Raw genomic sequence first — 57,671 nt, 5'->3', positions numbered from 1 at the left:
GCTCGGCGTAGTCGTCGACGCGATCCCACGGGATGTGCAGGGCGATGCTGGGCGCCACGCCGGTGAAGCGGTGCACGGTCGCGGCGTCGTCGACCTTCTCGTACGCGTTACGCGGCACCCCTTCCTGCGCGAATACCTTGAAGCGGGTACCGGAGTTGCCGTAGGCCCACGACGGTGTCTCGATCCGCTGCGCCCTCAGGGCGGCCTTTGCCGTTGCTGTGTCAGTCATCAGTCGTGCTCCTGGTCCATTACTCTCCGTCGTGGGCTCACTTGTCGCGATCGGTGTGTCAGTCAGTCATTGCCGTCTCCCGCCCATCGCCCGATCACGGGGCGGCCACCACCGTCGTATCGATGCGCAGGTCGCGGCCGGTCTCCTCGCGCCAGGTGGTGCCACCGTCATTGCTGTAGAGGCCCCCGCCGCCCGTCGGGTAGGGGTCGGCGTCGTTGTAGGCCATGCCGTAGCAACCGCGGCTGGCGGCCGAGCGGACGACGAGCGCGAACCGGTCCCCCGCCGCCACGTCGAGGCCGACCTCGACGGCGACCCTGGACGGCGACCAGCTCACCCCGGCGGCTGGCACCTCCCGCCGTGTGAGCGGCTCGCCCGGCCGTCGGTCCGTGCCGAGCCGGGAGACCTCGAGAACCAACGGCCCGTCGGGATGACCGGCCCGGAACGTCGTGTACGAGACGCGCTGAAGCCGTCCATCCCGTCCCGCGGTGAAGGTCTGTGCCCGCTGGATCCGCCCGGTCACGTCGCAGAACGCTCGGAAGCCGAGGTCACCGGTCGTCACGTCGGTGCCGGCGGGCAGCGCCGGGCCGGCGGTGTCGCGTAGCCCGGCGAGCGGCAGGTCGTACCTGCGGCCGCAGGTGATCGGTTCGATCGACCCGTCGGCCCGGAAGCGCAGCGGCTCCCAGTGGTGCCGGGCCAGCGCCTCGTTCGGCGCACCGTTCGCCCACAGGTCGCTCTGGTACAGGTAGACCTTGCCCTGTCGGGCGGGCAGCGCCGCGACGTCAGCGGGCTGGCCACCGCACGAGTCGTTGCTGATCTTGTTGCCAACGGGCGGCAGGGTGGGCCGGTCCCAGGCCGCGAGGTCGCCGGAGAAGTCGTCGGCGAACAGGACGGTGCCGTCCGGCGCGGTGACCTTGACGTCGTCGAAGCGGGCGCTCTCGTGGTCCGAGCCCCCGCTCTCGCGGAAGCCGATCCGTCCCGTGCGGTATGTGCTGTCGGTCGTCTCGTCGATCAGTACCCCGTCTACCCAGGTGCGGATCGTGTTGCCGCTCACCTGGGTGCGCACGGCGTAAGATCGCCCGCCCTCGATGGCCATCGGGGTCTTGACCGTCGCCACGCTCGCGATGCCGCCGCCCCGCCACACGATCTTGGTGAGGTTGCCGCCGGTGGCCCCCGCGTGCGGGTAGTTGCCGAGCAGCCAGGAATAGCCGCTGCCCGGATCGGACGCCCGGAAGACCCAGCCGGCCTGGGCGTACGAGTGGCCGCCCTGCGAGGCGGTCTGCAGCGGTGTCGTGGTGAACGTGAGGTCGTAGTCGGTCCATTGCGCGCCCGCCTTGGACAGACCGATACCGCCGCCATCGACCCGCAGGGCATCGCCGTCGACCTGCCAGCTGTCCTGGGCGGGGGCGCCGGTCCACGGGCCGAGCGGCGTCGGCGCGGTGAAGTAGGAGGTGCCGGTGGTGCAGTAGCCGCAGTTCGGGTCGGACAGGGTGAGGTAATAGCGCCCGTCACGTTCGAACATCGACGGCGCCTCGACCCGGGTCAGGCCCAGCCGGGTGTATTCGCCCGTGCCCGTGCGGTAGGTCGGATCGAGCTTCTCGACCACGATGTCGCCGCCCCGGCGCCAATCGGTGAAGACGAGGTAGGCGGTGCCGTCGCCGTCGACGAACAGATCGTGGTCGCCGTTGTTCAGACCGGGCGGGATGCCGTCGGTCACGACGAGGCGCGGGAACGGCTGCTCGATGAACGGGCCGGTCGGTAGATCACTGGTGAAGACGTGGTAACCGACGCCGATGTCGTAGGAGTTGACCCAGAGGACGTACTTCCCGGTCGCCTCGTTGAAGGCCACATGCGGGCGGTAGCAGCCGTAGGTGTTGCCGTTGCAGCGCTGCTGCCACTGGGTGGTCGAGGCGTCGAAGAGAAGACCCTCGTCGCGCCATTGCACCAGATCGGTCGAACTGTAGGAGGCGAAACCGCAGAACGGCGCGCCGGGGCGCTGCCACTCGTAACCGCACCCGTAGCGGGTGCCGTAGAGGTAGTAGCGGTCGCCGAAGCGGCGGATCTCACCGTCGTGCGCGTCGACCGCGTCCCCGTCCGTGGCGAACCGGATGGTCGACCCGGCCGCGTCGCCGTTCACCACGGTCGTCACCGGTTGCGGCGACTGGGCCGCAGCGGGTGGCGTGGCGACCACGATCGCCAAGGCGGCCGCCACGCTCAGCAGAAGTAGGCGCTGGCGGCTCACGGTCGCTCCCCACAACCCACGCGGGCGTCGGCCCAGTCGGCGTGGTCATTGCTGAAGCCGTCCAGCCACGGCGTCGTGACCAGCTCGAGCGTCTCCACCCCGGTGACGTCGAGATCGACCTCGAGCGAACCCGTCGTGGTGGACAGGACGGTCGGGCTCCACTGGACGCCGTACCGGACTCCGCTGTCGAAGACCTTCTTGCCGTCGGCGACGACCTGGAAAACCACGCTGCCGCCGTTGCCGCGCTGGTCCACCTCGTCATCGACGCCGACGACAGCCCGGAACCTGCTACACCGACCGTCGAGGTCGTACCCGATCTTGGAGCTCGGGACGAGCCCCAGGCCCTTCTGGTAGACCTTGCCGTCCAGCGTGATCGGGCTACCGTCGCCGGCGCCGTTCTCCCCGTTGGACATGTCGCGCTCGACCGGGCCCCACGAGCCAGTCGCGGAGACCCAGTCGAGGTCACTGAGCCAGTAGCTCGACGGGGCGGTCGACGCCTCGGCCTGGACGGCCGCCTGCTGGGCGCCGGCCGCCATCGCCTCGTGCACCTGCCGGGCCGCGGCCGGGAGAACAAGCAGCAGCCCGGTGGCGCCGGCGGCGAGCAGGACGGGTGCGCCTCGGAACAGCTTCATCTCAGGCCCCCTTCCGTACGGCGAAGACCCGCCGGATCGCGTTCAGATACCCGTTGCCGTGCTGCTCGTCGGGCTCGAGATAGCTGCCCTCGGTCCACTCGTTCCAGGCGTTGACGGTGACGATCGGTGGACTGGCGTTGGCGAGGGCGAAGTCCCGCGCGACCGGAGCGCCGTCTCGAACTCCTGGGGAGTGTTGCCGCCGAGGACCGGCGTCCACGGATAGCCGAGGTTCTCCCAGACGTCGCTCTGCACCGTCCGCGGCGAGGAGTCCCACCCCATCGTCACGTTGGGGAAGTACGGGCGGTCCAGGCCGCGGGTCAGGGTGTCCCACACCGTCGCCGCGTGGGCGCGCATCTCCGGGTACGCCGTCTCCGGGAACCGGGTGAACGGCGAGTGGTGGATCCAGACGTACGTGGTGTGACTGTCCATGCCCAGCTGGGCGACCAGCTTGTTGCGGTTGGCCATCGACCGCGGGTGGCTGTCGGGCACGAACGGCTCGCAGTCGACGGTCATGCAGTTGAGGTGCAGTTCGCCGACACCGGCCGCCCTGGCCTTCGCGCGGAACGCGTCGAGGGCGGCGCGGGCGGCGCCGACGTCGCGACCGAATCCGTCGAGGAACTTCTCGATCTGGTAGATGGAGAAGTAGGCGCCGCCACCGACCCGCCAGTACGACGGATGCGTCATGTATTTCTCGACGACGTACGTCGTGAGCGCGTCGAAGGACGCCGGGACCTGGGCCCCGAACAGGGTGGTGTTGCCGACCTTCAATGTGTTGACGGGGTTCGCCCGGTGCACCGGAAAGAGGTTGTTCCAGTCGTGGTTGGCCCACATCAGGGCAAACTTGATCCGGCTGACGTTCGGCGCGCGCAGCAAGCCTTCCTCGAGACACCGGTGCAGGTAGGGCCCCCAGCTGCCGGTGCCGGTGGTGTACCAGTACCAGTCGAACATGAACGCGTCCACGCCGTGATCGGCAGCCGCGTCGATCTTCCTGGCCATCACCGACGGCTGCGCCTCGTCCTGCATGCCCCAGGCCGGCACCTTCGGCTGCTGGTGCCCGGCGTAGCGCGGCTGCGCCCGCTTGACCAGCTCCCACTCGCTCCACCCGCGGCCGAACCAGTACTCGTTGAGTGGGTCGACGTGCCACTGCGGGAAATAGAAGGCAGCCACCTCCGGCCTCGCCTGCGGCCCGGCTGCGACCGCCGCGTCCGGCTGCAGAAGACCGCCGCCTCCCGCGAACGCCGCCGTCGTCGCAGCGCCGGTCAGCTGCAGGAAACGCTTGCGCGACATGGGCGCCCCACCGAGCTGCGCCGCCTGGCCACCTGTCAGGTCGTGCGTCATCCCACCGTTCCTTCCATCAGGTGGTTGCCTGCTTCGGGCGTTCGAGGAGCCCTGATACGCCCGCACCGGGGGGTCATGGCGCGGCCGCCGACACGGCTTCGGTGGCCGATCCGGCCCGCACCGAGGTCTCGAGCTTGAGGTCCCGACCCTGCTCGACCCGCCACGACGTGCCGCCGTCCGTACTGACCAGAGCGGCGCCGCCGGCGTACGGGTCGTCGGGCGCGTACGCCATCCCGTAGCAGCCCCTCGTAACCGTCGGGGCGCTGACCACCACGGCGTACGACGTTCCGGCCGTGACCGCGATGTCGGGCTCCACGGCCACCTCCGCGGGAGCCCAGCTCAGGTCGCCAACCTCGCGGGCACCGGTCCAGAGCACGCCGCCGCGGGTGCCGTCCGGGCGCATCGTCGTGATCGACACCGTCAGCGGGCCGTTCGGGTGGTTGTCCTGGAACGAGGTGTAGGCGACGCGGCTGAGCACACCGGAGCGGCCGGCGATGAAGGTCTGCGCCCGCCGGAGCGCGCCCTTGGTGTCGCAGAAGGCGCGGAAGCCGGCTGAGCCGGTGCTCTGGTCGAGGTCGGCCGGGCTGCGGTCATTGCCCTGCTTGAGTCCCGCGAGCGTCAGATTGTACGCCGCGCCGCAGGTCAGGGGCTCGATCGAGCCGTCGGCGCGGAACCGCAGCGGTTCCCAGTAGTGCGTGGCGAGCGCCTCGTTCTGGTCGCCATTGTTCCAACGGTCTGATTGGAAGAGGTACCTGCGACCACCCGGTGCGGGAAGGACAGCGACATCGGCCGGCTGTCCGCCGCAGGAGTCCTCGCTGATCGGGAAGCCGCGCTTGCGCGGCTCCAACCCGATCCATTGCGCGGTGTCGCCGGCGAAGGCCTCCTGGAACAGGAGGGTGCCGTCGGCAGCGGCAACGCTGACGTTGTCGAACAGGCCGCTCTCGCCGGTCGTCTCACGCAGCCCTACCCGGCCGGTGGCGTAGGTGGAGTCCGTGGTTGTGTCCACGAGAACTCCATCCACCCAGGTGCGGAAGGTCGAGCCGAGCACCTCGGTGCGCACCTGGTAGCGCTGGCCCCCGACGATCGGGAACGGCAGCTTGAGCACGGTGACCTTGGCCGGCTGTCCGTTGACGTAGACGACCTTGGTGAGGTTGCCGCCGGTCGCTCCCGAGTGCGGGTAGTTGCCGATGAGCCAGGCGTAGCCGTTGCGGGTGTCCTGGGCGCGGAAGAACCACCCGGCCTGGGCGTACGCTCCGCCGCCGCCGGTCTGCAGTGGCGTGACGGACAAGTCGAGGGTGTAGTCGGTCCAGTCGAGGCCGGGCTTGCTCACCGTGCCGAGATTGGCCAGCTTCAGCTGCCCGTCGATGATCGGTGCGTCACCGCGCATCGCTCCGGTCCACGGGCCGAGCGGCGACGGAGCGGTGAGGTACGAGGCGCCGGTGCCGGAGCAGTACGCGCAGTTCGGATCGGAGAGCGTCAGGTAGTAGGTCTCGGCGCGTCGGAACAGCGACGGTGCCTCGGTGTTGCGGACTTCGAGCCTCGTGTACGCGCCGCTCCCGGTCGTGTAGGTCTCGTCCAGCCGCTCGACGGCGATGTCGTAGCCGGCGCCGGTGAGCGTGTACGCCAGATAGGCCGACCCGTCGTCGTCGACGAACAGGTCCATGTCGCCGCCGCCGTTGAGCGCCAGCTTCGGCAGGTCCCGCTGTTCCTGAAAGGGCCCGTTCGGAGAGTCGCTGGTCAGCACGTGGAAGTGCACAGGCACCTCGTACGTGTTGACCCACAGGACGTACTTTCGGCTGGCAGCGTTGTATGCGACGTGCGGGCGGTAGCAGGACAGCGTCGAGCTGTTGCACCGCGTCTGCCAGGCGGCCGTGGTGGCGTCGAAGAGCGGGCCTTCGTCGGTCCAGTGGGCGAGGTCCGGCGAGGAGTAGACCCGGTAGCCGCACCACGGGGTGGCGGGGCGCTCGAGCCGCACGTAGCCGCAGCCGTAGCTGGTGCCGTAGAGGTAGTAGCGGCTGCCGAACCGCTGAATCTCCCCGTCGTGCGCGTCGATCGCATTCCCGTTCACGTCGAAGCGAATGGTTCCGCCATGCGCATCGCCGTTGATCACCGTCGTGCTCATCGTGGAGCCGTCGGCGGCCGTGCCGGGCGAGGCGGCTGCGGAGGTCGCGACCGCGGCCAGTGACAGCCCGAGCGCGGCCGCGACGCCAAGCTTCCTCGTACGGGCGAGGGCATGCCGGGCTCTGGTGCGGGCGCTCATCGGGCCCTCGGTGCGCGGGCGACCGCACGAAGTGCGTCGAGATACGCCATTCCGTGCTCGACGTCGGGCTCGAGGTAGCTGCCCTCCGTCCACTCGTTCCAGGCGTTGATCGCCACGATCTTCAGCTCATGCTCCGGCTTGGACACGAATTCGCGCCCAGCCCGCAACGCCTCCCGGAATTCATTCGGGGTGTTCTTGGTGAAGACCGGTGTGAAGGGGTAGCCGATGTGCTCGTACACGTCGGACTGGGCCGTCCGGGGGCTGGGGTCCCAGCCCATGCTCACCACCGGGAAGTACGGCGCCTCGAAGTCGCCGTCGAACCGCTCCCAACTGCGCGCGGCGGATTCGCGGACGGTGTCGTACGGCGTGGCGATCTGGGTGAGCAGATCGTACTCGTGGTGAATCCAGGTGTAATGGGTGACGCTGTCGAAGCCAAGCTCCGCCACCATCGCATTGATGTCTGGCAGCCACTGGTTGACGACGACGTTCAGGTGCAGTTCTCCGACGCCGGCGCGAGCCGCTCGGGCCCGCAGGTCATCGAGCGCTGCGCGGGTTGCGGGGCGTCCGCCGAGCCCGTTCTGCAGGGTTCCGATGTCGTAGATCGAGAAGTAGGCCTTACCGCCGACGCGCCAGTAGCGCGGGTGGCGCATGTAGTTGGCGATGACGTGATCCGTGGCGCGCTCGAACGCCGCGCGATCGGTCGCCCCGGGCATCAGGGTGTCGTACAGGGTGCGGCGCTTGGCCGGGTACAGGTCCCACCAGTCGTGGTTGGCCCACATGAGCGCGAACTTGAGGTCGTCCGCGTTGTCGGCCTTGAGGAAGCCACGGTCCAGGGCACCGTTGAGGAAGGGTCCGTCGTACCAGTACCAGTCGAAGATGAAGGCGTTGAGGCCGTGGCTGGAGGCGGCGTCGATGCGCCGAGCCATCTGCTCGGGGTCGCTTTCGTCGGTGTAGCCCCAGAGGGGCCGCTTCGGTTGGTCGTGGCCGTCGAAGCGGGGGCGGGCCGACTTGAGCACCTCCCACTCGCTCCACCCCGGCCCGAACCACTGCTCGTTGCGGGGATCGGCGTGCCACTGAGGGAAGTAGTAGGCGACGAACTCGACGCCGGGCTCCGGGGCCCGTTCGGTCGGGGTCTGTGCGGCGGCCGGGCTGCCGACCACGCCGTCGACGGCGAGGGCGCCGACGCTCGCGCCCGCCAGGCGGAGAAAGTTCTTGCGGGAGATGGGCGTGCTCATGGGGCACCTACCTCGGGGGCGAGAAGAGGAGGGAGGGGATCACCCGGCGACCGGGGCGGCGCGCCAGCAGCGCCATCAGGGTCTGGGGGCGGTTGAGCAGCAGGGCGAGATCGAATGCGCGCTCGTTTGGGTGCCGTCCCGGAGCGGGTGGGTCCGGCCCCGGGACGGCGCTGGCTCAGCCCGCGAACTGGGCGACGTTGTCCTTGGTCACGAGCGTGACCTTCTGGAACACCTCGCGGTTGCTCTCGTCGTCGTATGTCAGCTTTCCGCCGTTGATGGCCTGCGCCGCGAGTTCCACGGTCTTCGCGCCCATGCCCGCGGGGTCCTGCGCGATGGTGGCCGACAGCCCGCCCTTGCCGATCGCGGTGATCGCCTCGGGGTCGGCGTTGAAGCCGACGGTCACGATGCCCTTGACGGGATCCTTGCCCGCGTCCTTGATCGCGTTGGCGGCGGCGACGCCCATCGGGTCGTTGCAGGCGAAGACGCCCGCGACGTCCGGGTCCTTGGCGAGGGCGTCCTTCATGATCTTGTACGCCTCTTCCGCCTTGGAGTTGCCGGAGAGCTCGGTGACGACCTGGAAGCCCTTGTCCTTGATCTGCTGGTCGAACGCCTGGTTACGCCGGGCCGCGTACACCGCGGAGGGCTCGCAGGTGATCGAGACGACCTTCTTGCTCTTGGCGCCGTTGGCCGCGACCTGCTGGGCCATGTAGTCCGCGGCCTGCTTACCGCCGTCCGCGTTGTCGGAGATCACGATGGCGTCGTACGGGGTGCCACCCCCGCCGATGTCGTCGATGATGACCGGAATCTTCTTCTGCTTGGCCTTGGCGACGATCGGGCCGAGCGCGTCGGGCTTGAACGGGCTGATGATGAGGACGTCTACGCCCTGGTCGAGCAGCGCCTGGGCGCCGGTCACCATCTCGTTCTCGTCGCTCTTCTCGTCGTGGAGCTTGAACTTCCAGCCCTTTGCCTCGACGGCTTCGCGAGTGCCCTTCTCCATCTTCTGGAAGAACTCGTACTGCATGTCGTAGACGGAGAAGCCGACGGTGACATCGCCGCTGGCTTTGCCGGAGGGCTTGCCGCCCTCGGCGGTCGTTGAGTCCGAACACGCGCTCAGCCCAAGGGCGAGCACCCCGGCGAGGGCCAGAGTGGAGAGGGTGGTGCGCACGGTTCCTCCTTTGAAGGTTCCCGCTTGCGTCCCCGCAGCGGGCGGTGAAAGCTGAGACGTTTCAACTGCTGGTAGCGCGTTCTCTTCTGATGTGGACAGGGACGGGAGACGTGGTCAGGGAGCCGGTGCCTCCCGGCGCCGGCGGGGCAGCATTCGGGCGAACGATCCGGGCGCGGCGAACCGCGTCCGGAGCCCGTCGATGGCGAGTGCGGTGATGAGCACGCAGCCGAGCACGACCCGCTGATAGGAGGCGTCGACACCGCGACTGACCAGCAGATCGTTGAGGACGCCGACCAGCAGCACCGCGGAAAACGTGCCGATCAGTGTGCCCTTGCCGCCCTTGAGGCTGGTGCCGCCGAGGACGACCGCCGCGATGACGCGTAGCTCGAACCCGTCCTGCGCGGAGCCGTCGGCGGTCCATACCCGACTGATGTAGGTCAGTGCTGCGATGCCGACACTGACTCCGATGACGACGAAGATGAGCATGCGGATGCGATGCACGGAGATGCCGCAGAACCGTGCGGCCTCCGGCGAGGAGCCGAACGCCACGATCCGGCGCCCGGTGGCGGTGCGACGCAACAGCACCCAGACCGCGCCGTAGCAGGCCAACATGATGAGAAACGGCAACGGGATACCGGCGATGTTGAGCCCGCCGATCTTCACGAAGGGCGACCCGATCTCGCTGTAGGGCAACGTCTTTGGGCCGTCCTGGGTGAGGACGTACGCGACGCCGCGGAAGACGAAGAGCATGCCGAGTGTGGCAACGAACGGCGGCACCCGCATGGCCGTCACCAGCGCGCCGTTCACCGCTCCACAGACCATCCCGGTGAGCACCGCGACCAGGGCGGCGAGCCCGGTGCCGCCAGCCGCGTAGCCCATCAGGGTCGTCACCGAGACGAGCGCAAGCTGACCACCGACCGACAGGTCGAAGGTGCCGTTCATCACCGCGAGCGTCATCGCCGCGGCGACGATCCCCAGGTAGGCGCTTTCACGCAGCACCGATTGGAGGTTGGCGACGGTCAGGAAGTCCGACGACAGCAGCGGCGAGGCGGCCAGCAGAACGACGAGGACCGCGGTGATCCCCCAGGTCTCCCAGAGCGTGCCGATGCTGTGCTGCCGGGCCCAACGGCGCTGGGTCTCGGTGGTCGGGGCGGGGGCCTGGGCGCCGGGAGCCGGCGGCAGGGCGGTGTCAGACGTCATCGAGGGCCTCCGCGGGGGCGTTGCGGCGCAGGGCCTGGATCGTCAGGGCGACGACGAGCAGCAGGCCGATGCTGATGCGCTGGTAGGCGGGTGGGGTGTTGAGCAGGTTGAGACCGTTGCGAATCGTCTCGATGAGCACCGCCCCGAGCAGCGTGCCGACGACCGACGCGCGTCCGCCGAGCAGGCTGGTGCCGCCGATCACCACGATCGTGATCGCGTCGAGTTCGAATCCGAGGCCGAGCTGCCCCGAACCCTTCTGCAACTGGCTCGAGATGAGCAGGCCCCAGATGCCCCCGGCGACGCCGACGATCACGTAGACGGTGGTCCGTATCCGGTCGACGGGCAGGCCGGACATGCGCGCGGCCTCCCGGTTCGAGCCGATCGCGCACACCCACCGTCCGAAGCGGGTGCGGTTGACCACCCACCATGCGGCGAGCGCCGTCACCGCGGTGAGTACCACCGGCATCGGTACGCCGAAGACACGTCCGGCGGCGAGGAACTTCAGGGTGGACGAGCTGACGATGGCGTCCCGGCCGCCGGTGTAGGCGAGGGAGACACCACGGACGATGACCAGCGTCGCCAGGGTCGCGATGAACGGGGTCACGCCGAGCTTCGTCACGACGAGGCCGTTGAGCAGTCCCACCGCCGCGCCGACGAGCAGGCCGACCACCATGGCCAGGCCCGCGGGGTGGCCGCCCACGATCCAGGTGCACGTGACCGCGCCGGTCAGCGACACCGTCGAGCCGACGGACAGGTCGAACTCTCCCATCGCGATGCACAGCGTCATCGCCAACCCGGGAATCGCAACGATCCCGGCGGCGACCACCACGTTGGTGAGGTTGTCGACGCTGAGGAACCGGTCAGTCGCCACGGTGAGGACGACAGCGATGAGCACGAGCGGCACCGCCAGCGGTGCATTCTCGATCGCCCGGCTGAGGCGGGCCCGCGGATCGGCCGCGCGGACGGCCCGCTCGGGGGCGGCGGTGGTCATGCGGCCACTCCGATCCGGCGACCCGTGGTCGCGCAGGCGACGACATTTTCCTCGGTGCGGTCCTGGCCCTCGAGCACCCCCACGACGCGTCCTCTGGAGAGCACCACGACACGGTCGCTCGTACCGAGCAGCTCCGGCAGGTCGCTGCTGACCATGATGACCGCCGCACCCGCGGCGGTGAGCTCGTTGATGAGCGCGTGGATCTCGGCCTTGGCGCCGATGTCCACGCCGCGGGTGGGCTCGTTGAGGACGAGGACCCGCCCGCCCGGCGCGAGGGCCCGGGCCAGCAGTACCTTTTGCTGGTTGCCACCGGAGAGCTCGCTGATGAGCTGCTCGGGCCCGGTCGCGCGCACTCGCAGCCGGCTGCCGTACTCGGTGTAGGTGCGCTCCTCCGCCTGTCGGGAGAGTAGGCGGGCAAACCCGTGGCGGAGCCGGTCCAGCACCGTCACCGTGAGGTTCTGGCGCACCGACAGGTCGGGCAGGATGCCCGCATGCTTGCGGTCCTCATGGAGGAAGCCGACACCCGCCGCCAGCGCATCCGCCGGGGTCGACGGAGCGAAGCGCTGACCGTCGAGTTCCATGTGCCCCGCGCGGAGCGGCAGCGCGCCGAAGACCGCCTGCGTGAGCTCGGCCTGACCGGCACCCGCCACGCCCCCGATGCCGACGACCTCCCCCGCCCGTACGTCGAGGCTGACATCGCGCAGGTGCCGGCCGGCGCTCACGCTGTCGAGGCGCAGGACGACCCTTCCCTCCGCCACCGCCTCACGGTGGAAGACCGAATCGATGTCCCGCCCGACCATGAGTCGGACCAGCTTGTCCTCGTCGGTGGCCGCGATGGCGAGGGTGCGGACGAGGCGCCCGTCGCGAAGGATCGTCGCTCGGTCGGCAACGGCGAACACTTCCTCCAGCCGGTGGCTCACGTAGACCACCGAGCGGCCCTCGTCGCGGAGACGGCGGACCACATCGAGCAGCCGCTCGACTTCCTCCTTGGACAGTGCTGCGGTCGGTTCGTCCATGACGATGACCTGACCGTCGGCGCCGAGTGCCTTGGCGATTTCGACGAGCTGCTGCTCGGAGACGCTGAGATCGGCGACCCGGGCATCGGGGTCGATGTTGACCCCGAGGATGCCGAACAGTTCCCGGCAGCCGGCACGCATCTGGCCGTACCGGATCCCGCGGGACCAGCGGGAGTGCGGCTCGCGTCCCGCGTAAACGTTCTCCGCGACCGTGAGATCGGGGAAGAGGGTGAACTCCTGGTAGATCACGGCGATGCCGTGGGCGTGCGCATCACTGGGCCGTCGCGGCGCGTACACCTCGCCGCGTAGCCGCACGGTGCCGGCGCTGGGTGTGTAGACCCCGCCGAGGACCTTCAACAGGGTCGACTTGCCGGCGCCGTTCTCCCCGACCAGGGCATGCACTTCGCCGGCGCGGATGTCGAGGTCGACTCCGTCGAGCGCGCGCACCCCCGGAAACTCGACGGTGAGGCCGGAGACCTCCAGCACGGGAGCCTGGGCGGTATCCACTGAAGGGCTCATTCGGCGGGCTCCAACCAACGATGTGGAGTGGTGGTGAATCGTTTCAACGACCGCTACGCTGTGAAGCTAGAGCCGACCTCCGGCACGTGTCAAGAGTCACAACGTCATCGCTCTGACATCGACTCGAAACGGGGGCGTCACTTGATCAGCACATTTGAATCAACGCCAAGGGTCGGCCCGGCAACGGCAGGCGCCGACGAGACGAGGACGACGTGAACCGACCGCCAGTGAGCATCCGTGACGTCGCGAGCATGGCCGGCGTCTCCGTCGGCACGGTCTCCAACGTCCTCAACCGTCCCGACATCGTCGCCGACGTCACCCGCCGGCGGGTGCTCGACGCGATCCGCGATCTCGGTTTCGTCCGCAACGAGTCCGCCCGACACCTGCGCGCCGGTCACAGCCGCACGATAGGGCTTGTCGTCCTCGACGTCGCCAACCCGTTCTTCACCGACGTCGCACGCGGTGTGGAAGACAGCGCCAACGACGCGGGTCTCGCGGTCATCCTCTGCAACAGCGACGACGACCCCGCCAAGGAGTCCCGCTACCTGGACCTGCTCGAAGAGCAGCGGGTGCAGGGAATCCTGATCACCCCCGTGACCACGACCACTCACCGGTTGGAGCATCTACGCGAGCGCGGCACTCCCATCGTGCTGCTCGACCGCCGGGCGACCGACGACACGCAATGCTCCGTCGCCGTCAACGACGTCCTCGGCGGCGAACTCGCGGTGAGACACCTGCTCGCGCAGGGGCACAAGCACCTCGCGTTCGTCGGCGGACCCTTCACGATCCGCCAGGTACAGGAGCGGCAACAGGGCGCCCTCCAGGCGATGCGGGCCGCCGGCCGGGACCCGGGCGAGCTGCACATCGTCGAAACCAGCGCCCTCAACGTCGCCGCCGGCCGGGACGCCGCCGCCCGCCTCGCCGGGGCGATGCCCAGACCGACCGCGGTGTTCTGCGCCAACGACCTGCTCGCTCTCGGCGTACTTCAGGAGATGACCCGCCGCGGCGTGCGGATTCCGCACGACGTGGCGATCGTCGGCTACGACGACATCGACTTCGCCGCCGCCGCCGCAGTGCCACTCACCTCGGTTCGCCAGCCCCGGCATCTGCTTGGACGGACCGCCGCGGAGTTGCTCATCGAGGAGGCGACCGAGGACAGCAGCCACCAGCACCGGCAGGTTGTCTTCGATCCGGAACTGGTCGTACGGGATTCGAGCGACCGGACGATCGGCCGGCGGCCGCGGCACCGCCGGCCCAGCCCCGAGGGCGCGGCTGCCACTCCGCACCCCGCCTGACGGCCAAGAGTGCGGTGGCACCGGCCACGTGCTATCCGGCCGCCCGCGCCGCGGCGTATCGACGACGACTGAAACAAGTTTCAGCTACGAAACACATTGACCCTCTGCCACGCGTCTGATGTGGTCTGAACATCGCAAACGGTTTCAGACTGCTTGCAGTAGCTCTTCCTCTCCCCTGCCAGCACCTGCTGAAGGAGGGCCGCATGCCGGGCATATCGCGTCGGGCGCTGTTGAAGGCCGGCGGCGGAGGCGTCCTCAGCGCCTACCTGTTGGCCGCGGAGGCGCAGACGAGACCCGCCTACGCCAGCCCCGTCGAGGACCAGTTGCCACTCGAGGACGGCTATCGGTTATGGCTGCGGTATCAGCCCGTCGCTCATCGTGAACGCCGACTCGAGTACGAGCGGGCGTTCACTCAGATCGTCCGCCAGGGCGAAACACCGGTGCTGCGGGCTGCGGAATCGGAGCTGGTTCGCGGCCTGGCGGGGCTGCTGGCCCGGAGCGTCCCGGCAACATCCGCACCAACCCGGCCGGGGACCGTCGTGCTGGGTACGCCGGAGAGCTCGCCGCTGATCCGGTCCGCGATACCCGCCGATGAGCTGGCCGAGCTGGGCCCTGAGGGATATGTGCTGCGGCGGATCGGCCTGGGCGGCGAGGATGTCACCGTCGTGGCCAGCGCCGGCGAGCGTGGCGTTCTGTACGGAGCCTTCCATCTCTTGCGGCTGCTCCAGACCGAGCAGCCGATCGGCCGGCTGGACGTGCGGGATCGCCCAGCGAGCCCGCTACGCCTGATCAACCACTGGGACAACCTGAACCGGTCGGTGGAGCGCGGGTACGCCGGCCGCTCGATCTTCAACTGGGACGGGCTCCCGACGCTGGATCCGCGCTACACCGACTACGCGCGAGCGCTCGCCTCGGTCGGGATCAACGGCACGGTCGTCAACAACGTCAACGCGGACGCGCGGTTCCTGGCCTCGAACCGCCTTCCGGGCCTGGCAGCCCTGGCCGGGCTGCTCCGCGAGTGGGGCATCACCTTCTACCTCTCCGCCAACTACGCGAGCCCCATCATCTTCACGGCGGACGACGCTGACCCGATCAGGACCGCCGACCCCGCTGACGCCCGCGTCCAGGCATGGTGGCGGGCCAAGGTGGCCGAGATCTACGACGCGATACCCGACTTCGGCGGGTTCCTGGTCAAGGCCAACTCCGAAGGTCAGCCCGGCCCGCTGGACTACGGACGCACCCACGCCGAAGGCGCCAACATGCTCGCCGGCCTCGTTGCGCCACACCGCGGCATCATCATCTGGCGGTCGTTCGTCCACGAGGGGTTCGGCGACTGGGCCGAGTACCAGCACCGGGTCTTCGCACCGCTGGACGGCGACTTCGCCGACAACGTCGCGGTCCAGACCAAGAACGGGCCGATCGACTTCCAGGTCCGAGAACCGGTGAATCCGCTGTTCGGTGCGCTACCGAAGACGAACCAGATGATCGAGCTGCAGATCACCCAGGAGTACACGGGCCACGCCACTCATCTGTGTTACCTGGTTCCGCAGTGGAAGGAGGTCCTCGACTTCGACACCCGCATGCAGGGGCCCGGCAGCACCGTGGCCCGGATCGTCGACGGCAGCGCGTACGGCCAGACGAACGTCGGCTTCGCCGGGGTGGTGAACTTCGGTGACGACCGGGACTGGACCGGCTATCAACTGGGGGCCGCCAATACCCACGGCTACGCCCGACTCGCCTGGAACCCGCGGCTCGACGCGAAGGAGATCGCGCGGGAGTGGGTGCGGATGACCTTCGGGACGTACCCGCCCCTGGTCGCGGCTCTCACCGACATGCTGCTCGGGTCGTGGCGCACGTACGAGGAATACACGTCGCCGCTCGGCATCGGCTATCTCACCTACCCGCTGGGCGCGCACTTCGATCCGGACCCCCGGTCGACGCTCAACCTGTCCCACTACACCGACGCGACCGGCACCGGCTTCGACCGGACGACGGCGACCGGCACCGGGTACACCGCCCTCTACCACAAACACTGGGCCGACACCTACGAGTCGCTGGCCTCGGTCCCGGACGAACTCCTGCTCTTCATGCACAAGGTTCCGTACACGCACAAGCTGCAGTCCGGCAGGACGGTGATTCAGCACATCTACGACAGCCACTTCGATGGTCTCCGTCGAGCCCTCAGGCAGCGGGATACCTGGCTGCGGATCGCCCCCTACGTCGACCCGCAGCGACACGCCGACGTACGGAAGACGTTCGACGACCAGATGGCACATGCGAGGCTCTGGCGCGATACCGTCGTGTCGTTCTTCTTCAGCTACAGCAGGATCCTCGACGAGCGCCGCGGCTGGCTGCAGGCGGATCTCAGCGGAGCGTCGGCCGTGCTCTTCGGCGGGTGGCCCAACCGGTTGCCCGTCGAGATCGGCAACGCGACCGGCCAACACCTCACCGTCCGCTCAACCGTGGTGGTTCCAGGCGACGACTGGAAAGCGTCGTCCGGCGAGCGGGTCGTCCCGTCCACCGACTTCGCGACGCTGAAGCTGCCGGTGCAGCCGCCCCTCACCCCGGACCTCCTCACCCTGGACCTCGCCGTCGAGCCCACCGCACTGGAAACGCTCGGCAACACGGGCAAGCTCTTCGTGGTGACTCCGGCGGCCAGGCGATGCCTGCTTGCGCTCGACGCCGGCTCGTCCAGCAGCCCGCTTGTCCGCGACTACCAGCGGCTGACGCCGGCAACCGCGTGGGATCCGAAGCGTGGGTTTGGCTGGGTCGGGGGCGCTCCCCAGGATCGTGACCGGGGAGGAGCGTGGGACGCGCTGCGGCGCGACTTCTGCGGCGACTACCCGGCCCGTACGCTCAGGATCGCGATCCCGGCCGGGCGGCACGACGTCGCAGTCCTCGTCGGGGACGGCGGGCCCGACTCCTACCCGACCTTCATCGCTGCCGACGGACAGCGGGTGGCCGAGAGCCGGCAACTCCCCGGCGGGTCGTTCGCCTGGGTCCGGTTCCCGCTGGACGGCGGCGCGAGCGGTCGCACTGTCGACCTGACGTTCGACAGCGTTCCCGACCAGTTCTGGCATCTGTGTGCGCTCGTCATCGTCGATCCCGCCTCGGTCCTGCCCCCGGCCGTGCTGACCGACGTCGAGGCCGAACTGGCCTGGCTGGGTGGCCGGCCGGCAGAGGTCGCCGTGTCGGTGGCCAACACCGGCAACGAGCCCGTTCCGGTCACGATCGAGATCGACGTGCCGGATGGTTGGGCCACCGAACCGCTGTCCTGTGTGCTGCCCGCCGGCACGGAGGAGACCGTGCGGGTCACGGTCACGCCGCCACTGGTCCCCACGATCGCGACCATACGCGTCCGGGTGACCTCCGAGGCAGAGGTAGGAGACGGCGAGCGGTCCCTGTCCGTGGTCGCGGTGCCACCCGGCGACGCGGTACCACTCGCGCTGGACGCCGGCAGTTCGGCGAGCCCCGTACTGGCCACGTACCAGCGCCTGGCACCCGACGACGCCTGGGACCCGGCCCGCGGATACGGCTGGGTCGGCCGGACGCCTGACTTCCGCGACCGCAATCTCCTCGACGATCTCCGGCGCGACCTCACGCTCGGACGGGACGCACCGTACGTGCTACGGGTCGCGGTGCCGCCCGGCGTACACCAGGTGCACGTGCTGACGGGCGATGCGTTCGCGCCTTCGGGAACGACGACGATCCGCGAGAACTCCCAGGATCTCGGCTCCTCCGGCGCGGAGATCATCCCGCAGGGGCAGTTCCGCTGGTTCACGTTCCGGCTGGACGGCGGCGCGGACGGCCGGACCGCCGACCTGGAACTAATCGGCTCCCAGCGGGACGGCTACTGGCGGCTGGTGGCGCTCGTCCTGCAGCGGGCCGAGTGATGAGGACGACCGGTCGCCGGCTCAACGCCTGCCCATCGCATCCAGCCGCGTCAGAGCGCCCGACGACGGCCTTGAGGAAGGACCTAGACGAGGAGAGGCGATGTCGGGACTGACCAGGCGACAGCTGTTGACGGCAGGCGCCGGCGCCGTGGCCGGCGCGTGGCTGCTGCCCTCGCAGGCGCTGGCGGCGCAAGCCCAGCCGGCGGCGAAACTGCCCCAGCTCGATCCGGCCGAGGACGGGTACGAGCTTTGGTTGCGGTATCGGCCGGTGGGAAACCCGGGCCGACGTACGGAATACACCCTGGCGTTCACGCACGTCGTACGGCAGGGCAAGTCGCCAGTGCTGCAATCCGCGGCGGCGGAGCTGACGCGGGGCCTCAGCGGACTGCTGGACCGCGACATCCCGACCGCGGACCAGCCGTCCGAGCGGGGTGCCGTGGTGCTGGGCACCCCGAGCAGCTCCGCCCTGGTACGCGATCTGCTGCCCGCCGGGGAGCTTGACGAGTTCGGTCCGGAGGGCTTCGTGCTGCGTCGGGTCCGCGGCGGCGGCAAGGACATCGTGGTGGTGGCGAGCACGGGAGACCGCGGCGTGCTCTACGGCGCATTCCACCTTCTGCGGCTGCTGCAGACCGAGCAGCCGGTCGAGCGGCTGGACGTCCGGGACCGGCCGACGAACCCACTGCGGCTGCTCAGTCACTGGGACAACATCAACGACACCGTCGAGCGCGGGTACTCCGGCGGGTCGATCTTCCAGTGGTCCGTGCCCGGCCTGTCACCGCTGGTCGGCGACTATGCGCGGTATCTGGCGTCGCTGGGAATCAACCGGACGGTGGTCAACAACGTCAACGCGAACCCGCAGTTCCTGACGGCGAAAATGCTGGACGAGGTGGCCGCAGTGGCCGACGCAATGCGGCCGTGGGGCGTGACCCTGATGCTCTCGGCCAACTTCGCCAGCCCGATCGTCCTCGACCGGCTGCCGACCGCCGACCCGCTCGAGCCCCGCGTCAAGGCCTGGTGGCGCGACAAGGCCGCGGAGGTGTACGGGAAGATCCCGGACTTCGGCGGGTTCCTCGTGAAGGCCAACTCCGAGGGGCAGCCGGGTCCGGCCGAGTACGGCCGCACGCACGCGGACGGCGCCAACGTGATAGCCGAAGCCGTCGCACCGCACGGCGGCTTGGTCATCTGGCGGGCGTTCGTGTACGACCTGAGCGACGGCGACGTCTCCACCGACGCCTACCGCACCTTCCTCCCCCTGGACGGCCGCTTCGCAGACAACGCCGTGGTGCAGGCGAAGTACGGCCCGGTCGACTTCCACGTCCGCGAGCCCGTGCACCCGCTCTTCGGGGCCATGCCCCGCACCAACATGACCCTTGAGCTGCAGGTCACCCAGGAGCACACCGGCCACGCCACCCACCTGTGCTACCTCGTGCCGTGGTGGAAGAGCGTCCTGACCTTCGACACGTACGCCAAGGGGGCGGGGACGACGGTGGCGCGCGTCGTAGGCGGGTCGGTCCACGGCGGGCTGGCCGGCGTCTCCAACTTCGGCGACGACCGGAACTGGACGGGCCACCACCTCGCGGGCGCAAACGCGTACGGCTATGGGCGCCTCGCCTGGGATCCCAGCCTCTCCGCGGAACAGATCACCGACGAGTGGATCCGGATGACGTTCGGCTCGCACCCGCAGTTGGTCAAGCCGCTGACCGCGATGCTGTTCGGGTCGTGGGCGACGTTCGAGGACTACACGTCGCCGCTGGGCATCGGGAACCTGGTCGCCGGCAACGGCGACCACTACAACCCCGACCCGGCGAGCGCGCAGATCGCCGACGGTACTTCTGTGGGGTTTGACCGGACGGTCGCGACCGGCACCGGGTTCACCGGCCTCTACCGCGAGCCGTGGAACCAGATCTACGAGTCCCTCGAGTCCGTGCCCGACGAGTTGCTGCTGTTCATGCACCGCGTGCCGTACGCCCACCGGCTGCACTCGGGCAAGACCGTGGCCCAACACATCTACGACACCCACTTCGAGGGGCTCGCGGCAGCCGCTGGCGAACACCGCGCGTGGGACGGCGTCGAACCATGGGTGGGCAGCCGGCGGCACGCGGAGGTGGCGGAGCGTTTCGTCGCGCAGATCGCCCATGCCACGCTGTGGCGGGACACCATCGTCGCCTACTTCTTCCGGCTGAGCCGGTTGCTCGACGAACGCCGTTCGTGGGTGCAGGTCAAGCTCGCCGATCCCGGCGCGGAGCTGGTTCTGGGCGGGTGGCCGAACCGCCTTCCGGTGGAGATCGGCAATGCATCGCCGGGCCCGCTCGAGGTCACGGCGCGGGTGAGCACCCCCGCCGGCTGGACAGCCCAAGCGGCGACCAGGGCGATCGAGTCCCGGCAGTTCGAGGTGGTCGATTTGCCGGTGATCCCACCCATGGTCGGGGCGATCGTCTCCGTCAGCGCCGACGTGCAGGCGGGTGGTCTGCCCGTCCTCGGAGGTACTAACACGTCCCTGGTCGTGGCGCCGGTCGGCCGGAGGTGCGTACGCGCCCTCGACGCCGGCTCCAAGTCCAGCCCACTGCTGCCCGGCTACGCCGGGTTGAGCCCGGAGACAGCCTGGGACGCGCAGCGCGGCTTCGGCTGGGTGGGCATCCCACCTCAGCAGCGCGACCGCGGATCGGCCCTCGACGCGTTGCGGCGCGACTTCTGCGCCGACGTCCCCACCCGCACCCTGCGCATCGCCGTCCCGCCGGGCTCGTATCCGACGTACCTGCTCGTCGGCGATGTCGTCCGCTCACAGCCGACCATCGTCAGCGTCAACGGGGTTGAGCTGGCCCGCAGCCGGGTGCTCGCGGGCAACGAGTTCGATTGGTTGACCTTCACACTCGACGGCGGGCCGTCCGGCAAGACGGTGGACCTCCGCCTGTCCGGCATCCCCGGCGAGTACTGGCACCTGAACGCGCTCGCCATGGTGGATCCGGATTCGGTCCTGCCCCCGGTCGTGGTGGCGGGTGCCTCCGCGCACGACGTGCTCACGCTGCCCGCGGAGCCGGCCTCGGTGGTGTTCACCTTGCAGAACATCACGACGCCGACTCGGTCGTCCGGCCGGCGGTGAGCGCCAGCCAGGGCTATCGGGTGACGGTGCAGTCCGAGCAGGCGACCGTGCCCGCCGGCGGTTCGCTCGAGGTCCCGGTGACGGTCGTGCGGGATCGCGGCGCGCCGGACGGCACGCTGACCTTCGAGGTGGGCGGCGAGTCCCTGACGGTGGCCCTGCTGGCGACCGACAACTGGGTGCGGGTCGCCACGATGTCCGCGTCGAGCACGCACGCGAGTTCCTCGCCGTCGCTGGCGAACAACGGGAACACCGACTCCGAACAGTGGAACAACGGTGCGGGCGGCTGGAACGACGGCACGGCCGGCGAGTTCCCCGATTCGCTCACCGCCACGTGGGAGCGTCCGGTGCGGCTCGGGCGGGTAAAGGTCTTCACGCTGGACAGCCGGCAGTACCCGGCGGCCAGCTGGGGCCTGCGTGACTACGAGGTTCAGCTGCAGGTCGATGGGGTCTGGCAGACGGCGGCGGAGGTGCGGGGCAACACGGCGGGCGTCGTCGAGTCGACGTTCGCGGCAACGACGGCGAGCGCAGTGCGAATCATCGTTCACGACACCAATGACCACGGGTACAGCAGGATCATGGAGCTCGAAGCGTACGAGTGAGTGCGGCGATCGGCGCGTCACGTGGCAGAGCACGAAGGATGTGACTCTTGACCCGCACTGAAGCTCGGACCCACTTTCACGAGGCAACCACTGTTGAAACGATTCAGCTCGCAGCGCGAAGTGGTAGCCCTTTGCGCAATTCGCCACCGTGCGTGGCGCCTTCGATTACCGTCGCGCGCAACTCGATCATGAGGAGGGGTCGGCGTGGCCGGTCCACACAACAGTAAGCATTTCGCTCATCGAGGCAGGCATCTGTCGAAAGTGGTGGGCGTCCTCACGGCGCTGCTCATCGTGGCCGCGTCCCCCCTGCAGGCACTCGCCCGCAGCGACCAGCCGGCGCAAGTGGGGACGCGGCAAGCGGAAACCGAAGCGGGAGCCGCACTGTCGGCGGCCCGCTTCGAGAATCCAGCGGGCGACAGCAAGCCCACGATGCTCTGGTTCTGGAACGGGACCATCACCGAGGACCTCGTCGACCGTCAACTGGCCGACATGCGCAGCGAAGGCCTCAGCGAGGTCGTGATCTTCCCCGACGCGACCTCGTCCCTGAACCCCGCCTTCTTCACCGAGGGCTGGTTCGCGATGGTCGGGCACGCCCTGCGCGAGGCGCAGCGGACGGGCATGAAGGTGTGGCTGTACAACGACCGCAGCTTCCCCAGCGGCCGCGCCGCTGGCTATGTGGTGAACGGCGGCACGATCGGCGACCGCGTCTACGAACCGCATCCCGAGCTGCGCGCGCAGAGCATCGCGCGGAGCGAGCTCGAGGCTTCAGGACCGAGATCGTTCGACGTCCGCGGGCGGTTTCCCGGGCTGATCCCCGCCGCGCTCAGCGTGTCCGACGGCCGCCTGAAGGTGGACGGGGGCTACGTCACGCTACTGGGCCGCGGCAGCGACTGGACCGACTACACGTTCTCCTTCGACGCGCAGCCACTCCAGACGGCATCGCTTGGTGGCCGCAGCTATGCGCAGGCCGGCTGGGTCTACCGCGCCCAGGACACCGCGAACGGCTACATGTACCTGCTCGGCAACTATCCCCACGCGGGGGCCGCGGGGGGAAACCTGACGAAGATCATCTACAAGAATGGCGCGTACGTCTCAACCCGGGTGATGCGGCTGCCGTTCAACGTGGTGAGCGGCCGTTCGTACCACGTCGAGACGCGCGTCGAGGGCGACCACGTCGTCACCTCGATCGACGGCATGGTCGTCGACGAGACCACCGACGCAACCTACGCGCACGGCACGATCGGCTTCCGGGAAGCAACCACCCAGCACGAGTCGGCCACCTTCGACAACCTGCGCGTGACCGCACCGGACGGCACGACCCTGCACTCGCAGACCTTCGACTCGGAGTCGGCGTTGAGCGACTTCGCCACTCCGGCGCCGGCCGACAACGTCGTCGCCGTGGCTGCGCTGCCGGTGCGCGACGGCAAGCCGGACCTCGCCGGACTCGTCGACCTCACCGACCGCTTCCGCGCAGGCACGCCGTGGAGCGTCCCGGAGGGCGACTATCAAGTTGAGTACTACCTCCACCACGCCCGCACAGACTTCGGCGGGGACGGGTACCTGAACCTGTTCGACGAGGAGGCGATCAGGCGCTACATCCAGGTGGTCCACGACGAGTACTACCGGCGCTTCGCCTGGGCGTTCGACGCGGGTGTGGTCCGCGGGCTCTGGGACGACGAGCCGCGGATCGCCACCGGGTACGGCGCGGAGCCCTCGTGGTCCGACCTGGTCGGGCGCAACCTCGCCCACGCCGGTGCGACGCCGGCTCAGGCGCTGGCCGCCACCTTCGGCGACTACGGCCCTGCCGGCAGCCGCCTGCGGGGCGTGCTCTCGAACGCCGCCAGTGACGCGCTCGCGCAGGCGTACTACAAGCAGCAGGGCGACTGGGCTCGCGCGCACGGCACGCAGATCATCTCCAACCCCCTGTCCGACGATCGCCCACCAGCCTGGATGCTCCGCGAGACGGGCGACATCCACAAGGACAACCAGTGGATCCAGGTGCCCGGCGGCGATGCCATCAGCGGGAGGGTGGCGCCAGGGCTGCGCAACCTGGTCCCGCGCTACATCACCAGCGACGGGCATCAACAGGGCGCAAGCCGAATCCTGCACGAGAACCTCGGCGCCTACGGCTGGGGCGTCACCCCGCAGCTGGCGCGCTACGTCAACGGCGCGATGGGCGTGCGGGGCGTCAACCTGACGGTGCTGCACGCGTACTGGTCCAACCCGGACAGCGTGCGCTATCCCCCGCCGCTTCAGCCCACGAACCCATGGTGGAACTCCATGGACGGCGTCGTCGACTGGACTGGCCGGGTGATGGAGCTGACGCGGGGGCAGGCGAACGCGCCCACCGCCCTGCTGCATCCCCAGACCGCGGCACAGGCCTGGCAGCGAACCGAGACGGGCGACGCGCTCGACAACGAGTTCCGCACCGTCACGTACGCGATGGAGGACGCGCAGGTCGACTTCGACATCCTCGACGAGGCCTACCTCAACGGGGACCCCGCGATGAATCGCCAGGCAGTTGTCAGCGACCGTGCGCTGACGGTGGGCCAGCAGTCCTATCGGGTCGTGGTGGTGCCGCCGGCGCCAACGATGAGCGTGAAGGCCGTCGCCCGCCTCGACGAGCTCGCCCGTGCCGGAGGCACGGTCATCGCCTACGGGGAACTCCCTGTTCATGAGGCCGACGGCCAGGACGAGGCCCTGCGGACGGCGCTCATCCGCCTGTTCGGCACCGACCCCGCCCGCCCGCAGCCGACCGACCATCGGGTCGGGTCCGGCCACGCGGAGTTCGTCTCCACCACGACGGACCTCCGGCGGGCGCTCGACGGGGCCCGTGCACCCGCCGCGCAGCTCCAGCCCGCCAGCCCCGACACCCGCGTGCTGCGGGTGAAGCACGGACCGGACCAGGTGTTCATCCTCATGAACGAGGGCACCAAGGCGGTGGACACCACCGCCGCCTTCCCGATCATGGGTACGCCGGAGATTTGGGATCCCGACGACGGCTCCCACCGCGTCGCGACCCGGTTCGACGCGACACCCGGCAGCCAGGCCACCTCCGTGCCGCTGCACCTCGAGCCGACGAAGGCCCTGGCCGTGGTGTTCCGGGGCCAGCCGCCGGCGCCACATCTGGTGCAGTCCCCGTTCGAAGCCAGCTCAGTCAGCACGACTGATCGGGACACGCTCCAGGCCACCGTCATCGCCGACCGGCCAGGCGACTTCACGCTGGTAGGCGCCGAGGGCCCGCGGAGGTACACGGGCAGCCTGCACGTCGAGGGATCCTTTGCGCCGATCGCGCTCGACGGTCCCTGGCGCTTCCGCTTCGACCAGCCCGATGCGCAATGGACCGAGCGGCCCCTGGGGTCGTGGACGCAAGTCGACCGCTCCTACTCCGGGGACGCAACGTACGAGAAGAACGTCAGTCTCTCGGCACAGGATCTGGCCTCGGGGCGGCGTCTGATCCTCGACCTCGGGAGCGTCCGGGACGTCGCCCACGTCGCCGTGAACGGTACGCAGGCCGGCCGCCTGATGTGGGAGCCCTACCGGCTCGACGTCACCGACCTCCTGCACGTGGGGGAGAACCGGATCGACGTCACGGTGGCCAACACGCCGGCCAACGCCCACGGCGCGGGACAGCAGTCGGGACTCCTCGGACCGGTCGTGCTGCGCCCCCAGCAGGAGACGACCGTCCAGCTCAATTGATGACCGATGCTCGTCGTGATGCCGGCGCTGCCGCACGGTACACCGTGACAGCAGTGCCGGCATGTCCCGCTCGGATGACCCCGGAGCCTCACCAGATGATCGCGGGGACTACCGCACTGACGACGAGTCTGTGATCACAGGCAGGAACAAACTTGCGGCCGGACACCCCGCAGAAGGTCGCAACGGCGATCAGCGACGACCAGATGACCAGCGTGCCGCCTCCGGTCCCCTATGCGCCGTTTCGCGCGATGGCGGCAAGCGTGGCGGTGTCGACTCCGGCGTGAGGGCTGAGCGCCTCCGACAGGGAGCCGATGAGCGGCAGCCCTGCCCAACCTGATCCCCCGACAGTCATGCCGGCGAGCAGGACGGCGAGCATGATGACGATCGGATTGTTCGGGATGTGCCCCTCGACACCGCGGATCGCGTCAAACAGGAATCCTGGCGCCGTCGCGCCGTCTGCCAGCCCCAGCCGCCTGAACGCCCGACCCGTCCGCCTTTGGATCACCGCGTACGCCCGAACTCCATGGCGAGCGACAGGTAGCTCTGTCGGTGCCGGCCGGTCGTCTCGCTGTCGAGCGCCGGCGGCGCGGCGTCGGCGGTTAGGCTGTACGGATGCAGGGGGCGGTGTCCTGGAGCGACCTCGATGGCTGACGCCGACGATGTCCGTCAGCTGGCGGTGGCGCTGCCTCACGTGGTCGAGATCGACAGTGACGGCTTCGACTTCCGAGTCGCCGACAAAGGGTTTGTCTGGTCCTACCCGGAGCGCAGAGCTGGTACGTCGCGCCTCATCCGGACCGATATCGCAGTTCTATACGTCGGCGACGAAGCGGAGAAGCAGGCGTTACTCCTCGGCGAGCCCGAGGTTTTCTTCACCACGCCCGCGTATGACGGGTTGCCCCTGGTCATGCTGCGGTTGACGCAGGTGAGCGTCGACCGTCTACGGGAGCTCATCACCGACGCGTGGCGCATGCGGGCCCCGGACTCACTCGTCGGTGACCTCGATTTGGCCCCAGATCTGAGCAGAGCTGATCAGTAGGTAGAGGTAGCGCTCCCCGTGACCGCAGCCCGGCCAGGCTTGGTCGAGGTGACCGGCGGGATCGCTCTCTCATCGGCTCAAGATCACAAATGGTGATCGCAACTGATCATCTGCCGGACTCATCCGGACGCGCCGCATGAACTCGACCGACGTGACGATTCGAGAAAGTTGACCGATCGGTGCGAGGCGGCCAAGAGCCAACAACACCCGGAACGATTACGGGCGGTCTGCAAGAGGCGCCAGCACGGGCAGGACGCGCAGTCCATGCGGAGCGGCCGGTGGACGCCACCGCGGGTCAGCCATGGCTGAAGCCGCAGCTGCAGGAACAGGAGTAGTAGACGTGTAATTCAAACTGCAGCTACGTCGCCGGTAGGCCCTGCTAAAACGTCGGCACAGCTCGCTCCGAAGGCCCCCTCGCCGGCCTGGTATCCACCGGGATCGGTGCTGGATAGAGCGTGGTCGACGTTAGGCGGCGAGGCGGGTGATCGCGGCGACCGACCGGTCCACGTCCGCCACCGTCGTGGTGGCGTTCGACACCGAGAGCCGCATCAGTCGCCGCCCCCGCCACGTCGTACCGCCAGCCCAGCAGGTGCCGTCCGCCTGCACCGCCGCCACCACTTGGTCGGTGCGCGCGTCGCCGCCGAAGCCCACCAGCACCTGGTTGAGGACTACCTCATTCGCCACCTCGAACCCGGCCGCGGTCAGGCCCTCGGCGAACCGGCGGGCCAGCGCGCAGCAGCGATCGACCAGCGCCGCGACCCCGTCGCGGCCCAGCTCCCGCAGCCCGGCCCAGACGGCGAACGCCCGCGCCCGGCGCGAGGACTCGGCGGTGAGGTCCGCTCCCACCGGCGCGCCGCCGGAACCGACCAGGTACGCCGCGGCGTAAGACATTGTCGCCGCATGCACATCGGGCCGGCGGCAGAACGCGAATGCCGAGTCGTACGGGAGGTTCAGCCATTTGTGGCCGTCACAGGCCCACGAGTCCGCCAGTTCCAGCCCGGCCACCAGATGCCGCGTGGCGGAGCTCGCCGCGGCCCACAGTCCGAATGCTCCGTCCACATGCACCCACCCATCGTGCTGGTGGACCAGCTCGCACGCTTCCCGCAGCTCGTCGCAGGCGCCGGTATTCACGTTGCCGGCCTGGAGACACGATGGTGGGCGCCGGGGAGCCAGCTTGCAGCACAGCCCGCAGCGCTCCGAGGTCGATGGCGCCGTTCGGCCCGGTGGGCACCGGCTCCACCACGTCCAACCCGAGGCCCAGCAGACGCAGCGACCGGTCGATGGTGCCGTGCCGCTCGTCCCCGGTGATCACGCGGATCGGCGGCGCCCCGGGCAGCCCGCGCCGTTCTACGTCCCAACCCGCGTCGGCCAGCACCTGGTGCCGGGCGGCGGCGAGCCCGGCGGTGTTCGCCGCCTGGGCGCCAGTGACGAAACCCACCGACGCCGACGCAGGGATCCCCAGCAGCTCCTTCAGCCAGCTGCCGGCAGCAGCCTCGGCGGCGATGGCAGCCGGCGACGTGACGGCGTTGAACGCAAGCTGGTCCCAACCGGCAGCGAGCATGTCGGCCGCGGTTGCCGCCGGCAGCCCGCCGCCAACCACGAACCCGAATTACCGCGGACCGGCGCTGGCGACCAGGCCGGGCTCGGCCGCGGCGAGCAGGTCAGCCAACACCTGCTCAGGCGGGCAGGGGGCGGAGGGCAACGGGCCCGAGAACGCGTCGGTCAACACAGCCTGGTCGATCGGCACGCCGACCGGCCGGTCCGGCAACGACCGCCGGTATTGCGCCGCGTGGTCAGCGGCCAGACGAAACAGGCGTGTCAGTTCCTCCACCGACGCACCCTATCCCCCGGACCCGATGGGCTACGTCCTCGATCGTCGACCGTCACTGAGGGAAATCACCTCTAACCTGCGTTGCCACGGCTCTCGTATGCACCTGCTGCCGCCCACCGAGGTTGCCTATCAGTGCGACCACGCGTGGCATGGGCCAAGGCGCAGCTCTTCCGGAGTTCATGGTGCTTGGCGTTCGGGGTGAGCTGTTGCCCTGCGTTGACGTCCCTCCGGGGCCTGACCGCTGGCGAGGCCGTCGGATTGATCGTCGGCCAGCATCATCCAGAGCTGGTTGGTGGACCGTTTCTGGTGTATCTGATGGCGAAGGTCGACAACTTCGGTGGTTGGAGCCTGCCAGGCAGGATGAGCCGTTCGACTCACTCGACCCGTTGAACACCAACTTGCGCCTGCGGCAGGACCGGAATCCGACCGGGGCTCGGCACCTCAACTGGGTCAAGGTCGTGGCTCTGCTCAACGGGGCTGCCACGAACGGTGGAGCGGGCAACGCCGCCTTCGACCTGCTGAAGCTCAGCCTGTCCGCGACGGCGAGCAGGATCGACCAGCGCCGGCGTGACCGGACGTCGCATCTGAGCGAGGAAGATGCGGTCGCCATTGCCACCTCGTGCGCCTGCCTGACGGTAGGCATCGATGATCCGGCCCGGCTCCGGCTGCGCCACACGAGCGTCCTCCGACACTGGCAGCGGGTACGCCTGGAGTCGTGGCGGGTGGCCCTCACCGACAGACCGAAGCAGTTCGACATGGTGATTGTCGGGCTGAAGGTCCTCCCGGACCGGCTGGAAGGCTCCCAGGTGCTGGTCGAGGCCCAACGACCCCTGGCCCGTTGAGGTAGAAGGGCGCAGGCTGACACGTCGGGCTTCTCCAGGAGGGCCGCGTCACCTCACTCGGCCATGCGACGCGCGAAGAGGACGGCACCTGGAACGCTCTGGTCCAGGTCGAGCAGCGTTTGAGCCTCGACCGTGAATCCGGCGTCGCGCAGCCAGGCTGCCACCTGGCTGGGTTGGCGGCGGTGGACGTAGACCTTCATGGGATGGCCGCCGTAGCCCTGTGTCTTCAGCCGTGCTTCGTCGCCGACGTGGAAGCCGAGCAGCAGCAGCCCGCCGGGGCGCAGCACCCGCCGGAAATGTGCCAGAACTCGGCGCACCGCGTCGTCGGGAACGTGGATCAGTGACCACCAGGCAAGAAGCCCGGCCAGCGAGGCGTCGGCGAGGTCCAGATCCGTCATCGAGCCGACCTCGAACCGCATGCCGGGGTGGTCACGCCGAGCCACCGCAACCATCGACGGTGAGAGGTCGATGCCAAAGGCGTCGATGCCCAACTCGCGTAGGTGGGCGGTGACGTGTCCTGGTCCGCAGCCCACGTCGGCCACCGGCCCACCGCCGGCGTCGTGAATCATGTCGGCGAACGTCGCCAGGCTCCCCCGCAGGTAGGGCTCGCCACCGAGAGCTTCACGCACCTGGGCGGCATAGCTGACCGCGACCGTGTCATAGGAGGTTCGGGTGTCAGCCAACCAGGCATGATCGCTCACCCGGGACAGGGTAGTGACGGCGATTAGGTGGCAGCTGGCCCGGGTGCCATCGACAGTAAGCCGGAAGCCAGGCCGCAACGTTCGTCCGCACGACAAGGGCGAACGCCAGCGCGAGCCGGGACGTACAGGCGCAGGGGCTCAGGCCCGACATGCGACGCGAGGCCCGCAACTTGATGCTGCCGGTTTGCGAGCCCCTGCGCAGGACAAGCTCGAGGACTGGATTCCTGCAGATCCCCTTGGGCGCTAACCGGTCGTGACCCCTCGCACGCCGAGCACCCCATTGAGTCGGTCGACGGGTAGAGACGAAGTCCCTCGGGTCGCTGAAGAGGTCACCAAGCTGGACGCCTTGGCTCCCGCGGCACCGGCCACTGCGGGCAGATTGGCCGCTTCCCAGGTACGGCCCTCACGCTCTAAATATCGACGGCCATCGGCGGGGCCTCGGCGCGGCGGATGCCCCGTCGTCTCCCGTTCCATGAACGTTCAGCCAACTGTCCCTGCCCGCGTTGTCTGCCGTCCCTAAGTTGCTTAAGGCTACGAAAGAAGGGGCTCATGGACGCACTCCTCGCAATCCGGGCTCGCGGGATCACCAAGTCTTTCGGCGACGTCGTCGCACTCGACGGCATCGATCTGGAGGTAACCCAGGGGCAGATCCACGGGTTGGTCGGGCCGAACGGCGCCGGCAAGACCACATTGCTCGGCCTCCTGCTGGGCCTGGCCGTCGCCGACAGCGGCCACCTCGAGATCCTGGGTACGCCGATCGCGCGGGCGCTCGCCGCTCCCGACGGTGTCGCCGGTTTCGTAGACGGTCCCGGCCTCTACCCCTCGCTCACCGCCAGGCAGAACCTCGCCGCCCTGGCCGCTCTCCGCGGCCACAGCGTGCGGACAACGGGAATCGACGACGTGCTCGACCAGGTCGGGCTCACCGACGTCGCCGACGACCGGGCGAGCGGCTTCTCCCTCGGCATGCGTCAGCGGCTCGGGCTCGCCGCCGCCCTGCTCACCAAGCCCCGGCTGCTCGTGCTCGACGAACCTTCCAACGGCCTCGACCCGGCCGGCAAAACACACGTACACAGTGTCCTCACCCGGCTCGCGACCGACGGAACCAGCGTCGTGCTCTCAAGCCACCGCATGGACGATCTCGAGGCACTGTGCTCCGAGGTCACCATCCTCGCCACCGGACGGGTCGTCTTCTCCGGCCCGCTGAGCAAGCTGGCCGCCGAGAGCCGTGAACTCGACTACCGGCTACGCACCTCGGACCCCCAGGCCGCCCGCCGGCTGGCCGCCGACACGGCCGGAGTCCACGTCGACGACGACGCCGGGGCACGGCACGACACGCAGGTGCTCGTCGTACGCGCGCTGGTGCCCGCCCTCGACGAACTGGTGGTGCGGCTCGTGCACGCGGGCATCGCGGTGCGCGAGCTCGCACCCGTGGTGTCGCCGCTCGAGGCCGCGTTCCTCGCCCTCACCGAGCAGCAGGAGGCCATTCGATGACCGCGACCATCGCCGACGCCCACGCTGCCGGTACCCGCCGCGTCTCGGTGGCGCGCGGCTACCGCTTCGAGCTGGTCAAGCTGGTCTCGCAATGGCGGATCCGCTTGCTGGTCCTCACCTGCTGGATCGCGCCGGCGCTCTTCGTCGCGGCGGTGAGCCAGCAGAGCTCGCTGCCCGTCGACACCCTCTTCGGTCGCTGGATGCACGCCACCGGGTGGGCCGGAACGCTCGTGATGCTCGGTTTCGCGGGCACCTGGGCGCTCCCGCTGCTGACCTCGGTGGTCGCCGGCGACGTGTTCGCCTCCGAGGACCGGCTCGGCACCTGGCGTCACCTGCTCGTGGCGGTCCGGTCGCCTCGCCGGATCTTCGCAGCGAAGGCATTGTCCAGCCTCACCGTCATCCTGCTGCTCGTGGCCGGGCTGGCCTGTTCCAGCGCGGCCGGCGGGGTCGTGGCGGTCGGCAACCAGCCACTTGTCGGCCTCGACGGCCACCTGTTGACGCCGGCGGACGCCGCCGGGAAGAGCCTGCTCGCCTGGGTCTGCGTACTCGCCCCGACCCTGGCCCTCGCCGCGATCGGATTACTCGGGTCCGTCGCGCTGGGGCGGTCCCCGATGGGACTGCTGCTGCCCGCGCTCGTCGCGCTCGCGATGCAGCTCGCCCAGATGCTGCCGCTGCCCGTCGCCGTACGCGTCGCGCTGCCCGGCTATGCCTTCATCGCCTGGAGCGGTCTGTTCACCAGCCCGGCACAGCTCGGCCCGCTCCTGATCGGCATCGTGGTCAGCCTGGTGTGGGCCGTGACCGCGACAGCGTTGGCTTACGTGCTTTTCCTGCGACGCGACTTCACCAACCTGACCGACGACGGTTCAGGGCGCCGCGCGGTCACTGCGGGAGTCCTGCCGCTCGTCGGGCTGGTCGCCGTGACGGTCGCGGTCGTCGCCGCGGCGACCCCGGCGACGGGCTCCGGGATCGAGCAGGACAGAGTGCAGCGCTCGGTCGCCACGGCATTCGCCCACCTCTACCGCATGCAGGCCCAGCAGCTCAACCGCCCCGACGTCACCGAAGCGCAGCTGCAGGCCACGGCGACGTGCAACAAGGGCGGCGGCAATCTCGCCGCCCAGGGGCCGGGCAACGACTGGCGTTGCGTCATCTCCTGGCATCTCCCCGACGTCGAGGCCGCAGGGACGGCCATCTACCAGCTCGACGTCACCGCAGACGGGCGGTTCGTGGCCGATGGCGACGGACCGAAGGAAGTGAACGGCTACTTCCTGGTGCGCACCCCGACCGGGGACGCACCGAACCCGCTCTGGCAGTTCGACGGCAACGTCGAACTGCTCCCCACCACCCGGAAGGGATAACTCAATGCAGGTAACACGCCGTCGGCGTGTCGAGAAGGACCATTCCAGCCTTCTCGGTCGAAGCATCGGCCGCCGGATACCCCTCGTCACGGCAGGCACCACCGCTGTCGTCGTCGCCGCGGGCAGCGGCATCGGTTTCGCCCAGACGCACCAGTTCGGCACCGACCAGGTCGGCCAGACCACCGACCAGGGCCTGGTCGTGTCCGACGACCAGTACATCAACCCGATCGGCGAGCGCCTCGTCGTCAACAACGGCAAGATCATGTCGTCGTCGGTCAGCCCGGACGGCACCCACATCGCGGCTTCGGTGGCCGACGGTGGGATGGCCCTGGCCATCGTGGACCTGAAGAACTGGAAGGTGCAGCAGCTCGTCGGCAACAACGCGGCGGCGAATGTGCGCATCAGCGGCAACGACGTGGGCCAGGAAGGCCCCACGTACTCCCCCGACGGTTCGCAGCTGTGGCTGGGCCAGGCCGACGGCTACCGCAAGTTCACCGTGAACCCGGACGGCACCCTCGCCAACCCGACGTTCATCCGGATCCCGCAGGACGGGGTCAAGCGCGCGTTGGTGGGTGAGGCGGTGTTCTCGCCCGACGGTTCCACCGTGTACTCCGCCGTCAACGGCCAGAACCGGGTGGTCGCCATCAACGCGGCGACCGGGGCCGTCCAGCAGAGCTGGGCCGTGGGCAACGCCCCACGCGACGTGATCACGGTCGGCAGCAAGCTCTACGTCAGCAACGAGGGCGGGAGTCCGGCGAAGCCCGGCGACACCACGATCAACTCCTACAACACGCAGGTTCCGGCCGACCCGGTGACCGCTGCCACCACCACCGGCACGGTCAGCGTCATCGATCTGGCGAACCCGGCTGCCGCCGTCACGAGCATCGACGTCGGTCTGCACCCGACCGCCCTGTACGCCAAGAACGGGGCAGTGTTCGTCACCAACACCGCCACCAACGACGTGTCGGTCATCGACACCGCGAGCAACAAGGTCGTGCAGACCATCGCCACCCAGCCGTGGCCGGAGGCGACGGTGGGCTACGAGCCCGACGCGGTGACGCTCACCGACGACGGTCACCTGCTGGTGACGCTCGGCCGCGCCAACGCGGTCGCCGTCTACCGGTACACGACCCCGCTGGAGCCGGTCAGCTACGTCGGCCTGCTCCCGACGGACTACTTCCCCGCGGAGATCACCACCGTCGGCAACGACGTGCTGGTCTCCAACACCCGCGGTATCGGCGCCCGCCGCGCCACCAACAGCGCCGCGCACGGCACCCACGACACGACGTCGAGCCTGCAGCGGTTCACGCTGCCGAGCGACGATGTCATCAAGTCCGAGACCGGCAAGGTTTTCAGCCAGAACGGCTGGCACGGCGGCTCGGTCACGCTGACCGAGGGCAAGGGCGACGCGAAGCCGGTGCCGGTCCCGCTGCGGCTCGGTGACCCCTCGACGATCAGCCACGTCTTCCTGATCGTCAAGGAGAACCGGACCTACGACCAGGTGTTCGGTGACGACACGCGTGGGAACGGCGATCCGACGCTGGCGCAGTTCGGCGAGAACGTGACGCCGAACCAGCACGCGATGGCACAGCAGTTCGGGCTGTACGACAACACGTACGACATCGGCACGAACTCGGCCGAGGGTCACAACTGGCTGATGCAGGCCGACAACCCGGAGTACACCGAGTCCACGGCCGGTGAGTACATCCGCAGCTACGACACCGAGGACGACGCTCTCGGCCACCAGCGGACCGGCTTCATCTGGACCGGTGCGCAGGCGGCCGGGAAGACCGTGCGGGACTTCGGCGAGTTCCACCAGTTCCTGACCAAGCCGGCCGGGGCGAGCTGGCAGAACCTGTACTGCGACACCAGGAACATGGCGGCGACCGGGCAGGACACCGCCTACTCCATGGTCTCGTCCTCGCCGATCCCGTCGCTCAACGACGTGTCGGTGCCCGGCTTCCCGAAGTTCGACACCGGTGTCCCGGACATCTACCGGTACGAGATCTGGAAGCGTGACTTCGAGAAGAACGGGCCGGCGAGCCTGAACATGTTCTGGCTCTCCAGCGACCACACCGGTGGTCCGCCGAACGCGGCCGCTCAGGTCGCGGACAACGACCTCGCGGTCGGCAGGATCGTCGACACGATCTCGCACAGCCCGTACTGGAAGGACTCGGCGATCTTCGTGGTCGAGGACGACTCCCAGGCCGGCCTTGACCACGTCGACGGCCACCGTGCCCCGATCCAGATCATCAGTCCCTGGGCCAGGCGCGGCGTCGTCGACAGCCACTACTACACGCAGATCACGATGATCCGGACCATCGAGCAGATCCTCGGGATCCACCCGATGAACCAGAAGGACAGCGCGGCCAGCCCGATGCGTGGGGCGTTCACCCACAACGCGGACTTCACGCCGTTCACCGCGCTGCCCAATCGGACCTCGCTGACCGCAGGTCTGAAGACCCCGCCTGCCTGCGGCTTGGACACTCCGGCGCCGCAGAACCCCAGTGCCGCGGCCGCTCCGTCGGCGAAGGTGCCAGCGGACAAGCAGGAGGTCGCGGCGAAGTGGGAGGACTGGAAGTCGCAGCAGCGGCTGACCGGGCCCGACGCCAAGCCCGACTTCGCGAACCCCGCGCAGATGAACCACTTCACGTGGTACCAGACGCACGAGTGGACGAAGCCGTACCCCGGCGAGGACAAGATCTTCGCGCCGGAGGACGTGCCGGGCGCCTACATCCCGTCGTCGGAGTCCGACGGCTGACGTAGGCCGCTCGCGTCAAGGGGCCCCTGGGCTTGGCGTCACCGCCGGCCAGGGGCCCCTTCTGCCCCTGTGTGGGCAAATACAGGATGTGGACCATCGATGTCCGCCCCAAGCAAGGGACTGCCTACCGTGCCGGGCGCCGAGGGCACCGGCACCGACCACACGCGGGCGTCTGTCGTCGGGTCAGGACTGGTTGCTGCGGGAAGTCCATCCCTGCCGGTGGAGCGTGTCGAACCCGTCGAGCAGCAGGTCGAGCGCGAACTCGAACTCAGACTGGTCGTCGCAGCCCTGGCCCACGACCGACCCCTCGTCGTGGGCGGCGGACATCGTTATCTCCGCGATGTGGGGATACCTGCCGGCCAGTTCGCGGAACATGGCGGCCTGCAACTGCGGGTCCGCAGGCAGCGGTGAGGCGGGAAACAGTTCCTGGGTGAACCCCCACACCCGGCTGCCGAGAGCGTGCATCACGTGGTGAGTGAGGTCGACGGAGAAGCCTCCGGCCCGGAACATGCCGACGACCGAGTTCAGGTAGTCCAGGACGACCAGGGTGGGCCGCGGACGGGACTCGATCACGCGCGACGCCCAAGGGTGGCGCAGCAGGGCACGTCGCGCCGAAAGGATGCGCTGTCGGATCGCCGGCTTCCACTCGGTGCCGCCGACCGGCGGATCGATCTCGCCGACGACGATGTCGACCATGCCGTCGAAGAGCGCCTCCTTGTTGGCCACGTGCTTGTAGAGCGCCATCGGCACGACGCCCAACTCCTGGGCGAGGTTGCGCATGCTCACCGAGTCGACGCCGGTGTGGTCGGCGAGTTCGACGGCGGCGCGCAGCACCCGGTCCCGGTTGAGGGGGGCCCGGCGCGCGGCGTTCATCTGCTGCTGGGCCATGTCCGTCGCCTTCCCTTGAAGCGGATGCAAAGGCTAGCGCGTCTTGACAGTGTACGGCGTACACCTTACCCTACCGACAGGTGTACGCCGTACACTTCCGCGCCGTGGTCAAGTGGCGGCTGGACGGATGACCAGAAGATGAAGGGATGTCCTCGTGACCTCCTCCGCCAAGCGAAAATGGCTGGTACCCGTCGGCCTGATCATGCTCAGCGCCGTTCCCGTGATCGCCGGCGCCGCCCGGGTCACCGAGCTCACCGCCGGTGCGGCGGTCACACCGGACAATGCCCGGTTCTTCGCCTCGCCCGTACCCGTGCTGGTGCACATCGTCGGAGCCAGCCTCTACTGCCTCCTGGGGGCGTTCCAATTCGCCCCCGGCCTCCGCCGCCGCCGACCCGGCTGGCACCGCATCGCCGGGCGGCTGCTGATCCCAAGCGGGCTCGCCGCCGCACTGTCGGGCCTCTGGATGACGCTGTTCTATCCGCGCCCGCCCATCGATGACGTGCTCCTCACCCCGATCCGGCTCCTCTTCGGCTCGGCCATGGTCGGCTGCATCGTCCTCGGCTTCGCCGCCATCCGGCGTCGGGACATACCCCGTCACAGAGCCTGGATGGCTCGCGGCTACGCGATCGGCCTCGGCGCGGGTACCCAGGTCCTGACCCACCTGCCCTGGATCCTGCTGGCTGGCCAGCCGCGCGGACTCGTCCGGGTGCTGCTGATGCTCGCCGGCTGGGTGATCAACCTGGCTGTGACCGAGTGGGCGCTGCACAGGCGGCCGACCAAGGGTGCCCGGCCCGCGAGAGACCTTACCGACGCTCCCGCCAGCGTTCTTGCCAGTCAATGAGGTGATACGCCATGTCCGGCACCAATGAGGCTCTCGCCGCCGGCCATGACCTCGATGGCGACTGAGCGCCTGGGCGGTCAAGGTGAAGCGGGCGTTCACCCGGCAGCATCGTGTACGGGGTAGTCCCGGCTTATCTTGGGCGAACAGACTCTTCCACGCGGTGGAGGCCGCCCGATGCTCCCGGCGGCCTCCACAGTCAGCTCCCGCAGTGGATGTTGTCGTCGATCAGCCCAGCAGCGACAGGATCCGGTTGAGCAGGGCGACGATGCCGTTCACAGCGCCGCCTGCGCCACCGGTATTGTCGAGCAGACCGGCGATGGCGCACTGGAGGTGTCGCGCTCCACCGCCGGGACCGCGCCGGTGCCGGCCGGGCCCGCGCTGCAGTGGTCCGGGGTGAACCGGGCGTACGCGCCGATCGCGAGCAGGTTGAGCAGGATGAACGTTGCCACTGCCGCCAGTGCCCAGCGACGGCCGTCACGTCGGTGCTGTCGCCGCTCTCCTGGGGTCGGGGCGGCAGCGGGGACGATCGCACGATCTCGCCCGTGCCGCCCACCCGCTGGCGGCCGTGCCGGACGCCCATCAGGCCGGCGACCCGAACAGGTCCACACCCTGCACTCCCCGGAACGCGGGGATCAACAGGAAGAGAGCGCCAACCGGTCAGGATCGGCACGGGAAGCTGCTCTTCGAGCAGGTCACCCCGTAGTTGTACGCATCGTTGAAGTGTGTGTAGTAGGCGTCGTAGAGCGGGTGCGTGGTGCCGCTCTCCGGGGCCATCTTGACGAAGATCTCGTCGTTTTCGTTGAGAGCGTCCTGGGTCCAGTTCTGAGAGCCGGTGTAGACGCGGTACTGGTAGGCGCTGCCGTACTTGCCGTAGGCCACGAAGAACTTGTCGTGCACCTTGTCTTGGCGGCGGATGGCCACGCCAGCGTCGAGCAGCTCGTTGTAGACCGACTGGCTCATCGCGATGCCGCCGTCGGCGTTCGTGCCGATCACCATCCAGACCTTGCACGTGGCGGCGCGGAACCGGGTGACGAGATCAACGATCTCCGGACGCCCGGTGGTCACCGACGCCATGGCCACCCGCAGCCGGCAGTTGGTGTCGGGGGTCAGGTCGTTGAGCCGGGTGACGATGGTGTCGGTCTGCCCGACCCCTTCCGGAGACGCGTACGCGTCGGCCGCGGCCGCCTGGTAGTAGCCCCGGCCGGAGGCGGCGTCGTAGTAGTCGTTGCCGCTGTAGTGCCGGCGGTTCCACATGTCGGTGAAGTTGGCGTTGAGCCCGGCGGCGAGCGCCGCGTCGCCGTAGACGGTGATGGCGTTGTTGAAAGCGTCCGGGCCGGTGGCGTAGGTGAGGTTGCTCGACCCGGACCAGACGACATTGTTGCGGGCGACGCCGTTCGGATCGGTGGTGCTGGTGAAGGTGAACAGCTTGGTGTGCATGTCGCCGGCGGCACTGGTGCTGATGCAGCCGTGGCCGCCGCTGCTGTTCAGGCAGAACTGGTAGTTGCTCAGCTGCTTGATCGTCGCGACGGCCGAGTCCGTCGAGGCCGCGTTCTTGCCGTCGAGGATCACCGTCACGGTGACGCCGCGGCTCTGCGCGCGCAGCAGGGCGTCGGCAATCGAATCCACGCTGAGGGAGTGGATTGCTCCCCGGATGGTGGAGCCGGCGGGCGCCGCGTCGATCAGCCGCTGCAGCTCCGTGAGGATGGTGTAGTCGCGCCCGGCGGTCGGATCGGTGAAGTGCGCCCACACCGGGTAGCCGGCCAGGGTGGCCGACGCGGCGGAGACGCTCACCGTTGCCGTCGCGGCCGGTGCCACTCGGGGCGGCGATACCAGCGGGCTCAACCCGCCCGCGACAAGACAGCACGCCAGCGTACGGCGGATCGCGGCACCCACACGGCCCATGGTCATAGATACGCGTCGTTCGAAGAAAAGTTCCACATGTCAATCGTTGGCGGCGAGATGCGGTTCACCGGCGCACTCAATACAAGTCGCAATTTTGCTGTTTGTGCGGTATTGGCTGCCAGCCGGCTGCTTGTCTGTGACCCTGTCCGCGTGGGCACAGGACCTGCATGTGACGCCGTTGAGTTGAGGGTGCACGGGGTATCCGGCGGCACGGCGGAGAAGATTCTCGATCACCCGATCGTGGTGCGGGTGGCCGGGGATCGTCATGCCGGTTTCTACCGGCCGCGGCCGGGAAGCGGCGCGGCCGGCGGTTCCACTGACGGTGTCGCGGTGGAGGCGTACCGCTGGGGTGCCCTGACCGCCGGCGCGGCGGTGCGGACCGCTTCGATGGTGCTGTTGTTGCCGTTCATGCTGGGCAACCTCGCGGTCTGGCTGCGCCCGACGCCGACCGACCGGTTCGGGCTGCTCGGTGCGCTGTGCCGACTGCTCGCCGGCACGCTCACCGCCGCCTTCGTGCTCTCTGTCATCGGCGTCACGCTGGACCTCGTCGGCTGGCAGTGCGTGCCGTACGACCGGTGCCGGGAGGGCCGCCCCTACCTGTCCTGGCTCGATGAGCTGCCGATGGGTCCGCGTCTGGCCCTGCTGTCGCTCATCCCGCTGCTCGCGCTGCGGCTGATCTGGGGGATCGGCGTGCGGTCCGCGCGGGCATTCGAGGCTTTCGGACCGCCAGCACCACGTCCGGAGACCTCCGAGCTGCCCGAGAGCCTCAACACGCGGGGGTTCTGGGACGACGAGCGGACAACGGCCTGGCTGCGTCAGATTCACGTCGGAGTCGGCGCCGGCACGCTCGATGCCAGCCTGCTCGCCGGGATCGCCGACCCGGAGGCTCCCGTAGACAGGTTGCTGGTCGTCGCCGCGATCGGCCTGCTGGGGTTCTGTGCGGTGCTGCTGTGCCTGCCCGTACCGGCGACCCGCGCGGGGGTTCGTCGCCTTCTGCGCCCCCTGCGGGCTGCCACGGTCGCGGTGACCGTCCTGGCCCTCGGCTACGCCGCCCTGCGCGCCGGCGATCCCGCCGTGGTCGGACAGCTGCCTGGGTACGAAGGCACCACCAGCGGCCTGATCACGGGACAGGGTGTCCTGCTCGTCCTGCTCGCGCTGGTCACCATTCTGGTGTTCTTCGGCATCCACGTGGCGTACCCGCTCTACCAGACCACGTGGCTGCTGGCGCTGGCCTACGCCGCGCTCTTCCTCCCCCTCGCCGTCGGTGCCGTCGCCGCGGCCGCCGCCCAGTCGCCACCCGGTCTGGAGGAGATCGCCCGGTCACTGGGACGCGGGCCGGTGACGGTGCTGCGCACGGTCACCGTGCCACTCAACCTGCCGGGCATCGGCGCCGGGGCGGCACTGGTGTTCCTGACCTGCATGAAGGAGCTGCCGGCGACCCTGCTGCTGCGCCCCACCGACACCGACACCCTGGCCACGGAGCTGTGGACGCACACCTCCGTGGCCGCATACGCCGCCGGGGCTCCGTACGCCGGGCTGCTCGTGCTGCTGTCCGCAGGCCCCGCCCTGATCCTGGCCCGGCGCACCCTCACCGCGAAGGACCGACCATGACCACACTCACCGTCCGGGCCGCGAGCAAGAGCTACGGGGCGGTCCACGCGCTCCGCGCAGCCGACCTGACGGTGGCGGCCGGAACCCTGACCGCGGTGCTCGGCCCGTCCGGCTGCGGCAAGACCACCCTGCTGCGCACCATCGCCGGGTTCGAGCGCCTCGACGGCGGAGAGATCCGTGTCGGTGACAGGCCGGTGGCCGGACCCGGCCTGCACGTCGCCCCGCACCGGCGACGCGTCGCCGTGGTGGCGCAGGACGGCGCGCTCTTCCCGCACATGGATGTGGCCGGCAACGTCGGATACGGCCTCGACCGGGCGGCCCGGCGTGACGGCCGGATCGAGGAGGTGCTCAGCCTCGTCGGTCTCGCCGGGTACGGCAAGCGGATGCCCCACCAGCTGTCCGGTGGGCAGCAACAGCGGGTGGCCGTTGCCCGCGCCCTGGCACCACGCCCACCGCTGATCCTGCTCGACGAACCGTTCACCGCACTCGACGCAAGCCTGCGCGCGGAACTACGCACCGACCTGCGCGCCGCGCTGCGCGCAGACAACGCCACCGCCGTCCTGGTCACGCACGACCAGACCGAGGCACTCTCCATCGCCGACCAGGTCGCCGTCATGCACGACGGCAGGGTCAGGCAGACCGCGAGCCCTTCCGACCTCTACAACCGGCCCGCCGACCAATGGGGCGCCGCCTTCGTGGGCGACGCCAACCTCGTGGACGCCACCGCCCACGGCAGCACGGCCCAGACGCGGCTTGGCACCCTGCCCCTCTCCAGCTCGCACCACGGGGACGTAACCCTCCTGATACGGCCTGAGCAGCTGCGCCTGAACGACGCTGACACTTCGGGTGTACCCGCAACCGTCCGTCACTACTTGTTCCACGGCCACGACGCCCTCCTCGACCTCCAGCTACACGACGGAACACGGGTGACCGCACGGATCCTGGATCAGCCAACCCACTATCCGTCAGGGACACATGTCAGGCTCACCGTCCGCGGGGCCGCCTACGTGCTACCTAGACCCGCCCCTTCCCGTTGACGGCCTCGACGGAACGACCACGTCGACGAGGTGCACCGACTGGAACGCCGCTGCGAAGGCCGCCGACCGTAGCCAGCGGTCGGTCGGCCGTACAGCCGGTTCACCCGCAGCAGCCCAGCCGATCGTCCTGCCGGTCATGGAGCACGTCACCAAGAACATCGTCGAGGCCCGCAGACGCCTCGGCGGTGGCCTCGTTCCCAGGGGAGTGGCCACCGCCGTCCAGAGCGCCGGGCGCAGCATGTATGGGCTTGTCGGGCGACGGGCGGGACGCCCCACCTCACTCGCGGCGGTCCTCGTCGATCGGTTCGACCAGCTGGCGTTGCTCCAGAGCATCAGCTGCGTTGGCATCGGCCGGCAGGGTTGTCGCCGGCAGCCGGTGCTCGCCGATCACCGACTCGCCCTGCTCGACCAGGTCGGCTTCCGTCGCGCTCTCCGGCTGGGCCGCCGGCGTCTCGTCGGGCTGCCCATCGTCCACGAGCGGTTGCCGCTGCTCGACCGCGTCGGCTTCGGGCGGCAGCTCCAGCGGGTTGTCGTCCCTACCGATGGTCATCCCCAGCTCCTTCCGCTCGACGGGTCCTGGTCAGTTCCCTGATCCTGGCGTGAGGCAGCGAATCCACGCGGGTCCCCGAGCACGGACGCGATCCGGAACTGGTCACCCCGGCGAAGAACACCCCGGTAGCCCCCGTCAGCGCCCCCGCGCATGGGCCGGATTGGCCTGTTCCCGGTCCTTTAGGCGCAGCGCACAGACGTGCTGCACACCCAGCGCGTCGAAGACCTCGAGGTACTCCGACTCCACCCGGCGCGGCTCACCACTGGCCGTGGTGATCACCACAATCCGCGCCCGCGGCCCTCCTGACAGGTCCACGAAGCGCTCGAGTATGCCCGTGCCGTCCGAAGCTCTCTGCTCACCTCCACCGGTGACGACCATCCGGCGGCTCTCCGCTCCAGCAACTCTCCGGGGAACACCCTCCGCCATCGACCACCTCACCGAACCAACACGCGGGAGGCACCCAGGAAGCGGGCGCCCAAGTGCAGGCGCCAGGAGCGACGAAGCGACCCGGCACCTCTGAGCGTGCCGGGTTACCCCTCGCGGCGGCGCATAGTCTCGACAGCCGCCCCTGACACGAAAATGCGAGCAACCTCGCCCGCGTTCCTGTCCGCCGGCAATTCAGCTCACTGCCGTGCGGCGCGTCGCTCCAACCAGTAGCCGCCGAGCGCGAGCGCGATCAGGGCGTCCTGGGTGACCAACGAGGCCGGCAGTCCGAGCAGCCGCAGAGGGGGCCCGCCCTCTTCGTAAGGAGACGTTCCAGGCACGGCGAGGGTCACGTTGAAGGCGCCATAGCGCAGCAGCGGCAGCAGCGCAGCCACCCCGGTCGCAAGCCCCCGCTCCCGCTGTCCATCGCGGGCGAGCAGCCAGAGCATCATCAGGCCGGACCAGCTTGCGCCGACCACCTCCGCGGTACCGTGCCAGCGGGCGTGCGGGCCGTAACCCGGCCCGAAGGTGTGACGGCGGTTCCAGTCGGCTATCCACGGCACCAGCGTCATCGCTGCCCCACTCGCAAGGAGCAGGTACCGACCCCACCTTGATCGCATGGGTTCTCCCTCACGCGCGACTGGTCGACAGGTCCCTTCCATCGTCGGCCCGGTGACCGTCAACACCCACACATTTCGGCAAGCTCCCGCTGTCTTCGCACCTCCGCCCGCGTCTGCGGGTGAGGCCTTGGACGAGTGCCATGGCGTGGGCGAGGATGCGTCCCGTACCCACGACGAGCGGCTGTGGGGCGGCGGCGCCGCCCGAACCGGCCACGACGATCGTGTGGCCGGCGAGGGCCGGCGGAGCTCCGGCCTGGTTCAAGCAAGCCAGTTCGAGGCCGGCGGGACCAGCGGCAGTGTTGACGTTACCGTGCTCGTATCTCGGATGCACCGTTTGCACCATGGCGCGGTATCGCCACGTGTCCGCAAGATAGGGTGCTCCCCTGGCCGATCGTGGCCGTCACCGGGTGCCGGATGTCAGGGCGTTCAAGACCCCGGTGACAGCGAGTACCCGATGCACCTGGGCGGCGGGATTGACCACAGCGAAACGGCGACCTGCAACCCTGGCCGAGTTCCGCGACTTGATGAGCGCGGTGATGACGGTGGAGTCGATGAATGTCACCTGGGCGAGGTCGACCTGCACCCGGGTGCCTGCATCAACCGCCTCCTGCAGCAGCGTGTGCAACTCCTCGGCACCGTTGATGTCGATCTCGCCGGACAGCGCGACAGTCCTCGCGTCACCGTCGGCACGGACCCGATATCGCCAGGTCGGCTCTGGACTCACGCCTACTCACCCTTCATCGGCAGATAAGTCGACCCTATCCCTTTCAGGGGGCGAACTGTCCAGAGTGACGGGTGTCGATTGGGGGGTAAGGCAGACGCTCACTGAGGCAGCGACTCCGGCGGGCCCTCCAGTCACCGTCAGCGTGCCGGTTAGCTGGTGCGCCAACCACAGCCCTCGGCCGCCCGGCACGTCCGCCGCCGGCATCTCGACGAGCAGGTCACCTATGCCGGCACCGTGATCGGTCACCTCACACACCAGCACATCAGCGCGCAGGTAGAGATCCGCCTGCCCTGCCCCGCCGCCGTGGCGCACCGCGTTGGTCACCAGTTCATGAACGGCCAGCACGAAGTCGTCTCCGGCTTCGCCGGGCAAGCCGACCGCCGCGACCTGCGCGGCAAGCAGATGCCGTACCTGCGTCACCGTGGCGCCCGTGAACGGCTGCGACAGCAGCACGACCGGTGGACTCCCGTCCACGCCCACGCTCACCAGGTCACCGCCGTCGCTCATACCGGCAGGCTAACCACCAACGGCGGATCCGCGACCGTTGCTCTCCGGCAAGCACACTGCCAGTGACGCAAGGGTATCAAAACCTGCACAACTGGCCTCCACAAGGACGCCCGGGAGATTCAGCGCGTCGGGAGGGGTCGGACGCCGGCAGGGGCAGGAGGTGGTGGCTGCCGGGCGTCCAGCAGCCACCACGCAACATACGGCACGGACAGGTTCAGGAGAAACTGCTCCAGCACCCCACGCTCTGCGTCACCTCGTGTCGGTCGCGGTGAGGGTGAACGGCACTGCGGCGCCCAGCCACAGCTGGGTGAGGACGTAGTGGGCCCCGCTCGGGATGGTGCCGGACTCGTCCGCGGCCGACGAGGCCGCCGAGCCGAGCAGGGTGCATGACTCGTCGTAGAAGTACAGGTCGAAGTCGTACGGCGTGACGGTGTCGCTGTGAACCTGCGCCTCGTGTGCCCCGTCGCCGAAGCTGTCCGGCAGCTTGGTGACCCAACCGTCCGCGCCCTGCGCCGGCGCGGCCGGCACCGCACAGGCCGTCTTGAACGCGGTGGCGGTCACGCCGGTGGCGTCATCGGCCGTGCCGGTGGACGGGTTACCCGCGACGATGAGCCCGCTGTCGGTCACCGGTGCGTCCGGCGGGGACGGCGGCAGCGGCTCCACCCCGATAGCGGTCTGCGAGAAGACCTGCAGCTCGGCGGTTTGCACGTCGCTCTTCGTCTCGCCCAGCGAGGCGTCGGTCCAGAACCGCACGTACTGCGCCTGCACCGCCTTCGGCAGAGTGAACTGCTTGTAGTGCAGGTCGGGTGCGGTGGGGCGGGGCGTCTGGTAGCCGAACGCCTCCGGCTTGGTCAGGACGGTCTGCCAGTTCGCCCCGTCGGTGGAGGTCTGCAGGGTGAACGAGCGCAGCCCCTCGAATCGGGCGGTGGTGAAGGCGCTGACCTGGACCGACGAGATCTGCGCAGGAGCGGCCAGTTTGATCACCGCGTTGCCGGTCTCCCGGCTGGCTTTCCAACTGCTGGCCTCGGTGTCGTCGATCAGCCGTGCGGCGCCGGTCGCCGTGGCCGAGACAACGGTGGCGCCGTTGGCGGCAGACGCCAGGTTGGGCGCCAGAGCGAACCGCAACGCGGAGGTGGTGCCGGCGGTGACCTTCACACCAGAAAAGGTCCGAGAGCCGAAACCCTCAGCCGTGATGGTCACCGGGTAGGTGCCGGCGGTCACCGGCGCGGAGAACCCGCCGTCCGCGGACGAGGTCCGCAGCGGGGTGACCCTGGCTTCGAAGACGCCCAGGCTGATGCGGGCGCCGGGGATCGGCTTGCCGGTGGCGGCATTCACGACGGTGCCGGTCAGGGTGCCGTTGCGGGCCGGATTGACGTGCTCGTAGGACGGGGTGGGGTCGGTGTCGTCGCCGCCGTCGGTGGCGGCGTGCAGGCCCAGGCCCCGCTTGGCGAAGGCACCGTAGACGGTGTCCACCAGCGCGGCATAGTCGGATCTGCCGTGGTAGCGGTTGTCCAGTGCGGTGCGGATCGCGTCACGCATGTCGATGAACGAGGGGTCCGCCGGGGACAGCGGCATCGCGTCGGTGACCAACCGCGCGGCCATCTCACCGCCCGCCGCCTCGCCGTAGCGAGCGACGAGGGCCTTACGCATGTCCCAAAGCGTGGCCGTCCAGATCTCCCCGTCGGAGTGGACCTCGGCGCCGCCAAGGTCGTATCCGATGTCACCGAAGCCGGTGGGGTTCTTGTCGTAGCTCCAGTTCCGGATGCCCCGGTCGGTGTTGCCGGTGGCGTGCTGGCCGACCACGGCCGTGGTGGCGAGCTTCTTGCCGTAGAGATAGTTCAGCGCATACCAGTCGCCCCAGCCCTCACCCATGGAGCCGGACTGGTGGGTGTTGAGGGCGTTGTCCTCACCACTGACGTACCGGTTGGACAGCCCGTGTGCGTATTCGTGCTCGATGACGGAGGCGTCGAAGTTGCCGTCCGAGTACGGCCCCTCGAAGCTGTCGTTGACCGGCTCCCACAGGAACATGCCGCTCCAGGCCGGGATACCGTCGGGCAGAGTGAGCATGTAGGCGTTGTCCCGGCCGGTGTACGTCGGTGCGCCGCCGCTGGTCGCGCCGGCGTGCACCAGCCCGAGGACCGGGTCTCCACCCGAACCGCCGTTGGCGCCGTTGCTCACCTGGAAGTTGCCCCCGGACTCGGTGAAGCCCAGCGCCCGGAACTCGTCGTGGATGCGGTTGTGGTGCCAGAACAGGTTCGTCGCCGCCGGATCGAGATCCAGGACATAGCTCGGCGGTACCGCCTGGCCCTTGCTGCGCGCCCAGTTCGCGGAGTACGCGTAGTTGAACTGCGCGGTCGGGCTCACCGGCCGCGGTCCCTGGTCCGCGGGGACCAGGAAGTTCGAGTAGTTGGCGTACGTGTTCGCGTTGTTGCCGAAGGTCGTCGGCCCGGCCACGCCCACCAGCCCGGTCGGGTCGACGTAACCCGACGGCGACTGGGCGGTCGGTCCGAACGACTTGACGACGGGTGCGCCGCCGGCCGGCGCGCCCGGGTAGTTCTCGTAGACGGTGCCCTCGGCGTCGCGCGCCACCAGGGACGCCTGGTACAGCGTCTCCCCGGTGGACGCGTCGACCACGGTGTCCCACGCCTGATCCAGGGCCTTGATAAACAGCACGCGGTAGGCCGGCCGGGCGCCGTCGCGTGTCGGGAACGCCGCCTTCTGCACATACGACTCACCGGCGAAGGGGCCCTTCGCGAAGACCTGGAATCCTGCACGGTCTGCGGTCGGCTGCGCCGTGTAGGCCACGCCGGGGGCGAGCTTGCTGGCCACACCTTCCAACACCTGGCCGGCGGACAGCTTGTGCCCAGCGGTGAGCCCGCCGCCGCGGGCGGAGTTGCCGGCGTAGGAGAGGACCTTCCCGTCGCTGGTCACCGCCACGCCGAGGCGCCCCCCGCGGACCGCAGGAACCCCGGCGAACGTCTGCGCGAAGTTCACCACGTGCGTGCCGGTGCCGACGAGTTCGTGATCCCGCAAGACCGTCAGCGCCGCGACGTCCGCCGCCGTCAGGCCGAACGCGTCACGATGGGCGTCGATGAAGGACCGGGCCACCTCGATCGCGTTCCCCGAACGCGGGCCGGTGAGCCAGCCACCGTCTTTGCGGATCGTCCGAGGCGTGCCGAACCGCCCGTCCCAGCTGACCCGCGTGCCGGCGCCCGCGGCGCCCACCAACTCGCGCACCGCAGACAGTTGAGCGTCGGTAGGTCGTACGGACTCCGACGTACGGCGGACATCGAGCCGCTCGACGCCCGGTGACCCGACATCGACGACGGCCGAAGCGGCCGATGGAGTGAGTGTCAAGACCAGGGCGAAGGCCGCCCCGACGGCCAGCGGTGGACGGATACGCATGGAAGCTCCTCTGAAGGTCGGATCATGCCTGCGTCGTGCCGGAGGTAGTAGCCCCTCGTGATGGACATCGACGTCAACGGCTGAAGCGCAACAACCATCGGCCAAGCGCCGGCCGGCCGCCGATCACCACCCCGTCCCAGGACTGAGGGATGACCGACACCTCCTTGCCGTCGAGCCGACCCGGCGACCGGTGGGAACCGGTACGCGCGGGCTAAGACGCAGGCAGCGTGGCCGGTAGGTACCGGCGGGCGTATCGGCCGTGGCTGCCAGAGCCGGGCATGTGCTGCGGTTTCACCGGAGCGCCCGTCACAGTCGGTGGCAGGGGGGCACCAGCCTTGAGGTCGCCGCCCCGGTGCCGTTGACTACTGCATGGTGATCTCGGCGTCCTGCCGGACCGGCAGCACGAGGCGGGTGGCGGACAGGTCCAGTGTCGCCGTCACCGCGGCGTTCGGTGCCCGGTAGGTCGGGTGGTCGACCTGGGCCAGGTCCAATCGGATCCGGTGGCCGGCAGCGAACGTCCAGTGGTTGCCGTACAGCGGCACCTGGACAATCCCGCTGTGGGCGTCGTACCCGTTGAAGTCGAACCGGTAGACACCTCGGGTTACCAGCACGGCAGTGCCGTCGGGCGAGACGTCCCATACCCGCGCGATCAACACGGCGCCGGCCGCGCCCGGCGTCGCGGCGTACCGGGCCTGAACGTGGCCGACGCCGACGAAGGTCTGCCCTGCGGGCAGCGGCCGCGACAGCGACGTGTACCCGCCGCCGGTCGGCGTGGCCAGTCGTGCGGACATGCGGCAGGCCGGGCCGCTCGCGGTGTTGCCGCCCGCGACTGCGTCGGTGGCGGGGCCGTCCGGGTCGCTGGCGCCGGCCGTCGCTGGCAGGAGGGCCTCGCCCTTGTATTCCACGATCAGCCTGCCGTTAGCGAGGGCGGCGGGGCTGGGTGCGCTGATCGCGTCGGCGGCAGTCGCAGTGCCCTCGCACCACGTGGGGTAGCTGGAAACGGCGGTGCGCGCGGGTCGGCCACCGGCTATGTTCGCCTGCAGGAACGTCCACGCCCCTTGGTTGATCGCCTGCCACACCGTCGGCGGGTTCTGCGCCCGGGAGTGCCCGACGTCGCCCACCATCACGGCGACCGGCCAGTCCCGGTCGAGGCTCTTGAGATAGGTGAACATCCGAAACGACTCGACCGGCGGGAAGAGGTCGTCGGTCCAGCCGGAGATGGACAAGACCGCCGGCTCGCGGCCCGCGTTCCGGCCGATGCGCCACCCAGGCTGGTAGTACGCGGAGTGCCAGGCGCTGAAGGCGGTTCTCACCTGGGCCATCATCGGGTCGTCCACGCGGCCCGGGCCGCCGTACGGCTCCCCCGCGTTGACCCTGCCAAGCCAGGCAGTGAACGGCTCCGGTCCGTTGCTCTGCGGCGACAGGGACCCCTCGTCGAAGACGCCGTTGGCGGTACCCAGGCCATAGAGGCCACCGATGTAGCTGGTCTTGGCGACGCCAATCGGGTTGCCGACCCCGAGGCTGTCCGGCTCACCCTGTGAGGACGAGTACTCATCTGTCCCGCGGTACGGCTCGCCGGGAGCCGCTCCGGAAGGGCCGCCGGGGTGGCCGTTGGGCATCAGCGAATACGCCAAATCGGTCCACGGGTACTTGGGCACGGCAACCTGCAGGCGCAGTCGTGGCAGGCCAGGGAAATCGCTCCAGTACTCGCTACCCGCCTGGGCAGCGGCCTGCAGCCAGCTCTCTCCGCCACCGTAGGAGCCGCCGCTGACCGCAACCTGATCCGGGTTGACGTCGGGGTACGCCAGCGCGGCCAGGCTGGCCAACCATTGGGTGTCACGGATCTCGACGTCTTTGTTCTTCACGCGTATCGTGCCCGTGGGCGGGCAGGCCGAGCCGCCAGGCGGCAGGCACGTCGGGGCCTCGCCAGCCGGAGTCGCCGGTTGGTAGCTCGCACGTGGACCGTTGTCGCGGAACCCGCGAGCGGTGTAGGTGACGACGTAGTAGCCGTGCCTGGCAAACCAGTGGTTGTTCCAGTGGTACTTGTCCGCCCCATCGGCGACGTCCGAGGTGGACTCCCACTCGTGCTTGTCGTTGCCGAATCCGTGCAGCAACACGATCATCGGATGGCGGTCACCGGTGCCGGGCATGGGACGCGTTACGTCCACGTCAAGGGGCGAACCATCGAAGCTGGGTACCTGGGCTGAGCATACGGTGATATCACCGTACTCCGCGCAATTGGCCCTCAGCTCCTCGGCATCCGTTGGCCCACTGAGCCCGGCGCCCGACGCAAGCGCCGTTGTGGGCATAGCGCCGGACAGCACTGCCAGCAGAACGACGCTGACGGCAAGGGTGATCCGGCCGGACGCCATACGCATTCGTGTCACAGCAACTCCCGCCCCTCCACTGGCCGCCCGCCCAACTCCGGCCACTACCGATGTTCATCGCTCCCGGCGGCCAAGCCGCAACAGCAAGCTGATTCCCATCGACACCGACGCCACCAGCCGCCGTCGTAGATATGGGAAGGTCACTGGGTCGGCGCGTTGGTGGTAGTCGGATCAGTTGGGCCGGCGGAGGCCAGCCCCCACCACCCAGGGTGGAAGTCGCTCGACCGAAGGGCGAGGATCTACAACACCCACCGGCAACCCGGTGAAGTTGGTGGACACCGCCTTAGGTGTGCAGTCGCGCGAGGCTCGTCAACCTGCTTGTCCGCCGGCCACCTTCGTGAGCTTGATGTAGTCGACGACGATCGACCCGGGTCTCACGGCCTCAAAGCGGACCGGATGCCTTCCGGCGTCCGCGAAGGTCACTCGCCCCAGGCTCACCGGGATGTACTGGTTGGCCGTCGAGCTGTTCTGGTCGACCGCCGCCCCTTTCGCGACGCCGTCCACGTACGCCTGGACCGTCGCCCTCCCGGACGTGTTCGTCTTGTACTGGTATGAGACGTCATAGGTGCCCGCGACGGGAACACCGACGTCGAACTGGATCCATTCCCCGACCGGCACCGAGTTGGTCTGCAGGTACGTCGCCCCGTTCGTCGAGGAGGTGGAAAGAGTGATGCCGGGGACACTCCGCTCGACCGTCTCGAGCTGCGACTCTCCCTCGATCACCAGGTCAGGTGAGACGACGATCCGGTACTCCGCTTCCGTCGTGCCGTCTTCCGCCGTGATGACCAGGGTGTCCCCCGTGTCGAGCAACTCGCCCGCGCTCCTCGGCCGACCGTCGGGAGCAGCGACCGCATACGTCTGGGCGGTGCCGTCCGTCGACTCGATCTGCGTGGTCAGGCCGGCCGCGGTGGACCCTAGCACCGTCGTGACGATCCTCGATTCAGTATCCAAGCCCGTCACGTTCTCGTGCCCGCCCCGCTTGAGCTGGATGGCGGTGTTGTGCGGGTCCTTCACGATCGGCGGGTAGGCCTGGGCGTCCGACACCGTCACATTGGTGAGGTCTTGGAGAGGAGTCAGTTTGTTGCCCCAGGCGCCGTCGTAGAAGGCGGAGTCACGGAGGGTGATGTTGCTGGCGTTCTTCAGTTCGATGACGCTGGGGTTGTTCCTTCCCCGCACCATTGTCAGACCGTCGAGCTTCGCGTTCTTGACGTCGTCGAGCACGAAGGCATAGCGGTCGTCGTTGCTCTCGAAGTTCGTCGTCACGTTCTTGAAGCTCAACCCTTGTACGTGCCTCGCCCAGAACCCGTAGGAAGGCTGCACCCCGAAGTCGGCGACGTTGTACTTGCCCACGCCCAGCTCCGGAGGGCTGATCTGCGAGTCCTCGTAGCTGTTGCCGCCCTTCACCAGCAGGTTCACATTCTCGAACGTGACGTTTTCGACGTAGCCAATGGTGCGACCGTCCGGGAGGGCCGGTCCGCCCTCGCCGACCTTGTAGCCGGCGATGATCGGCGTCGCCTTGCTCTGGTTGGTGTAGGGGACCCATCGCTTCGAGGGGTCGCTGTACTGACTGCCCCCGTAGACCTCCTCGATGTTGACGTCCTTGACGTGAACGTTGCGGACATGGCCGATGTTGACGTTGATGCTGAGCAGCTCGTCCCGCTGCACGCCGTTTTCCATGAATTTCGTTCGCTCCGCCTGTCCGCCGATCACACGGCCGCGGTTGGAGATCGAAATGAAGAAGGGTGCCCGCGTGCGTCGCATCTGCGCCTGGTGGTGGACCGGTCCCGTCTTACCCGAGTTCAGGTAGATGTTCTCGACGGTCGCGCCGTCGTTCGTGGAGATGGAGAAACCGGCCTTGTTGCCAGCTAGCACATAGATATTGTCGACGTAGGCGTTCCTGATGTCGTCGGCTGTCTCGCTGCCGATCTGGAAGAGGTTGCAGTTCGTGTCGCCGATGATGTTCCGGACGTAGAAGTCGGTCGCCGGCCTGGTGAACCCGAGGGAGGAGTCGCTGCCCGGTTTGACGATGTCGTCGGACGTCCCCTTGGCGTAGATGTTCTTGACGGTGACGTAGCTGCTCTGCATGAAGTCGAAGACGTCCCGCGCTTGACCGCCCTTGCCCTTGTCGTAGTAGAAGTCGTGCGTGTTGATGTGGTCCGTGCCGGTGGCCAGCAGTGCGAAGTGTCCGGCGTTGTCGACCTTCAGCATGTTGCTGATGTCTGTCTGCTTCGACTCGGTCGTGCCGTCCTTGGCCAGGCTCTTGATGTAGTACGGCTGGTCGGTCGTGGGTGAGTCGGTCTCCTCGTACCAGAGGTCCAAGCCGTTGTCGAGCCCGCCGAACTCGAAGTTGGTGCTGAGCTTCAGGGTCACCATCTTGTCGGCCCTGAGGTCCGGAGCGTTGTCCATGACCTTGTCGGTGGTCACGATGTTGCCGTTGCCCGAGATCCGGCCGTTCCCGATGATCTTGATGTTGTCGACCCTCTCGCCAAAGAACATGCTGTTCCTGAAGTAGGTGTGGCCGACGTCCTGCTTGGTCGTGTAGTTCTCGGGGTCCTCGTAGGGCCCCGGGTCGGTCGGGGACGTACCCGAGCGATAGGCCTTGTCGGAAAAGTACAAGGCCTCGGGCGCGTCGGCGCCCTTGATCGCGGAGATGGTCGCGTCCTTGTTGACGTACAGGTAGACGTTGCTGAGCAGGTGGACGGTCCTGACGTTGAACGTGCCGTTCTCGAACAGCAACGTCCCGCCGCCAATCTCGTTGAGGTAGCGGATCGCCCGATTGATCGCTTCCGTGTCGTCGGCAAGCCCGTCGCCCTTGGCCCCCATCAGCTTGGCGTTCAGCTTGCCGGCGTAGAACGATGCGACGTTCGACTGGCCGTGGTTCTCACCGCCTCTGACGTCCAGCTTGAAGTCGTACTCGGTGTTCGGTGCCAGGCCCACGACCTCGACCTCGACTTCGCCGGTGCGGGCGTCGACCGTGGCCTTGCTCTGCGTCCAGGTCGCGCCCCGGTCCGTCGACTGCAGCAACCTGACGGAGGCCGCGTGCTGAGGCGTCGTCCACCGGAATCGCGCCTTCCTGTAGGTGTCCGGGGTTTCCCTGTAGCTCAGGCTCTTGTCCAGCACCCGGCGGAAGTCGCTAACGGTCTTGACGACCTGGAGGCTGGCCATGGCTGCCGGGCTCGTCAGTTTCTCGGGCTCCGAGGTGGTGTAGGAAGCCTCGAACGAGTAGCTGCCCTGCTCGACCGAGACGTGCGTGAACCGGATCTGCAGGTCGGTACCGTTCGACGGCCTGAGGTCGAGCCCGTGGAACGTGATGACCTGGCCGCCGTCTCGTGCGTTCTCAATCTTGACCGTTCCCACCATCGGGAACCGGTAGCCTGCTCCGACCCTGCCGACCGACTGCGTCGCGAGCCCGGACAGTTTGACCTCTCCGCGACCGATGACGTTGGCAGTCGTGTTGTCCATCGTGGCGTGGATTCCTCGTGGCACCTTCACGCGCACGTCGGTGGCGGGGCTTCTCATACCGGCTGTGAAGTTTACGACCACGTCCGAGCTGGTGTTCGCGGTGATCTCGCCGTGCTGCAGCTCCAGCCGGCCGCGCACAGCGCCCTTGACGATGTCGATCGTGTAGTGGCGTGTCTTGTCTCCTGCGGTCACGGTGAGGACGTCGCCCGGCACGACCCGGTCAGTAGCTTGCTTCTGAGTACCCTGCGAGTCCTCGACCGTGTAGGTCTGGGCGGAACCGTCCTTGGAGGTGATCTCCTTCAGCAGCTGGTCTACCGTCTCGACCTCGAGCGGGGTGCGGCCCTGACCCTCGGGGGTGTCCACGGTGTAGATGAAAGTGACACCGGAAGCCAGGGTGATCGTGTTGCTCGAAATGTCAAGGACGTGGATGCCCTCTGCCGAGGGGACGACGGACACGGAATCTGGGACAGTGGTGCGGCTGACCGGTGCGGGCGCCGCGGCTGGTGCCGCCTCAGGCACCCGCCCGCCTGCGGCCAGGGCGGGTGGGGCGATGGAGAGCACCAGCGCCGTCAAAGCGCTTCCCAGGAATGTCATGCGGGTGGCGTTCGTCATCGTTCCACGACCTCTACCTTCGATCTGCCCGGCAGCGTGGGTTCGCCGACCCCGGGAAGGAGTCGCAGTGACCGTAGTTCCGGTGCAGGCCCGCAGACCATCAGTTGCCGTGAGTTGCCCTGGCGCGTGGTAAGAGGCCAGGGGGTGGCGACGCTGCCGTGCCCCCGGGCGGATGACGCACTCAGTTGCTACCCGGGCCGGCGGCGGTCCGCTCCGGGGTCCGACCTGGCCTATCCGGTGGTGATCCCGGCTGATGGGGTCTGCAGCAGGTCGGAGAGTTCCGCCTGTTCGGCGAGGGCAGCGATCCGGGTCGGGCGCCGTTGATCCGTGGAGGCGCGGACCACCAGGCGGGTCGGAATCGTGACCGGCTTGTCGACCGGACGCTGGGTGCCGGAGATGAGAGCGAGCAGGCCTTGCACGGCGGTGCGTCCGAGGAGGTGCAGCGGCGCGGCGAGGGTGGTCAGGCCGGGCGTGACCAGGTCGGTACCGAAGATGTTGTCGAACCCCACGACGCTGACGTCCTGCGGCACCCGGACGCCGACGGCCGAGAGACCGCGCAGCAGTCCCAGGGCCAGCAGGTCGTTGTAGGCGATGACCGCGCTGGTCGGTCGTCGGCAGAAGTCGTCAGCGGCGGCGACGCCGCCGAGCACGGTGGGCGGATACGGGCCGAGACGGTGCAGTCGCAGGCCCAGTTCGACTGCGGCCTCACGTAATGCCTGCCAGCGCATCCCGTCCGACCACGCCGCCTCCGGCCCAGCCAGATAGGTGATGTGGCTGTGACCAAGGGCGTGCAGGTGATCCACGGCCTGCCGAATGCCGTGATGGTGATCGGTAACCACCGACGGCACACCCGCGACGGCCCGGTTGAGCACGATCAGCGGCCGGAGCTTGGCCGTCATCCGTATCGAGGTGTCGGACATCCGGGTACTGGCCAGCACGATGCCCTCCACCGTCTGGACGGCCCGGTCCAACGCCTCTCGCTCGAGCCGGTCGGACTCCTGTGCGTCGGCGAGCAGCATCGTGTAGCCGGCCTCCATCGCCGCCGCCTGAGCACCACGGATGATCTCGAAGTAATACGGGTTGGTGATGTCGGAGATGGCCAGCGCGATCATCGAGGAACGCCCGCTGAGCAGCGCGCGGGCGACGGGATTGGTGCGGTAGCCCATCTCCACCGCGATCCTGCGGATCCGCCCGGCGGTGTCGGCGTTGACCCGGCCCGGGCGGGCGAATGCGCGGGACACCGTCGACGCGGCAACGCCCGCCGCCCGCGCCACATCGTAGATGGTTGGCGCCGCCTGTTCGTCGCTGCCGGTCGAACCTGCCACCGGGCCTCCTCGAGGTTACGGGGACGTTTCCCAACCTAGATCCTGCGACTACAGGCGACAACGGCGTGCCACCTTCGAGGCGGCTATGGCTCAATGGCTGCAATCAAGTCCTGCGGGCCTGACAGGGTCAATCCGGAGCCTCACGGCACCCGGCGGCGTCCCCGATCACGTTCCGGCGGCCCAGACCCGGGACTCGAAGTCCTTGTCCTGCTGGAGGCTGGCCGCGGGACGCACGGTCCGGTACGGGTGATGGTCGGCGGGAATCACCTCGACCATGGCGTCGACCATCTCCTGCGGGTCGTACTGGTTGTCGAGGTAGTCGCGGAAGTCCGGCGGGTCCAGCAGCGCGGTCGCCGGCTCCCACCACTGGTACATCGCCTCGACGCCCGTATCGTTGTAGCCGGTGCGGAACGGCCCCGGGTTGATGACGGCCACCCGGATGCCGCGCGGTTCCATCTCGTTCTTCATGGCCCACGCCAGCGCCTCGATCGCGTGCTTGGTAGCGGCATAGACGCCGAGCCACGGCCGGGTGCGGATGCCCGCCGCCGAGGACACCCAGACCACCTTGCCGCTGCCCCGGCGCAGCAGCTGCGGGGCGAAGCCCTGCACGAGGTGCAGGTGTCCGAAGACGTTCACCTCGAAGGACCGGCGGACGCGTTCCATGGGGATCTCCACCACAGCGCCGGCCTCCTGGATGCCGGCGTTGAGCACCAGGATGTCGACGTCGTGACCAAAGGCGTGCCGGCGGTCGAGGTCGTCGGTGACGTCGAGCTTGACCGCCTCGAGGGTGACCTCCTGCCGCTGCGCCTCAGCGCGCAGGTCCCGCACCTGGGACCAGATCTCCGCGCCGGCGACGACGTGGTGTCCGGCGCGGGCCAACCCCAGGGCGGCGCCCCGCCCCAATCCGGTGCCGGCACCGGTGATCAGGATGTTCGCCACGCCTCGACCTCCCGCCTGCGTACACCGCGAACGGCAACCGACCGGCGCCGCGGGTGCGTCACACCACCTCGCCCAGTCGGGACAGGGCACGGGTGACCACCGTCAGATCCTCGGCACCGAAACCCTGGTCGACCACCCACTGCCACTCCTTGGCGAGGCTCTCCGCGGCCGGGAAGCGACCGACCCCCACCTCGCGCAGCGCCAGGTTGACGTCCTTGAGCGCCAGCGCGAGGGGGTACTGCGTGCTGTAGTCGTCCCGACCGATCCGCTCCAGCTTCTCCGCCGCCCAGGGCGAGACCAGCGGGCTGCCCTGCAGGGCGCCCAGGACCGCCGGGCGATCCATGCCGAGCGCGTCGCCGAACGCGACCGCCGCGGCGAGCCCTTCGGCGACGAAGGCGAGCAACAGGTTGTTGACCAACTTCAGCCGCGAGCCGGCCCCGGCCGGGCCGACCCAGACCGTACGCTGCCCGACCGCGTCGAAGACCGGCGCGACCCGCTCCCGGGCCTGCTCCGGCCCGGAGGCCAGGACGACGAGTTTGCCCTGCTCGGCCGGGCCCCGGCTGCCCGCCACCGGGGCGTCCACCAGGACGACGTCGGGCCGCTCCGCAGCGACCAGGCGGGCCAGGCGCTCGGTCTCGGTGACGCCGATGGTGCTCATCTGCGCCCAGACCGCGCCCTCGGCCATCGCGGCCAGCATCCCCTGGTCGGTGGCGATGGACCGGACCGCGTCCGCGTCGGTCACCATGGTGACCACCACGTCGGCCCGGCGTACCGCGTCGGCCGGGCTGTCGGCCACCTCCGCGCCCTGGTCGCCGAGCCCGCGGGCCGGCTCCGGATGGCGGTTCCAGACCACCGTCGGCAGTCCGGCCCGGAGGATGTTGCCGGCCATCGGCGTCCCCATGCCGCCGAGCCCTAGATGATCGATTCCAAGGGGTCAGTGGTCGTAGGCGGTCAGGGATCGCATGGTCGGTTGGCCGGTGTGCCAGTTGTGCCAGATCGCGGCGGTCAGGG

The 57,671-nt window shown here is 69.0% G+C and carries 39 protein-coding genes and 2 pseudogenes (1 of these 41 running past the window's edge); 13 read left to right on the top strand and 28 right to left on the bottom strand.

The annotated features are described in order from the left end of the window. The 11 genes and pseudogenes from rhaI to JNW87_RS00155 all read right to left on the bottom strand — a co-directional run. Positions 1–229, bottom strand: the 5' portion of a protein-coding gene (gene rhaI / locus JNW87_RS00200) for an L-rhamnose isomerase (RefSeq protein ID WP_109802224.1). It extends 938 nt beyond the left edge of the window; 229 of the gene's 1,167 nt are visible here — the first part of the coding sequence; it begins with the start codon at positions 227–229; the stop codon falls past the left edge of the window. Positions 230–323: 94 nt separating this feature from the next. Next, positions 324–2,468, bottom strand: a complete 2,145-nt coding sequence (locus tag JNW87_RS00195; protein WP_238452673.1) for a family 43 glycosylhydrolase — start codon at positions 2,466–2,468, stop codon at positions 324–326. Next, on the bottom strand, positions 2,465–3,100 hold the full coding sequence (locus tag JNW87_RS00190) for an NPCBM/NEW2 domain-containing protein (RefSeq protein WP_109802225.1): 636 nt from the start codon (positions 3,098–3,100) through the stop codon (positions 2,465–2,467). Before JNW87_RS00190 ends, JNW87_RS00195 begins: the two co-directional genes overlap by 4 nt. Before the next feature lies 1 nt (position 3,101). Beyond that, complete coding sequence (locus JNW87_RS41150) at positions 3,102–3,317, bottom strand: glycoside hydrolase family 99-like domain-containing protein (protein ID WP_375373439.1); 216 nt, start codon at positions 3,315–3,317, stop codon at positions 3,102–3,104. Positions 3,318–3,358: 41 nt separating this feature from the next. Continuing rightward, a pseudogene (locus JNW87_RS00185) lies at positions 3,359–4,387 on the bottom strand (glycoside hydrolase family 99-like domain-containing protein); the annotation flags it as partial. A 124-nt stretch (positions 4,388–4,511) separates the two neighbouring features. After that, positions 4,512–6,698, bottom strand: coding sequence for a family 43 glycosylhydrolase (locus JNW87_RS00180; RefSeq protein WP_109802227.1), 2,187 nt, complete (start codon positions 6,696–6,698; stop codon positions 4,512–4,514). After that, the gene (locus JNW87_RS00175) at positions 6,695–7,933 is read right to left on the bottom strand and encodes a glycoside hydrolase family 99-like domain-containing protein (RefSeq protein WP_109802228.1); all 1,239 of its coding nucleotides are present in this window, start codon (positions 7,931–7,933) and stop codon (positions 6,695–6,697) included. The genes JNW87_RS00180 and JNW87_RS00175 overlap by 4 nt, the downstream gene beginning before the upstream one ends. 175 nt (positions 7,934–8,108) lie before the next feature. Next, positions 8,109–9,098, bottom strand: coding sequence for a substrate-binding domain-containing protein (locus tag JNW87_RS00170; protein WP_109802229.1), 990 nt, complete (start codon positions 9,096–9,098; stop codon positions 8,109–8,111). Between the two features lie 114 nt (positions 9,099–9,212). Continuing rightward, a complete protein-coding gene (locus tag JNW87_RS00165) occupies positions 9,213–10,298 on the bottom strand; it encodes an ABC transporter permease (RefSeq protein WP_109802230.1) in 1,086 nt (361 codons plus the stop codon). Continuing rightward, a complete protein-coding gene (locus JNW87_RS00160; protein ID WP_109802231.1) occupies positions 10,288–11,289 on the bottom strand; it encodes an ABC transporter permease in 1,002 nt (333 codons plus the stop codon). The genes JNW87_RS00165 and JNW87_RS00160 overlap by 11 nt, the downstream gene beginning before the upstream one ends. Further along, positions 11,286–12,812, bottom strand: coding sequence for a sugar ABC transporter ATP-binding protein (locus JNW87_RS00155; RefSeq protein WP_238452671.1), 1,527 nt, complete (start codon positions 12,810–12,812; stop codon positions 11,286–11,288). The genes JNW87_RS00160 and JNW87_RS00155 overlap by 4 nt, the downstream gene beginning before the upstream one ends. Before the next feature lie 224 nt (positions 12,813–13,036). On the opposite strand from JNW87_RS00155, the gene JNW87_RS00150 reads away from it, so the two are divergent. The 5 genes from JNW87_RS00150 to JNW87_RS00130 all read left to right on the top strand — a co-directional run bounded on the left by JNW87_RS00150 (position 13,037) and on the right by JNW87_RS00130 (position 25,410). Beyond that, on the top strand, positions 13,037–14,119 hold the full coding sequence (locus JNW87_RS00150) for a LacI family DNA-binding transcriptional regulator (protein WP_236647935.1): 1,083 nt from the start codon (positions 13,037–13,039) through the stop codon (positions 14,117–14,119). Positions 14,120–14,322: 203 nt separating this feature from the next. Further along, positions 14,323–18,012, top strand: a complete 3,690-nt coding sequence (locus JNW87_RS00145) for an alpha-glucuronidase family glycosyl hydrolase (RefSeq protein WP_109802233.1) — start codon at positions 14,323–14,325, stop codon at positions 18,010–18,012. Between the two features lie 100 nt (positions 18,013–18,112). Then, on the top strand, positions 18,113–21,112 hold the full coding sequence (locus JNW87_RS00140; RefSeq protein WP_238452670.1) for an alpha-glucuronidase family glycosyl hydrolase: 3,000 nt from the start codon (positions 18,113–18,115) through the stop codon (positions 21,110–21,112). After that, positions 21,109–21,711: a hypothetical protein gene (locus JNW87_RS00135; RefSeq protein WP_238452669.1), complete on the top strand. Its 603-nt coding sequence runs from the start codon at positions 21,109–21,111 to the stop codon at positions 21,709–21,711. The genes JNW87_RS00140 and JNW87_RS00135 overlap by 4 nt, the downstream gene beginning before the upstream one ends. 429 nt (positions 21,712–22,140) lie before the next feature. Continuing rightward, entirely contained in the window at positions 22,141–25,410 is a 3,270-nt protein-coding gene (locus JNW87_RS00130; RefSeq protein ID WP_238452668.1) for a glycosylhydrolase-like jelly roll fold domain-containing protein, read from the top strand. A gap of 229 nt (positions 25,411–25,639) precedes the next feature. Here the strand turns inward: JNW87_RS00130 and JNW87_RS00125 are convergent, their stop codons facing one another. Next, a complete protein-coding gene (locus JNW87_RS00125; protein ID WP_109802236.1) occupies positions 25,640–25,915 on the bottom strand; it encodes a hypothetical protein in 276 nt (91 codons plus the stop codon). A gap of 138 nt (positions 25,916–26,053) precedes the next feature. Between JNW87_RS00125 and JNW87_RS00120 the strand changes: the two genes are divergently transcribed. After that, positions 26,054–26,446 carry an MmcQ/YjbR family DNA-binding protein gene (locus tag JNW87_RS00120; RefSeq protein ID WP_109802237.1) on the top strand — a complete coding sequence of 131 codons (393 nt, stop codon included), beginning with the start codon at positions 26,054–26,056 and terminating at the stop codon, positions 26,444–26,446. 465 nt (positions 26,447–26,911) lie between these two features. On the opposite strand, the pseudogene JNW87_RS00115 reads toward JNW87_RS00120, so the two are convergent. Continuing rightward, a pseudogene (locus JNW87_RS00115) lies at positions 26,912–28,277 on the bottom strand (pyridoxal phosphate-dependent decarboxylase family protein). 386 nt (positions 28,278–28,663) lie between these two features. Between JNW87_RS00115 and JNW87_RS00110 the strand changes: the two are divergent. Beyond that, positions 28,664–29,119 (top strand): hypothetical protein, encoded by a 456-nt coding sequence (locus JNW87_RS00110; protein ID WP_109802238.1) that lies wholly within the window; start codon positions 28,664–28,666, stop codon positions 29,117–29,119. A 53-nt stretch (positions 29,120–29,172) separates the two neighbouring features. On the opposite strand, the gene JNW87_RS00105 is transcribed toward JNW87_RS00110, so the two are convergent. Further along, complete coding sequence (locus JNW87_RS00105) at positions 29,173–29,820, bottom strand: class I SAM-dependent methyltransferase (protein ID WP_109802257.1); 648 nt, start codon at positions 29,818–29,820, stop codon at positions 29,173–29,175. A gap of 549 nt (positions 29,821–30,369) precedes the next feature. Between JNW87_RS00105 and JNW87_RS00100 the strand changes: the two genes are divergently transcribed. From JNW87_RS00100 to JNW87_RS00090, 3 genes are read left to right on the top strand one after another with little or no spacing between them, the layout of a single operon-like run. Then, positions 30,370–31,311 (top strand): ABC transporter ATP-binding protein, encoded by a 942-nt coding sequence (locus JNW87_RS00100; protein WP_109802239.1) that lies wholly within the window; start codon positions 30,370–30,372, stop codon positions 31,309–31,311. Further along, positions 31,308–32,666, top strand: coding sequence for an ABC transporter permease (locus JNW87_RS00095; RefSeq protein ID WP_109802240.1), 1,359 nt, complete (start codon positions 31,308–31,310; stop codon positions 32,664–32,666). Before JNW87_RS00100 ends, JNW87_RS00095 begins: the two co-directional genes overlap by 4 nt. A 4-nt stretch (positions 32,667–32,670) precedes the next feature. Next, complete coding sequence (locus JNW87_RS00090; RefSeq protein ID WP_109802241.1) at positions 32,671–35,427, top strand: alkaline phosphatase family protein; 2,757 nt, start codon at positions 32,671–32,673, stop codon at positions 35,425–35,427. Between the two features lie 183 nt (positions 35,428–35,610). Here the strand turns inward: JNW87_RS00090 and JNW87_RS00085 are convergent, their stop codons facing one another. Next, entirely contained in the window at positions 35,611–36,315 is a 705-nt protein-coding gene (locus JNW87_RS00085) for a TetR/AcrR family transcriptional regulator (RefSeq protein WP_236647937.1), read from the bottom strand. Between the two features lie 202 nt (positions 36,316–36,517). Between JNW87_RS00085 and JNW87_RS00080 the strand changes: the two genes are divergently transcribed. Further along, positions 36,518–37,156, top strand: coding sequence for a DUF2306 domain-containing protein (locus tag JNW87_RS00080; protein ID WP_109802259.1), 639 nt, complete (start codon positions 36,518–36,520; stop codon positions 37,154–37,156). Between the two features lie 272 nt (positions 37,157–37,428). On the opposite strand, the gene JNW87_RS00075 is transcribed toward JNW87_RS00080, so the two are convergent. Continuing rightward, the gene (locus JNW87_RS00075) at positions 37,429–37,605 is read right to left on the bottom strand and encodes a hypothetical protein (protein WP_161557850.1); all 177 of its coding nucleotides are present in this window, start codon (positions 37,603–37,605) and stop codon (positions 37,429–37,431) included. A gap of 208 nt (positions 37,606–37,813) precedes the next feature. Next, complete coding sequence (locus JNW87_RS00070; RefSeq protein ID WP_238452667.1) at positions 37,814–38,947, bottom strand: phospholipase D-like domain-containing protein; 1,134 nt, start codon at positions 38,945–38,947, stop codon at positions 37,814–37,816. Positions 38,948–39,094: 147 nt separating this feature from the next. Between JNW87_RS00070 and JNW87_RS00065 the strand changes: the two genes are divergently transcribed. Together JNW87_RS00065 and JNW87_RS00060 are read left to right on the top strand one after the other, a co-directional pair. Beyond that, the gene (locus tag JNW87_RS00065) at positions 39,095–40,669 is read left to right on the top strand and encodes a hypothetical protein (protein WP_238452666.1); all 1,575 of its coding nucleotides are present in this window, start codon (positions 39,095–39,097) and stop codon (positions 40,667–40,669) included. After that, positions 40,666–41,706 carry an ABC transporter ATP-binding protein gene (locus JNW87_RS00060; protein WP_109802243.1) on the top strand — a complete coding sequence of 347 codons (1,041 nt, stop codon included), beginning with the start codon at positions 40,666–40,668 and terminating at the stop codon, positions 41,704–41,706. Before JNW87_RS00065 ends, JNW87_RS00060 begins: the two co-directional genes overlap by 4 nt. A 277-nt stretch (positions 41,707–41,983) precedes the next feature. Here the strand turns inward: JNW87_RS00060 and JNW87_RS00055 are convergent, their stop codons facing one another. The 11 genes from JNW87_RS00055 to JNW87_RS00005 all read right to left on the bottom strand — a co-directional run bounded on the left by JNW87_RS00055 (position 41,984) and on the right by JNW87_RS00005 (position 57,585). After that, complete coding sequence (locus JNW87_RS00055; RefSeq protein ID WP_109802244.1) at positions 41,984–42,256, bottom strand: hypothetical protein; 273 nt, start codon at positions 42,254–42,256, stop codon at positions 41,984–41,986. Between the two features lie 135 nt (positions 42,257–42,391). Beyond that, a complete protein-coding gene (locus JNW87_RS00050; RefSeq protein ID WP_109802245.1) occupies positions 42,392–42,634 on the bottom strand; it encodes a hypothetical protein in 243 nt (80 codons plus the stop codon). A gap of 245 nt (positions 42,635–42,879) precedes the next feature. Beyond that, entirely contained in the window at positions 42,880–43,251 is a 372-nt protein-coding gene (locus JNW87_RS00045) for a hypothetical protein (RefSeq protein WP_109802246.1), read from the bottom strand. A 448-nt stretch (positions 43,252–43,699) separates the two neighbouring features. Further along, entirely contained in the window at positions 43,700–44,023 is a 324-nt protein-coding gene (locus tag JNW87_RS00040; RefSeq protein ID WP_109802247.1) for an STAS domain-containing protein, read from the bottom strand. Between the two features lie 6 nt (positions 44,024–44,029). Then, positions 44,030–44,530, bottom strand: coding sequence for an ATP-binding protein (locus tag JNW87_RS00035; RefSeq protein ID WP_109802248.1), 501 nt, complete (start codon positions 44,528–44,530; stop codon positions 44,030–44,032). 249 nt (positions 44,531–44,779) lie between these two features. Further along, positions 44,780–47,935, bottom strand: coding sequence for a M36 family metallopeptidase (locus JNW87_RS00030; protein ID WP_109802249.1), 3,156 nt, complete (start codon positions 47,933–47,935; stop codon positions 44,780–44,782). 362 nt (positions 47,936–48,297) lie between these two features. After that, positions 48,298–50,307 (bottom strand): S9 family peptidase, encoded by a 2,010-nt coding sequence (locus tag JNW87_RS00025; RefSeq protein ID WP_238452665.1) that lies wholly within the window; start codon positions 50,305–50,307, stop codon positions 48,298–48,300. Between the two features lie 324 nt (positions 50,308–50,631). Next, on the bottom strand, positions 50,632–54,396 hold the full coding sequence (locus JNW87_RS00020) for a carbohydrate-binding domain-containing protein (protein WP_146231093.1): 3,765 nt from the start codon (positions 54,394–54,396) through the stop codon (positions 50,632–50,634). A 230-nt stretch (positions 54,397–54,626) separates the two neighbouring features. Then, complete coding sequence (locus JNW87_RS00015; RefSeq protein WP_109802252.1) at positions 54,627–55,721, bottom strand: LacI family DNA-binding transcriptional regulator; 1,095 nt, start codon at positions 55,719–55,721, stop codon at positions 54,627–54,629. A 165-nt stretch (positions 55,722–55,886) separates the two neighbouring features. Continuing rightward, complete coding sequence (locus JNW87_RS00010) at positions 55,887–56,660, bottom strand: SDR family oxidoreductase (RefSeq protein ID WP_109802253.1); 774 nt, start codon at positions 56,658–56,660, stop codon at positions 55,887–55,889. A gap of 58 nt (positions 56,661–56,718) precedes the next feature. Further along, positions 56,719–57,585, bottom strand: a complete 867-nt coding sequence (locus tag JNW87_RS00005; protein ID WP_255420202.1) for an NAD(P)-dependent oxidoreductase — start codon at positions 57,583–57,585, stop codon at positions 56,719–56,721. Positions 57,586–57,671: the final 86 nt, after the last annotated feature.

The organism is Micromonospora sp. ATA51, assembly GCF_016802855.1.
Lineage (GTDB): Bacteria > Actinomycetota > Actinomycetes > Mycobacteriales > Micromonosporaceae > Micromonospora > Micromonospora sicca.
The sequence above is the reverse complement of the archived record's forward strand: the minus strand, read 5'-3'. Positions and strand labels throughout refer to the sequence as shown.

Excerpts from the sequence above, each read along its gene's own strand:
- JNW87_RS00190 (WP_109802225.1), bottom strand. The coding sequence starts at position 3,100 with ATGAAGCTGTTCCGAGGCGCACCCGTCCTGCTCGCCGCCGGCGCCACC.
- JNW87_RS00050 (WP_109802245.1), bottom strand. The coding sequence starts at position 42,634 with ATGGTCGTCACCGGTGGAGGTGAGCAGAGAGCTTCGGACGGCACGGGC.
- JNW87_RS00060 (WP_109802243.1), top strand. The coding sequence starts at position 40,666 with ATGACCACACTCACCGTCCGGGCCGCGAGCAAGAGCTACGGGGCGGTC.
- JNW87_RS00035 (WP_109802248.1), bottom strand. The coding sequence starts at position 44,530 with ATGAGCGACGGCGGTGACCTGGTGAGCGTGGGCGTGGACGGGAGTCCA.
- JNW87_RS00130 (WP_238452668.1), top strand. The coding sequence starts at position 22,141 with ATGCTCTGGTTCTGGAACGGGACCATCACCGAGGACCTCGTCGACCGT.
- JNW87_RS00175 (WP_109802228.1), bottom strand. The coding sequence starts at position 7,933 with ATGAGCACGCCCATCTCCCGCAAGAACTTTCTCCGCCTGGCGGGCGCG.
- JNW87_RS00065 (WP_238452666.1), top strand. The coding sequence starts at position 39,095 with ATGTCAATCGTTGGCGGCGAGATGCGGTTCACCGGCGCACTCAATACA.
- JNW87_RS00090 (WP_109802241.1), top strand. The coding sequence starts at position 32,671 with ATGCAGGTAACACGCCGTCGGCGTGTCGAGAAGGACCATTCCAGCCTT.
- JNW87_RS00140 (WP_238452670.1), top strand. The coding sequence starts at position 18,113 with ATGTCGGGACTGACCAGGCGACAGCTGTTGACGGCAGGCGCCGGCGCC.
- JNW87_RS00080 (WP_109802259.1), top strand. The coding sequence starts at position 36,518 with ATGCTCAGCGCCGTTCCCGTGATCGCCGGCGCCGCCCGGGTCACCGAG.
- JNW87_RS00165 (WP_109802230.1), bottom strand. The coding sequence starts at position 10,298 with ATGACGTCTGACACCGCCCTGCCGCCGGCTCCCGGCGCCCAGGCCCCC.
- JNW87_RS00120 (WP_109802237.1), top strand. The coding sequence starts at position 26,054 with ATGGCTGACGCCGACGATGTCCGTCAGCTGGCGGTGGCGCTGCCTCAC.
- JNW87_RS00030 (WP_109802249.1), bottom strand. The coding sequence starts at position 47,935 with ATGCGTATCCGTCCACCGCTGGCCGTCGGGGCGGCCTTCGCCCTGGTC.
- JNW87_RS00145 (WP_109802233.1), top strand. The coding sequence starts at position 14,323 with ATGCCGGGCATATCGCGTCGGGCGCTGTTGAAGGCCGGCGGCGGAGGC.
- JNW87_RS00085 (WP_236647937.1), bottom strand. The coding sequence starts at position 36,315 with ATGGCCCAGCAGCAGATGAACGCCGCGCGCCGGGCCCCCCTCAACCGG.
- JNW87_RS00025 (WP_238452665.1), bottom strand. The coding sequence starts at position 50,307 with ATGGCGTCCGGCCGGATCACCCTTGCCGTCAGCGTCGTTCTGCTGGCA.
- JNW87_RS00045 (WP_109802246.1), bottom strand. The coding sequence starts at position 43,251 with ATGACGCTGGTGCCGTGGATAGCCGACTGGAACCGCCGTCACACCTTC.
- JNW87_RS00020 (WP_146231093.1), bottom strand. The coding sequence starts at position 54,396 with ATGACGAACGCCACCCGCATGACATTCCTGGGAAGCGCTTTGACGGCG.
- JNW87_RS00100 (WP_109802239.1), top strand. The coding sequence starts at position 30,370 with ATGGACGCACTCCTCGCAATCCGGGCTCGCGGGATCACCAAGTCTTTC.
- JNW87_RS00160 (WP_109802231.1), bottom strand. The coding sequence starts at position 11,289 with ATGACCACCGCCGCCCCCGAGCGGGCCGTCCGCGCGGCCGATCCGCGG.
- JNW87_RS00180 (WP_109802227.1), bottom strand. The coding sequence starts at position 6,698 with ATGAGCGCCCGCACCAGAGCCCGGCATGCCCTCGCCCGTACGAGGAAG.
- JNW87_RS00095 (WP_109802240.1), top strand. The coding sequence starts at position 31,308 with ATGACCGCGACCATCGCCGACGCCCACGCTGCCGGTACCCGCCGCGTC.
- JNW87_RS00055 (WP_109802244.1), bottom strand. The coding sequence starts at position 42,256 with ATGACCATCGGTAGGGACGACAACCCGCTGGAGCTGCCGCCCGAAGCC.